The organism is Micromonospora sp. CP22, from assembly GCF_009712475.1.
Classification (GTDB): domain Bacteria; phylum Actinomycetota; class Actinomycetes; order Mycobacteriales; family Micromonosporaceae; genus Micromonospora.
In genome coordinates, this window is the sequence record NZ_VCJO01000027.1 from 1 (window position 1) to 47,237 (window position 47,237).

At 69.0% G+C, this 47,237-nt stretch carries 39 protein-coding genes and 3 pseudogenes; 19 read left to right on the plus strand and 23 right to left on the minus strand.

Features of this window, described 5'->3' with window-relative positions:
• Nucleotides 1–66: 66 nt before the first annotated feature.
• A pseudogene (locus FF096_RS26905) lies at nucleotides 67–293 on the plus strand (IS110 family transposase); the annotation flags it as partial.
• A 125-nt stretch (nucleotides 294–418) separates the two neighbouring features.
• On the opposite strand, the gene FF096_RS24585 reads toward FF096_RS26905, so the two are convergent.
• On the minus strand, nucleotides 419–964 hold the full coding sequence (locus tag FF096_RS24585) for a hypothetical protein (RefSeq protein WP_155221940.1): 546 nt from the start codon (nucleotides 962–964) through the stop codon (nucleotides 419–421).
• A 203-nt stretch (nucleotides 965–1,167) separates the two neighbouring features.
• On the opposite strand from FF096_RS24585, the gene FF096_RS24590 reads away from it, so the two are divergent.
• A complete protein-coding gene (locus FF096_RS24590) occupies nucleotides 1,168–5,106 on the plus strand; it encodes an AAA family ATPase (RefSeq protein WP_155221941.1) in 3,939 nt (1,312 codons plus the stop codon).
• Between the two features lie 47 nt (nucleotides 5,107–5,153).
• Here FF096_RS24590 and FF096_RS24595 read toward each other — a convergent pair whose 3' ends face one another.
• Nucleotides 5,154–5,534, minus strand: a complete 381-nt coding sequence (locus FF096_RS24595; protein ID WP_155221942.1) for a hypothetical protein — start codon at nucleotides 5,532–5,534, stop codon at nucleotides 5,154–5,156.
• Between the two features lie 481 nt (nucleotides 5,535–6,015).
• Here FF096_RS24595 and FF096_RS24600 point away from each other — a divergent pair, with 481 nt between their 5' ends.
• Nucleotides 6,016–6,285: a hypothetical protein gene (locus tag FF096_RS24600; RefSeq protein WP_155221943.1), complete on the plus strand. Its 270-nt coding sequence runs from the start codon at nucleotides 6,016–6,018 to the stop codon at nucleotides 6,283–6,285.
• 3 nt (nucleotides 6,286–6,288) lie between these two features.
• Here the strand turns inward: FF096_RS24600 and FF096_RS24605 are convergent.
• Nucleotides 6,289–7,404 (minus strand): annotated as a pseudogene (locus tag FF096_RS24605) (IS630 family transposase).
• A gap of 126 nt (nucleotides 7,405–7,530) precedes the next feature.
• Here FF096_RS24605 and FF096_RS24610 point away from each other — a divergent pair.
• Together FF096_RS24610 and FF096_RS24615 are read left to right on the plus strand one after the other, a co-directional pair.
• Nucleotides 7,531–8,019, plus strand: coding sequence for a hypothetical protein (locus tag FF096_RS24610; protein WP_155221944.1), 489 nt, complete (start codon nucleotides 7,531–7,533; stop codon nucleotides 8,017–8,019).
• Nucleotides 7,935–9,605 (plus strand): hypothetical protein, encoded by a 1,671-nt coding sequence (locus FF096_RS24615; protein WP_155221945.1) that lies wholly within the window; start codon nucleotides 7,935–7,937, stop codon nucleotides 9,603–9,605. Before FF096_RS24610 ends, FF096_RS24615 begins: the two co-directional genes overlap by 85 nt.
• Nucleotides 9,606–10,032: 427 nt before the next feature.
• Here the strand turns inward: FF096_RS24615 and FF096_RS26430 are convergent, their stop codons facing one another.
• The 4 genes from FF096_RS26430 to FF096_RS24635 are packed head-to-tail and all read right to left on the minus strand — an operon-like array spanning nucleotide 10,033 to nucleotide 13,747.
• Complete coding sequence (locus FF096_RS26430) at nucleotides 10,033–11,151, minus strand: hypothetical protein (protein ID WP_196222635.1); 1,119 nt, start codon at nucleotides 11,149–11,151, stop codon at nucleotides 10,033–10,035.
• Between the two features lie 51 nt (nucleotides 11,152–11,202).
• On the minus strand, nucleotides 11,203–11,646 hold the full coding sequence (locus tag FF096_RS24625) for a hypothetical protein (RefSeq protein WP_155221946.1): 444 nt from the start codon (nucleotides 11,644–11,646) through the stop codon (nucleotides 11,203–11,205).
• On the minus strand, nucleotides 11,618–12,766 hold the full coding sequence (locus FF096_RS24630; RefSeq protein ID WP_375335388.1) for a cyclic GMP-AMP synthase DncV-like nucleotidyltransferase: 1,149 nt from the start codon (nucleotides 12,764–12,766) through the stop codon (nucleotides 11,618–11,620). The genes FF096_RS24625 and FF096_RS24630 overlap by 29 nt, the downstream gene beginning before the upstream one ends.
• Nucleotides 12,767–12,778: 12 nt before the next feature.
• Entirely contained in the window at nucleotides 12,779–13,747 is a 969-nt protein-coding gene (locus FF096_RS24635) for a CBASS cGAMP-activated phospholipase (protein ID WP_155221947.1), read from the minus strand.
• A 143-nt stretch (nucleotides 13,748–13,890) separates the two neighbouring features.
• Between FF096_RS24635 and FF096_RS24640 the strand changes: the two genes are divergently transcribed.
• Together FF096_RS24640 and FF096_RS24645 are read left to right on the plus strand one after the other, a co-directional pair.
• Nucleotides 13,891–14,205 carry a hypothetical protein gene (locus tag FF096_RS24640; RefSeq protein ID WP_155221948.1) on the plus strand — a complete coding sequence of 105 codons (315 nt, stop codon included), beginning with the start codon at nucleotides 13,891–13,893 and terminating at the stop codon, nucleotides 14,203–14,205.
• Nucleotides 14,202–15,299, plus strand: a complete 1,098-nt coding sequence (locus FF096_RS24645) for a HigA family addiction module antitoxin (RefSeq protein ID WP_155221949.1) — start codon at nucleotides 14,202–14,204, stop codon at nucleotides 15,297–15,299. The genes FF096_RS24640 and FF096_RS24645 overlap by 4 nt, the downstream gene beginning before the upstream one ends.
• A gap of 306 nt (nucleotides 15,300–15,605) precedes the next feature.
• Here the strand turns inward: FF096_RS24645 and FF096_RS24650 are convergent, their stop codons facing one another.
• On the minus strand, nucleotides 15,606–16,934 hold the full coding sequence (locus FF096_RS24650) for a hypothetical protein (protein ID WP_155221950.1): 1,329 nt from the start codon (nucleotides 16,932–16,934) through the stop codon (nucleotides 15,606–15,608).
• A gap of 445 nt (nucleotides 16,935–17,379) precedes the next feature.
• Between FF096_RS24650 and FF096_RS24655 the strand changes: the two genes are divergently transcribed.
• From FF096_RS24655 to FF096_RS24660, 3 genes and pseudogenes are all read left to right on the plus strand, one after another.
• A protein-coding gene (locus FF096_RS24655) for an IS5 family transposase (protein WP_230462934.1) occupies nucleotides 17,380–18,185 on the plus strand; the annotation gives its coding sequence in 2 pieces (ribosomal slippage) (nucleotides 17,380–17,715 and nucleotides 17,718–18,185; 804 coding nt in all).
• A 13-nt stretch (nucleotides 18,186–18,198) separates the two neighbouring features.
• Nucleotides 18,199–18,489: pseudogene (locus FF096_RS27600) on the plus strand (reverse transcriptase domain-containing protein); the annotation flags it as partial.
• Nucleotides 18,490–18,546: 57 nt separating this feature from the next.
• On the plus strand, nucleotides 18,547–19,251 hold the full coding sequence (locus FF096_RS24660) for a group II intron maturase-specific domain-containing protein (protein WP_375335389.1): 705 nt from the start codon (nucleotides 18,547–18,549) through the stop codon (nucleotides 19,249–19,251).
• 155 nt (nucleotides 19,252–19,406) lie between these two features.
• Here FF096_RS24660 and FF096_RS24665 read toward each other — a convergent pair whose 3' ends face one another.
• The 3 genes from FF096_RS24665 to FF096_RS24675 form a co-directional block, all read right to left on the minus strand.
• Nucleotides 19,407–20,402 carry a MarR family winged helix-turn-helix transcriptional regulator gene (locus tag FF096_RS24665; protein ID WP_155221951.1) on the minus strand — a complete coding sequence of 332 codons (996 nt, stop codon included), beginning with the start codon at nucleotides 20,400–20,402 and terminating at the stop codon, nucleotides 19,407–19,409.
• A 176-nt stretch (nucleotides 20,403–20,578) separates the two neighbouring features.
• On the minus strand, nucleotides 20,579–20,929 hold the full coding sequence (locus FF096_RS24670) for an Lsr2 family protein (RefSeq protein ID WP_155221952.1): 351 nt from the start codon (nucleotides 20,927–20,929) through the stop codon (nucleotides 20,579–20,581).
• A 31-nt stretch (nucleotides 20,930–20,960) separates the two neighbouring features.
• Entirely contained in the window at nucleotides 20,961–22,115 is a 1,155-nt protein-coding gene (locus FF096_RS24675) for an FAD-dependent monooxygenase (RefSeq protein ID WP_155221953.1), read from the minus strand.
• A gap of 266 nt (nucleotides 22,116–22,381) precedes the next feature.
• On the opposite strand from FF096_RS24675, the gene FF096_RS24680 reads away from it, so the two are divergent.
• Nucleotides 22,382–22,579 carry a hypothetical protein gene (locus FF096_RS24680; protein ID WP_155221954.1) on the plus strand — a complete coding sequence of 66 codons (198 nt, stop codon included), beginning with the start codon at nucleotides 22,382–22,384 and terminating at the stop codon, nucleotides 22,577–22,579.
• A gap of 98 nt (nucleotides 22,580–22,677) precedes the next feature.
• On the opposite strand, the gene FF096_RS24685 is transcribed toward FF096_RS24680, so the two are convergent.
• Nucleotides 22,678–23,523: a hypothetical protein gene (locus FF096_RS24685; RefSeq protein ID WP_155221955.1), complete on the minus strand. Its 846-nt coding sequence runs from the start codon at nucleotides 23,521–23,523 to the stop codon at nucleotides 22,678–22,680.
• Between the two features lie 388 nt (nucleotides 23,524–23,911).
• Nucleotides 23,912–24,724, minus strand: coding sequence for a hypothetical protein (locus FF096_RS24690; protein WP_155221956.1), 813 nt, complete (start codon nucleotides 24,722–24,724; stop codon nucleotides 23,912–23,914).
• A gap of 604 nt (nucleotides 24,725–25,328) precedes the next feature.
• Here FF096_RS24690 and FF096_RS24695 point away from each other — a divergent pair.
• Nucleotides 25,329–26,024, plus strand: a complete 696-nt coding sequence (locus FF096_RS24695) for a DUF6461 domain-containing protein (protein WP_155221957.1) — start codon at nucleotides 25,329–25,331, stop codon at nucleotides 26,022–26,024.
• Between the two features lie 53 nt (nucleotides 26,025–26,077).
• Here the strand turns inward: FF096_RS24695 and FF096_RS24700 are convergent, their stop codons facing one another.
• The 4 genes from FF096_RS24700 to FF096_RS24715 form a co-directional block, all read right to left on the minus strand.
• Nucleotides 26,078–26,956 carry a replication-relaxation family protein gene (locus FF096_RS24700; protein WP_309223876.1) on the minus strand — a complete coding sequence of 293 codons (879 nt, stop codon included), beginning with the start codon at nucleotides 26,954–26,956 and terminating at the stop codon, nucleotides 26,078–26,080.
• A 211-nt stretch (nucleotides 26,957–27,167) separates the two neighbouring features.
• On the minus strand, nucleotides 27,168–29,651 hold the full coding sequence (locus FF096_RS24705; RefSeq protein ID WP_375335390.1) for a type IV secretory system conjugative DNA transfer family protein: 2,484 nt from the start codon (nucleotides 29,649–29,651) through the stop codon (nucleotides 27,168–27,170).
• Nucleotides 29,652–29,671: 20 nt separating this feature from the next.
• Nucleotides 29,672–31,495, minus strand: a complete 1,824-nt coding sequence (locus FF096_RS24710; RefSeq protein ID WP_155221958.1) for a VirB4 family type IV secretion system protein — start codon at nucleotides 31,493–31,495, stop codon at nucleotides 29,672–29,674.
• On the minus strand, nucleotides 31,492–32,460 hold the full coding sequence (locus FF096_RS24715) for a PrgI family protein (protein WP_155221959.1): 969 nt from the start codon (nucleotides 32,458–32,460) through the stop codon (nucleotides 31,492–31,494). Before FF096_RS24715 ends, FF096_RS24710 begins: the two co-directional genes overlap by 4 nt.
• Nucleotides 32,461–32,749: 289 nt before the next feature.
• On the opposite strand from FF096_RS24715, the gene FF096_RS24720 reads away from it, so the two are divergent.
• On the plus strand, nucleotides 32,750–33,265 hold the full coding sequence (locus FF096_RS24720; RefSeq protein ID WP_155221960.1) for a hypothetical protein: 516 nt from the start codon (nucleotides 32,750–32,752) through the stop codon (nucleotides 33,263–33,265).
• 186 nt (nucleotides 33,266–33,451) lie between these two features.
• Here FF096_RS24720 and FF096_RS24725 read toward each other — a convergent pair whose 3' ends face one another.
• The 5 genes from FF096_RS24725 to FF096_RS24745 form a co-directional block, all read right to left on the minus strand.
• Nucleotides 33,452–34,957 (minus strand): hypothetical protein, encoded by a 1,506-nt coding sequence (locus tag FF096_RS24725; protein ID WP_196222636.1) that lies wholly within the window; start codon nucleotides 34,955–34,957, stop codon nucleotides 33,452–33,454.
• Between the two features lie 14 nt (nucleotides 34,958–34,971).
• Nucleotides 34,972–35,559, minus strand: a complete 588-nt coding sequence (locus tag FF096_RS24730) for a hypothetical protein (RefSeq protein WP_155221962.1) — start codon at nucleotides 35,557–35,559, stop codon at nucleotides 34,972–34,974.
• Between the two features lie 578 nt (nucleotides 35,560–36,137).
• Nucleotides 36,138–37,076, minus strand: a complete 939-nt coding sequence (locus FF096_RS24735; protein ID WP_155221963.1) for a conjugal transfer protein TrbL family protein — start codon at nucleotides 37,074–37,076, stop codon at nucleotides 36,138–36,140.
• 3 nt (nucleotides 37,077–37,079) lie between these two features.
• The gene (locus FF096_RS24740) at nucleotides 37,080–37,388 is read right to left on the minus strand and encodes a pilin (RefSeq protein WP_230462937.1); all 309 of its coding nucleotides are present in this window, start codon (nucleotides 37,386–37,388) and stop codon (nucleotides 37,080–37,082) included.
• Between the two features lie 730 nt (nucleotides 37,389–38,118).
• Nucleotides 38,119–39,171, minus strand: a complete 1,053-nt coding sequence (locus FF096_RS24745; protein WP_155221965.1) for a hypothetical protein — start codon at nucleotides 39,169–39,171, stop codon at nucleotides 38,119–38,121.
• Between the two features lie 1,113 nt (nucleotides 39,172–40,284).
• Between FF096_RS24745 and FF096_RS24750 the strand changes: the two genes are divergently transcribed.
• Genes FF096_RS24750 through FF096_RS24770 form a run of 5 tightly spaced genes read left to right on the plus strand, consistent with a single transcriptional unit; the run spans nucleotide 40,285 to nucleotide 44,544 of the window.
• Entirely contained in the window at nucleotides 40,285–41,205 is a 921-nt protein-coding gene (locus FF096_RS24750; RefSeq protein WP_155221966.1) for a hypothetical protein, read from the plus strand.
• Nucleotides 41,189–42,187, plus strand: a complete 999-nt coding sequence (locus FF096_RS24755) for a TRM11 family SAM-dependent methyltransferase (protein WP_375335386.1) — start codon at nucleotides 41,189–41,191, stop codon at nucleotides 42,185–42,187. The genes FF096_RS24750 and FF096_RS24755 overlap by 17 nt, the downstream gene beginning before the upstream one ends.
• Entirely contained in the window at nucleotides 42,184–43,056 is an 873-nt protein-coding gene (locus tag FF096_RS24760; RefSeq protein WP_155221967.1) for a hypothetical protein, read from the plus strand. The genes FF096_RS24755 and FF096_RS24760 overlap by 4 nt, the downstream gene beginning before the upstream one ends.
• On the plus strand, nucleotides 43,053–43,598 hold the full coding sequence (locus FF096_RS24765; RefSeq protein ID WP_309223877.1) for a DNA (cytosine-5-)-methyltransferase: 546 nt from the start codon (nucleotides 43,053–43,055) through the stop codon (nucleotides 43,596–43,598). The genes FF096_RS24760 and FF096_RS24765 overlap by 4 nt, the downstream gene beginning before the upstream one ends.
• Nucleotides 43,567–44,544, plus strand: coding sequence for a hypothetical protein (locus FF096_RS24770; RefSeq protein WP_375335387.1), 978 nt, complete (start codon nucleotides 43,567–43,569; stop codon nucleotides 44,542–44,544). The genes FF096_RS24765 and FF096_RS24770 overlap by 32 nt, the downstream gene beginning before the upstream one ends.
• Before the next feature lie 26 nt (nucleotides 44,545–44,570).
• Here FF096_RS24770 and FF096_RS24775 read toward each other — a convergent pair whose 3' ends face one another.
• Entirely contained in the window at nucleotides 44,571–45,896 is a 1,326-nt protein-coding gene (locus FF096_RS24775) for an NYN domain-containing protein (RefSeq protein ID WP_309223878.1), read from the minus strand.
• Between the two features lie 853 nt (nucleotides 45,897–46,749).
• Here FF096_RS24775 and FF096_RS24780 point away from each other — a divergent pair.
• Nucleotides 46,750–47,058, plus strand: a complete 309-nt coding sequence (locus FF096_RS24780) for a tyrosine-type recombinase/integrase (protein ID WP_155221969.1) — start codon at nucleotides 46,750–46,752, stop codon at nucleotides 47,056–47,058.
• Nucleotides 47,059–47,237 lie beyond the last annotated feature (179 nt).

The window sequence follows — 47,237 nt, forward strand, 5'->3', positions numbered from 1 at the left end:
TGCAGGATCAACCGCTCGTCCACAGTAGAAACGATCTACCAGACCAGGCCGCCCAACCGCCACCCGAGACACGCTCTTAACCGAGGCGACGACAGAGCCGCCAACTCGGCCCTGCACACCATCGCCCTAGTCCGCATGCGCCACGACCCCCGCACCCGCGCCTACGTCGACAAACGCAACGCACCAAACAAGGCCTCAACAAGAAAGAGATCATCCGCTGCCTCAAGCGCTACATCGTCCGCGAGGTCCACGCCGCCCTCCTCGCCGACTTCACCACCCTCAACACCCCTTGACTTCTATAGGAGCATCCGCTTACACCGGACCTCCTTCTCGGCCGTAACGGGCCGAACCTCGGACGCGACGCGACTGAGCCGCTCCCGATGGAGGCGGCTCAGTCGGTACACGCGGCGTTACGACGTCAAGCGATGTTGTCCCATGCCTGGTGGAGGTCGGTCTCTCCGGGGCGGAAGGGGTTAGCGAAGGGTCCCTCGGGGTCGGTGCCCATCCGGTTGAGGCACTCGGTGAAGATGAGATCTTGCCCGTTCACCCAGCGGGGAAGGGTCGGGCGCCAACTCTCGAGCTCGTACGTGGACCCCGTCGCCCAGATCCCGTCCTCGCGCGGCAGGATCAGCCAGGAGTTCAACTGATGGCACTCCAGCTGGTCCCAGATCGTGTCGGCAAGATCCCCGTACAGCCCCGACACACATCCTTGGATCGCATGCCACTGCTCGACCACGGCGTCGCGTGGGTTGAGCGACAACGCGGCGTGCTTGCGGGCTTCGGCCGTAGGGGTCAGGACAACTTGGAAGTGTCCGTCGCCCCATTGGACGAGTTCGATCTTCTCGACGAACTTGCCCTCACCGCAGGAAGAGTCGGCGCTCGCGGGCGAGGCCACGAAGGCCAGGCCGAGGCTCGCGAGGAGAGTGAGTATGGCAGTGATCGACGTGCGGATCGCTCGGTTCATGAATGGTCGTGGTCCCTTCTAAGTCAGTCCGATCGCTCGCCCACCCGAGGAGCAGGGTGATCCCACGATGCCCTGCTCACCGCGCCAGCGCACGGCTGACACTAAACGCCGTACGGATTCCCGACAGTCGCCGTACGTCCGCACCACGTGCCAGCCGAGTAGTGTCTCCGCCACTGTGGGTTGTCGTCTCTTGATGGGGAGCTATGGCGCCTGACGATGTCGATCACCGACACCCCGATCCACAACAAATTCAAACGCGCGACGAGTTTGTCGCAGCGCTGCGGCGACTGAAGAGCCAAACAGGGCACTCTGTCCGGGAACTCGCGACGCTGCTCGATCAAGCCGCCCAGGACGCCAAAGATCGCGAGGTGAGGCCCCGCCGTCCGCAGCCTCCGGCCGCCGGGACGCTCGGGGACTGGTTCGCGGGCCGGACGCTCCCGCAGCCAGCGAGCCGTATCCACTTCGAGCGGCTTCTGCAGGTTCTGGGCGTGACAGCGCAGGACGAAGTCAACGCGTGGTGGACGGCGTGGCGGCGGGTCCGAAAAGGACGTCCGGTCGGCGAGGTCGAGCCGTACCGCGGCCTACGCAGTTTCACCGCGGATGACGCCGAGTGGTTCTTCGGCCGCGAGGAGCTCAGTGTCGAACTCCTGCGCAAGGCCGAGAAGCTCTACATCGACGGTGGCGGCGTGCTGCTTGTCGTCGGTGCCTCGGGGTCTGGTAAATCGTCGCTGATCAACGCTGGCCTCGTGGCTGCCCTGCGCGCCGACGCACTGCCGGGCAGTGGGATGTGGCCGGTGCTGAACGTCGTCGCGGCCCAACACCCGCTGGCTGAACTGGCCCGACTGCTCGCTGCCGAGCTCGACGAGGAGGCTGTCAAGGTCACGAGAATCCTTCGGAAAGATCCGCAGCGCTGTGCCGATCTGGCCCAACAGATCGCCGCGAGCGGTAGCCGTGATGGTCGAGTTGTGCTGATTGTCGACCAGTTCGAGCAGATATTCGCCAGCTGCGGAGACGAGCCCGAAGTCGATCAGTTCGTGACGGCACTGCACGCGGCGGCCGCTGCCGGCGCGCTCGTCGTCCTCGGCTTGCGCGCCGATTTCTACGCCCGCGTACTGAACCACCCTCATCTCGCGCGCGTAGTCCGCGACCATCAGATCACCGTCGGTCCTATGACCGAAACCGAGCTGAGAGAGGTGCTGACGAAGCCGGCCCACAAAGCCGGCATGAAGGTTGAGCCAGCGCTGGTCGAGCGCCTGCTCGGAGACGCGGGCCTGCTGGGCCGTCGCGCCGGGCACGAGACGGGAACCCTGCCGCTGATGTCCCATGTACTGCACAAGACCTGGGAAAGGCGCCAACATGGCCAGCTGACCTTGGAAAATTACCTTGAACTCGGCGGCCTGGAGGGTGCCGTCGCAGAGACCGCGAATGTTGTGTACCGAGGGTTGACCCCGTCCCAGCAGACGCTTGCCCGACGCATGTTCCTCTGCCTTGTCCGGGTTGTTCCGGGGACGGCGGACACTCGGCGACGCCTGCCGGTCGCCGACCTGCTCGCTAAGCTCGGCGATGACGTCGAGGACGTCCTTGACCGCTTTCTCGAGCAGCGCCTCGTTGTCGTGGACGCCGATACTGTCGAGATCACCCACGACGCGCTGCTAACCGCATGGCCCCAAATGCGGCAATGGCTGGACGAGGGCCGTGACGGCCTCGTGGTAGCCCAACAGCTCGACAGCGCGGCGGAGGCTTGGCGGCGCGAGGGCCACGACCGATCGGCGCTGATTCGCGGTACTCGCCTGGCAGCGGCGAAGGCGTGGGCCGTCGAGAACCCGAGCGACGTGTCGCCCACGACGGCCGAGTTTGTCGACGCCAGCATGCAGGATGTCCGGCGTGGCGCTCGGCGCCTGTACTGGGCCGTGGTCGTGCTGGTCGTTTCCCTCGTAGGCGCAATTTCGGGTGCTGGAGTGGCCTATGAACAACGCAACAGAGCCCGTGCTGCGCAGAACGTTGCCGAGGTCGAGCGCAACACAGCCCAGTCCCGCATGGTTGCCACTCGCGCTGACCAGCTACGCGATCGGGACCCGGCGCTGGCACGTCAGCTATCCCTGGCCGCGTACCAGATCGCACCGACACTCGAGGCGCGGTCCAGCCTGCTCGACGCAACCGCGGTCCGGCCGGCGATCCGGATGAAGACGGGCGACCGCAGCGGGATCATGCCGGCGGCAAGGTACAGCCCGGATGGACGCACACTTGTAGCCTCGACAGACAGCATGCTTGAGCGATGGGACGTCAGCGACTACGGCCACCCTCGCCGCCTCGACCCCTTGCCGACCGGTGACGCCGGTCGTCTCTCAGCCCTGGCCTTTCGCCCAGACGGACAGCTGCTGGCGGCGGCAGCCGTCGACGGATCAGTGCGAACGTGGGACTTCAGCAATCCGGGCCTGCCCCGAGCTGCCGGAACCTCGACGGCCGCGTTTAGCGGCAAGACTCACGCCGTCGCCTTCAGCCCTGACGGCAAGTTGATCGCCGCAGCCGGAGCCGACGGCACCGCCCGCATCTGGAATGTCGCTGACGACGGGACGGTGACGCAGGTTGGCCGACCACTGCCGCTCGGTGGTGGTGCTGGCAAGTCTGTCGTCTTCCATCGCAGCAACCGCTTCCTGGCTACTGGAACGGAAACCGGAGCCGTCGGTATATGGAACATCGCAAATCCGGCTAAACCCGTGCTGACGGCGGTTCCCGCTCGGGGCCCGACCAAAGCCATCGGTCAACTCGCCTTCAACCCTGACGGCTCGATCCTCGCTGCGGGCAGCGCCGATTTCGCCACCTACCTGTGGGACACCACCGATCCACGCAAACCGAGACCGCTCGGTCCTCCGATTTCCGGCGCTACCAGCTGGATCAACGCCGTCACGTTCAGCCCCGATGGCCTCGATCTGGCGGTTGCCAGCTCCGACGCCGACGTCGGTGTGCGCATCATCGACGTCCGTAGCCGCGAGCTCGTGGCCAACCTTCCCCACCCGGCACCGGTCACCGCGGTCGAGTTCAGCCCGGACGGGCGTTCTGTGGCGACCAGCGCCAACGACGGCATTGCCCGCATCTGGCCGCTTCCCGGTCCGGTGCTCGCGATGCCCTACACCGTAAGCGCGGCCCGATTCAGCCCCGATAACCGGACCCTGGCTATCGGCAGCTCGGGCACACTGCTCCTCGACGTCAAAGACCCCACCCAGCCGAAACCGTGGGGCCCACCACTGGTCAGCCCGGACGAATTCTCCTCGACCGTGTCGTACACCCCTGATAGCCGAACACTTGCCGTCGCCCACGGCCGCTCCGGAACGGTCCAGTTGTGGAATGTCGCCAACCCCGCTCACGCCGCTGCCGTCGGTCCACCCCTGCGCGCCCACGCGATGCAGATCGAGGCCATGACTTTCAACCCGGACGGCCGTCTGCTCGCGACGGCCAGCCGCGATCAGACGGTCCGCGTCTGGGACATGCGCAATCCAGCCAACCCGCGGGCGCTCGTCACGCTCGGCGACTTCGGCGGCTATGTGTACGGGGTCGCATTCAGTCCGGACGGCCGGCTGCTGGCCGCCGCCAGCGCCGACAGAACAGTCCGATTGTTCAACGTCGCCGATCCCAACCGCATTACACCGCTCGGCGGCCCTGCCATTGCCTTGGGCCACTACGCGTACTTTGCTGCGTTCAGCCCTGACAGTCGGACGCTCGCCACGGGTGGCGGCGACAGCACCATCCGTCTGTTCGACCTCGCGGACCCGGCACACCCCAGACCTATCGGCAGACCACTGACGGGTCCCACCAACTACCTTTACAACGCTGTGTATACCCCGGATGGTGGCACCCTGGCAGTGGCTGCGACCGACGGTACCGTCTGGCTCTGGGACTTGCGGTTCCGCGATGCACCCAGTCTCTCCGCAAGGCTGACCGCGCCCATCGGTGCCGTATACACCTTGGACTACTCTGCCCAGAGCGACGTCTTGGCCGCTGGCGGTGCCAACAACACCATCTGGTTCTGGCATACCGACCCAGGCAACGCTGCCGCGCGCATCTGCGCCACGGTCGGCGACTCAATCACCATCGAGGAGTGGCATCAGCACGTGCCTGACTGGCCATACCGGCCGCCCTGCTGAGTCCGGATGAGGTGGGGCTTGACGCCCCACCTCATCCGCATCATCGGTCAGCAGTGGTCGACGCCGGGAATCCAGTTGGCGTAGCCGGTGTAGATGTAGTAGTCCGACGCGAGCCCCTCAGGGCGGCCCGGGCCACCCTCCCAGACGATGTAGTTCCACACCGGATCTCCGCCGATGTTCTGCCCGCTGCGCTGGCAGACGATCCGCACCGGCGTGTTGGCTGGCACAAACGCGACGAACGTGCAGTTCGTACTCGGCGACTGTGGCGGGTGATAGCAGTCGCGGATCGTCACGCCACTGCCGCCGGTCGTGGCGGCGTACCAGCTTGCCTGCGCAGGCGCGGCGGACACTGCGACCCCGACTCCAGCGGCCAACGCCGTCACACCGGCTACGGCCGCCGCGCGGCGGATGCGGGTTAAAGTCCCCATGGACCCTCCTCTGAAACGTCGTCACGGCGGGAGCCGGACGTCTGAAGTCCACCGGTGAACACAGGTGTCGGGGAAGGCCTCAGCCAACGCCGTACAGGCTCGTACACTGGCATTCAAGGCCGTACAACTCGGATCAGCGAACCCGGCATCGGCCTGTCGGCACGTGCTAGTCGCTCGGTGCGGTTGAATAGAGCGGACATCTTGCCGACGACCACATCGTCGGCGTGCAGGATCAGACTGACCGACGATCACAGGTGGGAGTGCGCGTCAGTTCGCGGCGAGTTCATCCTTCTACTACCAAGCCGGTTAGAAGCCGTCGAAGCCCTGCTCCTCAGACTCCGCATGTCGATCTCGACATCGGCGCCGCCTCGCCACCACCAGCGACCCCGTCGACCACGCCCGCCTGCACAACACCCGCGCCCGGCGCTAGTGCCTTGACCACGAACGTTCACGGTGTCGAGTGGACGGTAGCCTCGGCGCGGTGACGGAGGACGACTTCATGATCAGGCTGAGCCGGGACGAAGCGTTGGTGCTCTCAGACTGGCTTCACCGGATGATGGGCACTGCCGATTTCGACGAGTTGGTCGATCGCGACCAGGCAGTTTGGTCCCCGCTGTATCGCGTCTCCGGGACGCTGGAGACCTCGCTGGCGGAGGTGTTCAGGCCGGATTACCTCGTCCGGCTGCAGGAGGCGAGGAACCGGCTACTGGATGCGCTTGGCGGGGTGGGGTGGGCAACCGGCGATGCGTGACGCTCAGGCGGCACGTGTAGTCGGCTGCCGCCAGCCTCGTTGGCGTTCGCTGCGAATGCGGGCGCGTTCGCGTTGCGGCGGCCAGGACGTCGGGATTACGTGCGTTGACGTTTCGCCAGCGCAGGTAGGCCTGCAGTTTGCGGGTCAGGACGGTGTGGTTCGGGTGGTCGGAGCCGGCGATCACGAAGGTCCGCAGCGGGCCGAACTGGGCTTCTATCGGGTTGGCCCAGGACGCATACGTCGGGGTGAAGCACAGTTCGACCTTGTTCTGAGCCGCCCACGCCCGGATCTTGAGGCCCTTGTGCGCGGAGAGGTTGTCGAGGATGACGTAGATCGGCGCTCCGTCCGGACGCGCAGCCCGGATCGATTTGAGCGCGGCCAGGGTGATCGCAGCGCTCTTGCGACGCCTGACGATGCCCCAGAGTTGGTCGTCCCCGACGCTGTAGCAGCCGTGGAATTGCCGGACGCCGTGCAGCTTGTGGTAGTTCGCCGGCAGCCGCCGGATGCCCGGACGGCGCCCACCCGGCACCGGCCTGCGGGACGGATGACCAGTGGCCCGAACTCGTCGAAGGCGAACACCCGCTGCGGGAGATGCGCGGTGACGTACTCGATGCGGGCCAGCTTGGCATCCCGGTCGGGGTCGGTGGACTCCTTCCACGTCTTCGTCCGCTGAAAGGTGATCTTGTGCTGGTGCAGGATCTGCCGCAGACGTTCCCGCCCGATCCGAACTCGGCGAGTGGCATGGGCGGTGAGGTAGTCGGCGAGCTTGCGCACGCTCCACCGGGTGAACGGCCGCCCCAGTGCTTCGGGGCGGGCGTTGGCCGTCTCGACGATGAACGCCTCGTCATCGTCACTGATCAGGCGGGGACGGCCACCCGCCCACTGAGGGTCCAGGCTGGCCATGCCCATCTCGTTGAACCGGTGGATGACCTGCCGGACCGTGTCCTCGTCCGCCTGCACCAGCCGGGCGATCGCCGGCACCGTGTTCCCACCGGCCGAAGCGAGCACGACCATGGCTCGCCGTAATCGGATCGTCGAGCCGGTACCACGACGGGTGATCCTCAGCAGCTGCTGACCCTCCTGGTCACTGAGCCGCCGGACGCGCACGGGTTCTGCCACCGCCACAGCCTGAAGCCCGCGACGCCGCCCGTCAGCCAAGCCGGACGGCGTGTCATCCAAACACCGCGAACCTTCGTGGTCAGAGCACTAGCCAATGCCGGTCTGCGTGACCAAGCCGCGGTTGTCGTGGCCAGTCAGTTCACCGCCGCCGGCCGGTACACCGCTGAGGAGTTCGGCATTCGGTTCAGCGCCGAACTCGCCCGGGTCCGCCGCCGCATCGGCGCCGACGACCCTGGGCGCATGCTGACGCTGCTGAGCGTCGACCAGGCTGGTCGTACTGTCGTGCGCCCACCCTGGGCGGTTTACCCGATCGAAGCCGAGGTCGCGGCCAGCCTCATCGCCGACGGCATGTTCTTCGCCGTCTGCATGAACCCGAACAAGATCATCGAATCGCTGACCAAGGCCTCGGCGCTGTCCGGCGATACTGAGGTGTGCCGAGAGCGCCGGACACCAACGTGCGGATCCCCCAGGCCGCCCGCGACGCCCTGGTCCGAGTCGCCGGGCGATGGCGGCAGTCCCTGGACGAAACGATGCGGCGTCTGCTCAACGAACACCTTGCGGCACAGGACTCCGTTGACGACGAACGGGAGCGACTTACCCACATCTCGACCGTGATGCGGTACCCGCTGCCGCGGCCCGGACGCAACCAACCTCGGCAGGGTGTTCAAGTTCGGCTGCGCCTTGACGAAGGCGTCGCCGACCAGGCTCGGGCGGTCTCATTGCGCCTGCCGGGCCAGTACCTGCACGGTCACCGGGACTACCAAGCACGTCTGCTGACAGACGCGGTGATGACCGCCATCGCCCGGCACGAACCGATCACGGACGAGGTCCTCGACGGGGTGATGCCGCTGCTGCGGCACGGCACAGCCCTCGGCTTGTGGCGGCTGACGACGGCGGCAATCAGTACCCGCTCGGAGCTGGACGTGTATAAGCGTGCCGACCTCAACTACAGCCGGCGCATGGCGCGAAACGTCCCAGGCCCGGCACAGCGGATCGAACACGTGGCGGCAGTGCTTCGGGAGGAGGACGTTGCCTGGCATGCCGCATACCGAAGCCAGGCCGTGCAGTTCCTTGCGAGGAAGCTGCTCCCGCCCGGCGCTGAGGCGATGGAAGACATCCTGTTCGGGCAGGACACGCGCGCGTGGCACGACCTGTTGCTCGACATGACCTACCGCAGCGAGTTCGACGACCCGATGTCGGGGTTCCGATCGCCGGGGCATGACTTCGAAGGCCGCGGCGGTTCGGCGGTCTGGCGAGCGGAACGCCGTCTGGAGCATCACGAAACGATGCTGTGGCTGCGACGATCACACAAGCTCGGCGCGTCCAGGACAAGGGTGGTCTATCCGCCAGGGTGGTCATTATGTACTCCCGACCGGTGGCGGCCGGCCGAATTCTCACCGAGGCGGCCGTTGCCGCCGAACTGGAGTTCGCACCTGGACGCCGGTCGAATCCTCGACATCGGTCCGGCCGGTCGACCTCTGCTGTGGCCAACGATCGAAGGGCCCGGTGGGGAGATCATCCCCGTGCCGCGCTTCGAGATCGCGACTACCGTGGCGCGCGGTGTGCGTCTCAACGAGCTGATCGAGATGGTCCTGGTCGAGGTGACCGACCCGGCCTTGCCCGATGACGCGGAAGCCGGGTGGAACTCGGTGCCTGACACGGATCTCTTCCCAACGGACAACATCGCCGACTTCGAGCCGGACGATGCCGCCGACTTCGACTTCGACTTCGACGATGACTCCGAATTCGACCAGTACATCGACGAGTGGGAAACCCGGCCGCTCACCATGACCGCTCACCGGGCGTTCAACCTCGGACTGATCGACGAAGCCGAACGGGATGCCGCCGTCGACCAGGCCCGGATCGCCACGCAGGAACAGATGCAGCATGTGATCGCGTCGCTGGTCGACGAGGACGATCAACTCTGCTCAGACCTCCGGGCGGCGATGGACGAGCCGTACCGTTTCGCCGTGCTAGCTCGTCGCGGGAAGCGGCACTTGTCGATCACGACCTCGAACTGGACGTGGCCGGTCACCTCACTCGCTGCGGCGATCACTGACGACGCGGTCCCCGTGAGGGCGGTGGAGTACCTGGCGCAGTTGATGCGGTTGCGGTGCAAACGGCGGCTGGAGAGGTCGATGGAGCAGGCGGCGCGTGCCGCGTTCGATCACTTCGGTTACGACGCGAACTCGATCTTGTGACACTGACCGTTAGAAAGCCTCTGTTCCGAACTTCGATTCTGGGTTTCGACCTAACCGGAACAGCCGGATCTTTCGTGGGACCGGCGCAAGGAATCGAGGAAGTGTGGCAGTGATCGATGAAACCGACGACGCGGCCCTCGCTGCCGGCGGTAGGGGGCGGGCGCCGTGGCGCCGAGCTCGTAGGGCGATGACCGTCATAGCGCAAGTCGCCTTGGGGCAGCTCATGGCCTGGCTGCTGCGTCGCTGGCTCGGGTAACCAATCGACCCCAGGTTCCGGCGCAGGAGTACCGCCTGCGCCGGCCGGGCCGAACGCGCGGATGATCGTAGCGCTGGCCGGTACCCGTGCACCGAGGTCGGCCCGTTCCCCGACCCCCGAGTGACGGTTGAGGCGTTGCAACCGGGGGTGTGCGGGTATGGCGCCCCGGTCCTACAGGGCGTTACCCAGCTGGTCGATAGCGGTCCGGGCCCATTCCTGAACCTCGGAACTGGTGGCGGCCGTTAGGCCGGCGGCGATCGGCGCGAGCGCCCCCTTGAGCACCTTGACGGCCCGTCGGATCTTGCCGGTGTTGGGCTGCGCGGTGGTCACCTCGGTGACGATCTCCGTAGCGGCCTCTTCGGCGTCGTTGCGGTCTGCGTCGGTGAGCTCCACCTTAGCGAGGCCCTGCATGACGAGGGCGACGGCCTGCGCGAGGGGTTCGAAGCCGGGCGCCACCGGATCACCCTGAGTCTGCTGCTGGTTGATCTCACCGCTGTTGTTCCATGCCAGCTGCGCGCCGTTCGCGTCGCCATGGAAGACCGGACCGTTGTAGATCGTGGTGCTGGCTGGCACCGGGCCGGCACCAAGAGCGGCCCGGGGATCGGACTCGATCGGCACCCGGATCGGGTGCTTGTCGAACTCCTTCTGGATGTCGCGCATCATCCGCGCGATCTCTCGCTTATTGATCGTCACTTTGGTTGAGATCCCCTCGCTGTGATCGTTGTCGTCGGAATAAGGGTACGGGTCCGCCAGTGCCCGGACTTTTTCCTCCGCTGCCCAACGGATCTTGGCCAGGACCTCGGTCACCCGCTCGAAGCCGATGTCCCAGTAGAGGGTGACAAAGGTGAGCCCATCGGCGCGCTCGGGCATGAGACGTATCAGCTCGGAAAGGTCGGGCAGGCCGGGCCGCAGCACCGGGTCGGGGCTGGCGACGTACAGGGGACGTGACCGTGCCCGCTCCAGGGTAGCGATGCCCTGACGTAGGGCGAGTCCGTCCGCAAGCCGGTAAATCTCTCTGCGATAGCTGGCGGGCATGTCTGCAAGCAGGACCTGCTGCCGGACCTCGCGGCCGCTTGGCATCGCCGCCCCGATGATCGGCGCGGTGATCTTCCGGTAGTCCGGGACCGGGCCGACAGCGGGATAACCATCGATTTCCTGGCGGGCCCAGGCGGCGGTGGCCGGATTGCCGTACTCATCGGCCAGCACGATGAGAGCGTTCAGGGCCTGCACGAGTGAAACGGCTGGGTCACGAACCAGAGTCTGAACGTGAGCGCGGTGCGACATCCTCATCGAGGAGACACCTTCTCATAGGTCCGTTCTTCTGCAGGATCGGGTGGTATGTCAGGCGTGACGACTGGGCGCGTAGCTGATGGCGTCATCGGTTGCGTGGGTGTGGCCGCCGCCGGCCCAGTATCCGATGACGAGCCAAAGCTCGTAGTGGAGCAGCCACTCGGCGGTCCAGGGCAGGATGGTGGCGGCCAGCAGCATGTGGTGGTTCCACTCGCCGGGGAAGTACAGGCACAGTTCGTCCCCGGGGTAGACGTGCGGAAGGGCCTTCGCGTCGGGGTGCAACTCGAGCGGCGGGTCGGTGACAGTGACCTTGGGACGGAGGCCGTGCCGGTAGGTGAGGTGCACCGTGTAGGTCTGACTGGCTGGCGACGGCTGGAGCCGGACGGTGCAGGTCAGCTCGCCGTTGCGGACGGTGCAGTCGGCACCGGGCAGCACGGCGGTGATTGCGATGAGCTGCCGCGTGAGGTTAACCGCGCGGGTCGGGATTCTGGCCATGGAAGGTGTGCCTCTGGACGCGAGGTCCTGCTGCGGTCGTGGTTAGCAGGCCGCCGACGCCCATGCGCAGCGCGCCGGTCTTGGTGTCGGTGAACCGGCGCTGACCCATCCGTTGGAAGGAGCGGTGCACCGCGTCGGGGGTGAAGCTTTCCGACATCCGTGCCGCGACGGCCGGCAGCCCCTTGTGCTGAAGCTGAACGAGTTCGTCGAGGGTCGCGGACAGGTCGGCGTGCCACTGGAGGAAGGCTTTACGCCGCTCGGGGTACTCGTTCCACTTGTCGGCGAAGTTCTCCTCCTCATGGGCGGGGTTGGGCACCCACCACCGGCCGTGACGGTTCTCGACGTAGGAGCTCATCCGGTTCAGAACGTTGCGGGTGGCGGTGAACAGGTCGTGTTCGCCGGTATAGGCGCGGGCCGCCAGGGTGGTGACAAGGATCGACGGGGGCCGCTGATCCGGGTCGTCGGCGAAGTACAGCATGGCGTGCCACTTGAGGACCTGCACCAGCCGCTGCAGGGTGCTGCGGATCTGCCACTCGGGCACGTCGGCGACGTGCGCATGCCGCTTCGCCTCTACCAGGTGGCGGTCGAGCTGCGAGCGGAGCTGGAACCATGTGGCGTAGCCGATGGGGTTGGAGTGCTGCCACAGGCGCAGTTGCTTGTCGGTGAGCAGGATGCCGGTTGGGGGCAGATCGGGGTCGGGGATGGTGGGCAGCACGTCGAGGTGGAAGCCGTCCTCGGGGTAGCTCAGAGTCCAGCAGCGGCGGGTCGCCTCGCAGCTGGCGGGGCCGTCGCCGTGTCCCTGGCGCTGCTTGAACTGCACGAAGTCGTGCAGCATGCGCCCGACCCGCTCCTTGAGCTCGGCCTGGGTGACGGACTCCTTGGCGATCGGCAGCCAGCACACTAGATCAATGTCGTATTCTCCGGTCGGGGTGTTCGGACGCACGACGGTGCCGAGCCGGAACGATCCCTGCGGGTAGATGCGCCAGTCCGGGGTGCTGCCGTGCTCGGCCAGCCAGGTGCCAACCTCTTCGTATTTGTCCACGGCGAGCTGGTACAGGTCTGGGGAGATGTCGAGGGTCTCGACGGCGCCGTCGAGCAGCATCGACAGCATTTCTTCCATGGTGTCCACGGGTCAGTCCTTCCGGGCCGGGTAGAACGGGACGTACGCTGGCGCGAAATGGTCGGCGAAGCAGCGGGTGAAGGCTGGCGAGGCGACGCGGCTCTCATGCCCGGCCAGTCCGATCAGGGAGTCGGCGTCGACCTTGTCCAAGGCCAGCGCGCCGGTCGGCACGGTGGGGTTGAGCCGCAGGACGTTCCCGTTGCCCAAGAAGTGGCGGACCTGCTTGGTGGCGCTTTCGCTCTGCGCACGCATGAGGACCTCGACCACGTCTCGTGCCCAGGGCAGCAGGCCGCCGCGGTCGAGGCGGCGGCTGCGGTGGGGTCGGTCGGTCGTTGTGCCGAGGCTGAACACCCGGATCTGCTCGAGTGGCACGCCGAGCGGTCCGACCGCCTCGGTCAGCGCGACCATCGCCGGGTTGTTCGCCCAGACACCGCCGTCGACAAGCCGGGCACCGCCCAGTGCCATGCCGGGCAGGTAGGTCGGGGCGGCGGCGGTGGCCATGGCGACGTTAACCGCGCGTTCGCGCCAGTCCCGCTTCAGCGTCGCCAGGTGCGGGGTCCGGAACAGGTAGACGTCGTCGGCACCGATGTTGTACGAGGTGATCAGCAGCCGCTTGGTGCTCTCCCCGAAGGTCCGTTCGCCGAGGACCTCGGTGAGCGCGGCTCGCAGCGGTTCGGCGGCGTACTTGGCGCGCAGCAGCTGCCGCGCGCCGCGTAGGCGGCTGCGGTCGCGGAAGATCCGGGGGCCGTGGTCGGTGTAGAACTGCAGGATCTGCCGCGGGGTGAGGCCGAGGCCGAGGCCCACCGCGATGATCCCGCCGGTCGACGTACCAGCGATCAGGTCGAAGTGGTCGGTGACGCGTAGGTCGAGGTCTTCCTCGAGCCGCGCCAGGACGGCTGCGGAAAACATCCCCCGCAGCCCACCACCGTCCAGCGACAGAATCTGGAACCGTCCACCGGTCACCTCCGTACCCACTTCCATCACCGCATGCCCTCGCCGTTCGTCGAGCCGGTTGTCAACCTTGCACTCACGATACTTGATCGCCCCGCGTTTCATGCACCAGATCGGTGTACGAAACAGATCTCTGGAGGTGGTGTGTGCATGAAACGCTAGAGTCCACGGTGATGGACATCTGGTTCGGCGACGACGAGACCGCCGAGTTGTGCAGCCGAGCCGCGAGGCTGACGGCACGCTGGGGCGCAGCGGGCGGAAGAGCGGTCGGCCGCAAGCTCGTACAGATCGAGGCAGCCGCGACCGTGGAGGCGCTGCGGGCACTTCCGGGTGGCCTGCGACGCGACGCCACGGACGACACCTGGATGATCAACGTCGACGGCGTAGCGATCATCAAGTTCAAGCTCGACGACCGAACGGGCGACGGCGCGGGCACAGTCCGCGTGCTTGCCGTTAGCGATCAACCAGCAGGAGGGACGCGCCGATGACGAGCACCGGTAACACTCGGCGGTTCCGTCCCGACTACGCGGTTCCGCCGGGCGAGACGTTGGTCGAGGTGCTCACCGACCGCGGCATGAGCCAGGCCGAACTCGCCCGACGAACGGGGTTGTCCACCAAGCACATCAATCAGATCGTGCTCGGCACAGCGACATTGAGCGCCGAGACCGCCGTGAAGTTCGAACTCGTCACCGGCGTGCCCGCGCAGGTGTGGACTGCACTGGAAGCCGCATACCAAGTGGCCCAGACTCGACTGGAGGAATCCGCCCGCCTGCAGACCCAGGTCAGCTGGCTACACCAGATCCCGGTTACGGAGCTCATCCGTAGAGGCTTCGTCCGCAACAACACATCGGCGGTCGAGCGACTGCGCGAGGTCCTCGCATTCTTTAAGGTCGCCTCACCAGATGCCTGGCACCAGGTCTGGGCGGCACCGACCGCCTACCGGCAATCCCAAGCCTTCGACATCGACTACGGCGCGCTCGCCGCGTGGTTACGCATCGGTGAAATCCGTGCCGACCGAGCCGAACTGCCACCGTTCAACCGCACCAAATTCCGCGACGCCCTGCCCCGAATCCGCACCCTCACCACCATTGACGAACCCGAAACCTGGTTGCCGCAGCTTGAGACCCTCTGCGCCGAGGCCGGCGTCGCCCTCGTCATCGAGCGCGAAATCGTCGGCGCTCGCATCAACGGCGCCGTTCGTTGGCTACCCACCGAACGCCCGCTCATCCAGCTCAGCGTCCGGCACCGCTGGGCCGACATCTTCTGGTTCACCTTCTTCCACGAGGCCGCACACGTCCTACTACACGACCGCAAAAGATTCACAATCGTCGACGGAGCCGAGCGTCCCGATACCGACAACACCATGGAAAGAGAAGCCGACGACTTCGCCAGTCGGATCCTGCTACCTCGTACCTTCGACAGCCGTCTAGCAAGTATTCGCTCCCAGGCGCAAACTGTCGCTCTGGCGCAGGAAGCTGGCATCCATCCTGGCATCGTCGTAGGCCGGCTCCAGCACGACAAGATCATCCCCTACAGCCACTTCAACCGGCTCCGCATTCGCTTCGCGTTCACGGACGGCTAACACAGATGCTCATGCGTCCTTCCGCTGGGCTGCACCCCCCACCAAACCAGCGCACATAGCCATGCTGACCGCACTGCTGGCCCCAGACCTCGCCGCACCATGAAACTGATGTAGCGCGGGGAGATTGGAAGGCCCAGCAACCCGGGACCAGGCTGCCCTCAGCTACGCCCACCCGCTGCGACAGGCAGACGGTGGTGGTCTCTCACCTCTACTCGAACAACAGCGCCTCACGGCCACCGCCCTAACTGAACGGCGTTGGTACTAGTCGCCGTGATCCGGGCGCTGGATCGGCTGCCGACACCCTGATCAACCACCGCTACTGGGGAACAGCGCGGAAAAACTGTCGAAGCCGAAGTAGCCCACTGAGAAACCGATGACGAAGCCACCCCAGAAGTCCTCAACCGAGACGATGGGTTGAACGGAGGATTTACGCGCGAAAGCAACAACAACACCGATAGTGGCCATGATTGCAATTGCGACTCCCTGGAGAACTGCCACGGGATCGCTGCCGATGTAGGTGATTCCTGAAGCGCTCAGCCCTTTCAGTATACCTCCCACTGCGGCGCCAAGCGCAGAGCCCCACGCGATTGATCCAAGGGCTGCTTGGATAGTCAGCTGGTACGGGACGGTCCCCGTATGATCCACCCCGTCAACCGAGTAGTTCACTTGAATCTGGAACGTGTGACTCAAGGGTCGGAATAGCAACTTCGATCTCGTGCGCAGCACAAATTGTCGAACAACCGAATCACCCGGTTGTAGGCATATCGGAACCACACCGCGTTGGTAGTCGAGCGCCCGACGCATCATGGCGTCGAGATCGTCACTCGTTACGCCCGGAGGAATGATGAAGCTCACTGCGGAGAAGGAAGCGGTGCCGCCTTTTCCGATATTGAGATCTCGGCTCACCGATATCTCATTCTTGAATAATTCGCCAGCTTCGGGAGCAAATTCCGTTCCGACTGCTATCGCGACCCCGCGATGGGCCTTCCTCAGTTCGCGGCGGGCTTTCAACCGAGTCCAAGGATTTCTGCTGGATGACTGTACCGTCTTGTTGGCCTGCGAGAGGCTCAGGCGGTACTGGTTCACGTCGAGAAGTTCGATAGGTATGTGCGTTTGGACGTTGTGCACGGTAATTGGAACATCGAAAGGATTTTGCACCAGCACGAAGATGGAAAAATCGGATCCGGCAGTGGTTTGTGGGCTCGTCGCAGCAACTGTGAGACCCGGGAATCCCCGCACTGGCCCCGGCGGATTTTTCGGCTCACGATCCGGCTGGGACGGGGCAGGCCGCGCAGGGGGTGTCTCCGGAGTGCTCGACTGCGCGCTCATGGAAGGCACATCATGCGGAACATCCGCACCTCCGGCCATCGACTGTCCGACGAGTGTCACAACCTTGCCGGCGAAGACCTCGTCCATAACCATGACATCGAGTAGGGCAACTCGAAGGCGACCCTCGTCTTCCTCGTCGAGTTGTTCTTGCTCCAGTTCTGCCACAATGGGTGCGGCATTGGGGTCTCGTCGAAGACGGTCATGTATCAGGATCCGCAGCGCGTCGTAGATGGGGCCGCCGCCTGGCACCGTGTGTACAAGGGTGCGAGCCGCCATTTCAGCCGCGACAGCAACGATGTCCATCACGGCGAAGGCTCCTGGCATGGGCGACAATAGGAAGCTGGGGTGTCCACGAAGGAGCAGGTTAGCCCTCGCAGCGCCTCGCCGGGCTAACACGACTACGTCGGATCTTGGACACGGCAGGAGTCTTGGCGAGAGGCACGACGTCTCGGGCCTCTCGCCGCACCGCCATTTGTCGTTCGTCCGGCAGAAGCGCCGTCGAGCGGACGCCGCCCGTTCACTCTGCTCCGCTCGCCGATCCCACGACCGGGGGGCAACCCGCAGGTGTCACCAACGCGGGCAGCATGCCAGCGACGAACGGTGGTGACCGGACGACGATAGGACAGCTCCCAGGCCCGATCAGGACACGGCATGCCCGATGGTGATCGACCCAATTCGTTCCTTAAGAGCGTGTCTCGGGTGGCGGTTGGGTGGCCTGGTCTGGTAGGTAGTTTCTACTGTGGACGAGCGGTTGATCCTGCAATGGGTGCCTGACGAGTTGTGGAGCCTGGCCGGTCCGTTGATCCCACCACCGCCTCGACGTCCGCAGGGTGGGGGCACGCCGCCGATCGACGCGAGGGCGGTGTTCGCCGCGATCGTGTACGTGTTGACCACTGGCTGCGCGTGGCGGCACCTGCCACCCGGGTTCGGAGTGTCCAAGGCCACCGCGCACCGCCGGTTCGTCGCCTGGACCCGAGCCGGGCTGTGGCGCAGGTTGCATGTCGCGGCACTGGATCAGCTCGGCGCGAAGGGGTTGATCGACTGGTCCCGGGCCACCGCTGACGCGGCGTCGGTGCGGGCGAAAAAGGGGGCGACCTGACCGGCCCGAGCCCGGTCGACCGGGGCAAGACCGGCAGCAAGATCCACGCCCTGTCCGACCGTAACGGGCTGCCGCTGTCCGTGGGGGTGTCCGCCGCGAACACCCACGACAGCCGCTGCCTGGAGTCCCTCGTGCAGGCCATCCCCGCCATCCGCTCCCGACGCGGACCACGACGGCGCCGGCCGGACAAGCTGCACGCCGACAAGGGATACGACTACCCCCACCTACGCCGCATGCTCCGCACCCGCGGCATCCGACCCCGCATCGCCCGCCGCGGCATCGAATCGCCGAACCGGCTCGGCCGACACAGGTGGGTGATCGAGCGGACCTTCGCCTGGTTCACCGGCTACCGCCGGCTGACCATCCGCTACGAACGCTCAGCCAGCCTCTACTGCGCATTCGTCACCCTCGCCGCCGCCCTCACCTGCCACAAGCGCTACCTCAAACTCACCACCTGAGACACGCTCTGAGGAAGGCACTCCCCAGGGTGGGGTTGTCAGCCCATTGCTGCTGAATATCGCGCTGCACGGGTTAGAGCAAGCCGCAGGTGTCCGATATCGTCAAGTCCGCTCAAACGCGGAAGTGCTGATGGGGCACCCACTGGTGGTCAGATACGCCGATGACTTCGTCGTCTTATGCCACTCGCGTGACGAGGCTGAAGAAGTCAAGGCGCGGCTCGCCGAATGGCTGACGCCGAGAGGGCTGGCTTTCAACGAGGACAAAACGGCTATCGCCCGCCTCGAAGACGGCTTCGATTTTCTCGGATTCAACGTCCGCCGCTATCGCGACAAGCTGCTGATCAAACCCAGCGACGCGGCCGTGAGACGCATCCGGCACAGGCTGCGCACCGAGACGAGGGCTCTGCGAGGAGCCAACGTCGCGGCCATCGTCGGCGCGATTAACCCGATCGTGCGCGGCTGGGCGGCCTACTACCGGACGGCGGTGTCCAGCCAGGTCTTCAGCCGGCTGGACCACTACCTGTGGCAGTTGACCTACAGGTGGGCGTTACGCCGCCACCCGAACAAGCCGAAACGCTGGATCGTGTCCCGGTACTTCGGCCAGTTCAACCCGTCCCGCAGAACGCGGTGGGTGTTCGGCGACCGCGACAGCGGCGCATACCTACTCAAGTTCCGCTGGACGAAGATCGTCCGGCATCAGATGGTCATCGGCTCGGCGTCCGTTGACGACCCGGCCCTGACCGACTACTGGAACGCCCGGCGTCGCCGCAGCCGATCGTCGCTCCCAGTCAACCGCCTCACCCTGGGCCTACTTCAAGCCCAGCACGGGCGGTGCGGCTACTGCGACGACCTGCTGCTACACGCCGACACGCAGCCACAGAGTCCGCAACAGTGGGAACAGTGGCTGCGCGGAACCCGCAAAGCGATGAGCCGCAAGGCCATCGTCTCAGGGGACGGCGGCCCGGATGATCAACCGCGTCTCGTTCACGCTCACTGCCGGCGGCGCACGTCCGCCAGCAGGAGACCAGCACCGCAAGAGACCCGCGAGCCTGTGGGGCTTGCTTGAGCCGGGTGCGGTGAAAGTCGCACGCCCGGTTCTGAGGGGGCCCCGTCACGGCGACGCGACGGGGCTACCCGACTGTCGGTGAAGGAGCACCGGGGGCGGGCGTGGTTCCGGGAAAGTTCGACGCCCGCCTCCGGGCTACCGGCTGGCGGGGTCGTTCAGGCGGTGGAGTCGGCGAGGGTGAACGTGGCGGGTTTCTCGGCGGCCAGGATCGCCCGGCCGGTCGCGACGAGTTTCACGGCGGCGTTGTGGACGGCGCCCGCGCTGGCCTTCTTCGCGTCCGTTTCCTCGTTGGCCCGGTCGATCAGCTTGCACAGTTCGCTGACCTTGTACTGCTGGCCGGGGTTGGCCTCGAGGATGTCGAGGATCGCGCCGCGTAGGGTGCCCGACGCCCGCCGGGTAAAGGGCTGTGCCGCCTCGCCCGCCGCCTCCGTGTCCGGCGGGGCGGGTGCTTCCTCAGCGGGTTCGCCTGTAGTGCTGTCGGTGGCTGTGCCAGCAGGGACACTGTCCGGTGTGGCTGGTCGGGTGTCCGCTTCGTCTGCTGCGGGCGGCGTTCCGGTGGCCGGGTCGGTGTCGCCGGTCGTGACCCGCACCTCGGGTTCGGCAGTCGACCGGTCGCTGTCGTCGCCGTGCTCGGTTTCGGTGTCCTCGGCTTCAGCGGCCTCGTCGAGTGCTGCCTCGACATGACCAGGAGCCGGCGATACCGACTCCTCGGCGGCGTCCGGCTGCCCGTGGGCGGGAACCTCGGCGGCTGGCGGCTGGTCGTGGTCCTGTCCGGCAGCTTCTCCGGTTTCCTGCATGTCGTCGCCACGCCGCCCGTGTCCTGCGGCGGTGCCGGATGTGTCGGTGTCGCGGGTGGCGGGCTTGGGTGCGGGCTGGCCGTAATCGCCCTGTTCGGCGTGCTGGCGGCCGGTGTCGGTCAGCCGCCACAGGCTGCGTCCGGTGTCGTTTCGGGTGGGCTCGGCCAGTCCCGCAGTCTCTAGGGTGCGCAGTTTCGGGGTGGTGGTCGAGTAGCCGAGGCCGGCTTCGGTGGCGATGGTGGCAGCGGTGGCCTCGCCGAGGCGGTGCAGCGCGGCGAGGACCTTCGCGACGCTGGGTGCCAGTGGCGCTGTCGCGGCCGTATCGGTGGTCGTGTTGGTGGGGGTGCTGGTCATGGGCGCGTCGCCCCCTTTCTCCTGCCGTCGGCAGGGGTTGGTGAGTGAGGCGTAGGCACTGATGCACGCTCCGGTTCGGGTTTTGATCAAGTCGTCTGCCCGGAGTGCGGGACTGTGGCGACGCACGGGCGTGCGGCCCGGTGATCACTCGCCGGGCGGCCTGTTAGTGACCGGGGTCAGTGCGCGGCGTGGTAGGCGTCGCGCACGGCGGCGGGGATGACGCCCCCGGTTCGTGGCCGGGGCAGGTTCAGCTCCTGCCAGTTCGTGGTCCACCACCAGGTGCGGATCTCCTGGCTCTGGGTGCGGCCGGTCGCGGTGCCGTGCTGGCGCCGTGGTGCCCGGGGCTGTTTCGGCAGGCGGCGTCCGGCGGTGATGAACGGGCCGAACGCCGCGGCCATCCGGTCGAAGTTGCTGGCGGACAGGTCGATCTCGTAGGTGACGCCGTTGAAGGCGAACTGGTAGGTGGCGACGTCGTCGGTGGAGCCGTCGAGGTCGTCGACGAGGATCGCGGTGGTCTTGGTGGCCATAAGGCCACCTCCTTCCTTTGGGGGGTGCGGTTTACGGGGTGGGTTGGTGGGTGCCGAGGCCGAGCCGGTGGCCGATGACGGGCCCGCGGTGCAGGGCGGCGACGGCGGCGGGCAGGTGTCGGCGTTGCCAGCCGTGCAGGGCGGCGGGCAGGTCGGCGGCGTACTTGCGGTGCTGGGTGAGGGCGGCGGCGAGGCCGGCGGCTTGTTCGATGCCGTTGTTGGCGCCTCGGGCGGTGTGCGGGCGGACCGGGGCGAGGGCGTCGCCGAGCAGGACGGCATGCCCGGCGCCGACCGGCCACACCATGCGGTTTGGTGGGGTGATGTCGAGGACCGGTACCGCCATTCGGGTGCTGGTGGCCCGCACGAGCGCGGCGTGTTCGGCCGGGAGGAGCAGGTCGGCGTGGGTGTCGACGTGGGCGCGGGCGGCGGGGCTGACGTGCCGGGGCAGGGCGAAGACCCGCCGGGTGGGGTCGGCGCCGAACCGCCGCGTGTACTCGCCGCTGGTGCAGTCGAGGTAGAAGGTCCAGTCGCAGCCGCCGGGTACCGGGGCGAGGTTGAACTGCACTCCGGGGCAGGGCTGCAGCCGCAGGAAGTCCCGCAGCCCGGCAGGTGGGGTGATGTCGGCGATGCCGCGGTGGGCGACGTAGCCGGCGTACCGCAGGGTCCGCTCGGAATCGAGGAGCCGGCGGCCGGTGGAGGAGCGGCCGTCGGCGAACACGACCAGGTCGGCGGCTGCGGTGTGGCCGTCGCGGAACCGCAGCACCGGCTGGCCGGCGCGCTCGGTCAGGGCGGTGACCTTCATGCCGGTCTGGAGGACGCGAGCGGGTAGGCGACGGGTCAGCGCCTGGTGCAGCAGCGTCCAGGTGGTGTTGCGGCCCGGGTAGGTGCGTCGGATGGTCTCGGCGGGGCGGCGGTCGCGGATGCTCATCTCGACGATGGCCTCGGAGTCGTGGGTGACGAACTCGCGCTGGTCGATGCCGAGACGGTCGAGCACGTCGAGGGCGGGATGTTCCAGGCCGATGAGGCCGCCGCCCAGGGGCGCGGACGCCGGCGCGGCCTCGAAGACGGTGACGTCGTCGAATCCGGCCTGAAGCAACAGCAGCGCGGTGACCGGGCCGGTGATACTGCCACCGACGACGGCGATGGTGGGCTGCCGGCCGGAGGCCGGCTTGGTGCCGGAAGTCATGAGTGGGGTTCCCTTCTGGAGGGTGGGAACCCGGGCACGGCCGTGCCCGGGTTATGCGCGACTGCGCGGTGGCCGGGCATCGGCCAGGTGGTGCCAGTGAGAAGGCGGGTCAGCGGCGGTGGGCCGCGGACGCGCTGGTCAGCCGCCGTGGTGCGGCGGGCAGATAGAGGCTCGGAAGACGCGGCGCCGGGCTGCGTCCGCTGGTGTGCGGACGTGCACGACCGGACGGGCAGCGCGGGGGTCGTGGCGGATTACCGGCCCCGGGCATGGTGAACGGCGGCGGCACGGGAAGGATCCGCCGCGCACGCTGCAACACCTCGTCGGCGACCGGGATCAGCGGCGCCGCGTCCGGTGATGTGGTCGGGCTCGTGCGGTGCCAGCCGCCGCCGGGGCTGCTGGCGATGATCGTCCAGGTGAACAGCGGGGTGAGGACCTCGGTGAGCGCCGTGCTCTGCGTGGCGTAGCTGTCGCGGTACCTCCCGTACCCGCAGGACGTGCCCGTCGGTGTGGTTGGGTCAGCTCGTAGGTGCCGTGGCCGCCTGGTGGAACACCTCGTCGACGATCACCGTGACCGGTCCTTCCGCTCGGTGGCGCGGGTGGTCGGCTCGGTGGCGACGAGGGTCCAGGGCCACTGGTAGGCGCCGATGGCGTAGCAGCGGTTGGCGTCCGGGACGACTCGGTCGTCTTCGACCCAGCGGCTGCCCAGGCCGTCGTCGTCTTCCCACTCGACGGCGACCTCGTCGCCGTCGAACCGCAGCCGGGGATGCTCGCCCGGCATGTCACCGGGATAGAGGGCGTCGAGGTGGGCGGCCATGCGCTGCACCGCGAACCGGGGGAAGCGGCACAACAGTCCGTTGCGGGTGAGGGTGGTGTAGCCGGTGGCGACCATGGCGCGGTAGGTGCCGCCGCCGAGCACGTCGCAGGTCACGGTCGCCGGGGTCCACGTGGATAGCGGCGGGCTGATGTCGCCGCGGCTGCGGGAAATACGGTAGCGGCCTCCTGCGGCCTCGCTCGCCGGGTCCGGGTGCAGCCCGAACCAGTGCATCCCGTGGCGGCGGGCGTAGCGGAGCAGGTCGAGCAGGTCCCGCCGGCCATCGACGTGTTCGGTGTACAGGGGCAGGAATCCGTGTCCGTCGTCGGCGGGAACCGGGTTGCCGGTGGCGCCGGTGGCGGTGTGGGTCCAGGTCTCGGCGAGGACGCGGTGGTCGGCGCCGTCGGCGTCGTACCAGCGGGGGACACCGTTGGAGGACAGCCAGTCGCCGTCGGTGTCGTGGGACCAGATGAGTGCGGCCTGCTCCGGCAGGCCGGCCCGGTACTGCTGCCGAGTCGGGCGGTGCGCGCGGGTGGCGGCGGCGTGTTCGGCGAGGGGCAGGACGTCGTCGATGCGGAACCACAGTCGGTGGGACATGGCGGGACACCTCCGCTGGATGCGGGAAGAGGGAAAGGTCTGCCGTCGTGCTGGCCGGGCTTGTGCGTCGCCCCAACCCGGGGCACCAGGCCGCGCCGGCAGGCGGCATGCGGTCACCACGGCCGTTCAAGTCCTGGCGCACGGCTCTGGCCGGAGCTGGGTACGACGGCGGTGCTGAGGGGCGGCGAACCTGCGGTGGCGATCTGGCAGCGCTAGCTGGGCAGGGTCTACGTCCGGCACCGTGGGCCGGAACCTGCTTCGGTTGCTCAGGGTCGTGCGACGCCCGGCGTCGGCGCGGGTGGTGGTCGGGCCGGTCGGGTCCGCCGTCCGATTCCCTCCGGAAGAGGGGACGGGTGGCGGCGCCCGACCGGCTCCGGTCCCGGTGGTGCTACAGGGCGACGGCGATCAGCCGCTGGTCGGCCTCGACGGTGTCGAGGTACCGGTTGGCCTGCTCGAGGTAGGTCACCCGGTGGGTCAGGGCGTCGCTCGCTGGCGCCAGCTTGTGCCCGTCCGGGGTGAGCAGGGCGTCGCCGCAGACTGCCGTGCTGGCGCTGTAGTGCTGGTAGGCCATCGGGCCTGCCTGGAACATCTCCAGCTCCCCCACGCTGAGGTAGCCGCCGCCGTGGCTGGCCGCGTTGTGCATCCGCATCGCGTTGACGCGGGGTTGGTGGTGGAAGTCCGCCACGGCCCGCTCACGCGGGTACCGGGCGGGATCCGCCAGGTGGCGGGCCAGCAGCGTCGGCCACGGGGTCGCCGGGCGGGTGCCGTGCACGACCCGCTGCCACAGTTGGTGGCGGATGCCCGCGCCGACGCCGGCGGCGTGACGCATGGCAGCGAGGTCGAGCAGCTTGACCGGTCCGCCGGCGCAGTACACCGGGCGTCCCTTGCGGGGCGCGACCAGGTGGCCGCGCTGCCACAGCCACATGCTCGGGCTGGCCCAGAACCGCGGCTGCAGGGCGCCGGACACACCGAAGTGCCGGTCGAGCTGGGTGGCGGTAAGCGCCTGCGACGGCAGACCGTCGGGCAGGCAGACGATCATGGTGTTGATCGTCGCGGTCGGTGTGACCACCGGCCTGGCGGCCGTGGTACCGGTGATGGCGGTGGGTGACGGAGCGCTCGTGCGGCCCCTGCGGGGCGACACCGTCGGCACGCGGCTGCCGTAGCGGCTCAGGGGAGTCGCGGCACCGTTGGGTACGGTCATCGTCGGGATCCTCCTTCGGGTAGGGCGTGATGTGGGCACGCGGAAGCGGCCGGCCCACCGGGTACATGGGCGGCTCACAGGGCGAACAGGAATGCGTGCGGCGGGGATCGGGTGCTGGTGGTGCGGTGCGACCTGGGAGTCGCCGCGCGGCGCGGGCGCCGACCGGCCTAAAGGCGGGTGGGCGGAGCGCACCGTCGGGTGCGGCGGTGGTTCCCGAGGCGGGACCGGACCGGTGCAGCGATATGTGGGTGAAGGTGGTGCCGATGACGGTAACGGCCGGATCTGTCAGCGCCGCCCGCGCCGATGATCGTCAGTAGTGCGGTTGACCTGCGCTGTGAGACATTCCGGCCCGTTGTGAGCCGTCGTCGACGCGATCCTTGTCAGGCTTCCCGACACTCACAAGTGACCTTTGGATGCTGACAGGCGCGGCAGGGTGACCGCGCCAGGTGGATGGCGCAGACCGGGGGTCCTTGGGGCGGAGTCGTGAGGTCTTCCTGGCGGTGCCAGCGTTTGCGCGGCCGTTGGCGTTCTCCGTCCGGCCGGGCGGGGCCCAAAGAAGCCTCCGGTCCCCGCCCGGCCCCGTGGGACAGTGCAGGAGGCTTACATGAGTGAAACGACGGCCGGACAGTGGGCGTGGGCCGAGGATCCATGCCTGGTCATGTGGTGTGTGACATTCACCCGGGCCATCACGGCCCCGGATGTGCTCGCGCGATACGGCGCGGACCCGCGCGTCGCCCGCCTGCTCGACCGCGACGAGGCCAACTCCTTGTATGCCGAGACCGCTCAGGAAGGGTCGATGTTGCGCGCCGGTTCCTTGGGCATGTGGTCGTTCTGTTTCGAGGAGCACGGCATCACCAGTGCCATGTCCGGCACATGTGCCACCCTGTCCGAGGGCACCGAGACCCTCAGCGTCCTGCGCGGCGCCGACGGCATGAACGGCTTCGCCCATTGGCGTGACGGTCGACGCGTCGAGCGTTTCGAGCCCGGCATGACCGTCACGAAGCCTCAACCACCACACCCCTGGTGGGACGCTGTCGAGGTTCACCTCGCCACACGTCCTTCGCCGCATTCGCGGCTGGTGCCGGTCCTGGAGGTGGTTGCGGCACACATCGGTGCCGCGCTCGACTCCCGCACCGTCGACGGGCCGCTGCTCACCGCAGCTCTTGTGACCAGCGGCGAATCTCTCTCGCGAAGCCGCCCGCGTACTACCAGCCGCCGTCCGCCCGGGCGCCTGCTGCCCAGCCCCGCGTCCGTCTCACCTCGAGCACAGACGGAAGGGCGGATGGAGGGACGCGAATAGGAGCACCCGCTGGGTCATCACGCGATCGCCCGACGGGGTCGACCTGCTGGTGTCTAGAGATCGTCGAAGCGCTGTGGGTTGGTGACCGTGGCGGGTCCGTGGTCGCACGGCAGCTCGTGCAGGTAGCGCCGGTGGCCAGGTTCGGAGACGAGGGTCCACACTCGGCCGGCGGGGTCTGGGCCGTGGACGGCGGTGGCGATCGGGCTGGCGGTGCGTAGTCCGGCGAGCACGCCGAGGAGGCTGGCCTCGCGGCGTGGGCTGGGTACCCAGAACAGCACGGGGTAGCGGGGGCCGAAGGTGGTGAGGCGTTCGTAGCCGCGCAGTTTGGCCACGACCCGGGCCAGGTTTTCGGTGTCGTTGTCGTGCTCGAGGAAGAAGCCGGTGGAGGTGTCGCCGACGGTCCAGACGCCGTGGCCGTCGGGGCGTATGCCGGCTTGGGCGTAGACGGTGGTGGCGTGCTGTTCGGACCACCAGCGCGACAATCGGGCACCGCCGGTGCGGCGGGCGGTGGCGATCAGGTCGGTGAAGAACTGGTTGACGCCGAGCAGGTGGTTGACCTGTCCGCTGGCGGCGATCCGCTTGGCGCGTTCCAGGGAGCTGCGTGGTGGCTTACCGCCGCCGCTGCCGGTCGGGTCGTGGTAGGTGGTGGGGTGGAGTTGTAGTCCGATGGGGCCGAGGGTGTAGAGCAGCGGGCCGTAGCGGCCGGTGTGGCTGCTGCGGCCGAAGCGGTGCAGCACGTCGAGGCGGTGCAGGATCGTGAGCCGGCGTTGGGCGGTGCGGCGGTGGTCGAAGAAGGCGTTGGTGATCTGGTCGGTGGACAGCAGGTAGTGCTCGGCCAGCAGGGCCAGCAGGGCGTGGTCGCGGGGGACGATGCGACCGAAGACCGCGAGCGGGTCCGGTTTGCTGGAGGCGGAGGGAACACGGGAGTACACGACGGTTGCTCCTAGGCAGGATGAGGTTTCCCTCCCGATCGGGAGGGGTGTCTGGCGAGGGAGAGGTCGGTGCGGAGGGTCTGTCAGGGGTGTGTGCGGCACTGACAGCCCAGGTCAGCACCGTGGTGGAGGTGCTCGCCTGTGATGGGCGACGAGCCCGGTGGCGGGCCGGTGCGCGACCCTGATGACGCCACCACGCTGGCGGAGGCAGTCAGGGGCGGCCGTACTTCGGGCGGGCACGCCGCTGGTCGGGTGTGCGGCTGAGTCGCTCGACGAGTTCGTCGACGGCGCTGGTGTCCTGGGCGGGCACCGCAGCGGCGGCGGCCTGCCGGATCGCGGTCGCCTCACCGACGACCGGCCTCGGCGGCCGGGTTCGCATGGTGAACGCCGGGGTTTGGCGGCCGTCGACGAGCAGGCGCGCGGCGGCGGTGTACGCGTCGAGGTGGGCGAGGTCGTGCTCGCCGAGTTCGGGCAGGGTGTGCCGGGCGAGCTGCCGGGCGTCCTCTGGCGCGACCGTGAAGTACACCTTGTTGCGGGCGTTCGCCGACGCGGCGGCGAGCAGGTCTCGGGGAAACTGGGCGAGGTCCTGGTGGGCGAGTACGAGGGACAGCCGGTACTTGCGGGCTTCGGCGAGCATCGTGTCCAGCGAGTTGGCCAGGGTGAGGAAGTTCTGCGCCTCGTCGATGATGAGGCTGGCGTCGCGGCGCCGCTCGGGTGCGACGCCGGCGCGGGCGGTGGCGGCCTGCCACACCTGGGCGAGGACGAGGGAGCCGAGCAGCCGGCTGGTGTCCTCCCCGAGCACACCCTTGGGGATGCGGACGAGCAGCACCCCGCCGTCGAGCACGCGCCCCATGTCGAAGCTCGACTTCGGGTAGCGCATGGTGCGTTTGACGAAGTCCCGCAGCAGGAAGGCGCGCAGGCGGGCGAGGACCGGGCCGATGACCTGGGAGCGGAGGCTGTCGTTGAGGCTGTCGTACCACTGCCAGAAGCCGCTGAGACCGGCCGGGTCGTCGAGGTCCACGGTCATCGCGGACCGGAACTGCGGGCTGTTGAGCAGTGGGGGAATGTGCTGCAGGGTCACGTTGTGGTGGCGCAGCAGGGTCAGGCAGGCCACCCGCATGACGTCGTCCATCCTCGGCCCCCACGCTTTGGCGAAGATGTTCCCGAAGATCGATACGAGATTGTCGACGACCAGGTCAGGGTCGTCGCCCTCGAGCGGGTTCAGCGTTGGCGGGTTGTCCTGGTCGGGGTCGAACAGGACGACGCGGTCGGCGACGGTGGCGGGGAGCCGGTCGAGGATGTCCAGGACGAGGTCGCCGTGCGGGTCGATGACGACGGTTCCCCGGCCGGCTTTGATGTCGTCGAGGGCCATGTTGACCAGCAGGGTGGTCTTGCCCGAGCCGGTGGAGCCGATCACATGCAGGTGATACCTCGCGTCCGGCACCGACAGCCCGACGCTGTGGCCGCCGATCTCGGCGTCGCCGAGCATCTTCACCCCACGCCCGCCGCCGGGGACGGCGACCGGGGCCGGCATGGAGGCGGCCCGGGCCCGGTCCAGGCCGGGCACGGCAAGGTCCTGCGGCAGTGCCGCGAGCGCGGCGAGTTCGGGTGTGCATGTGAGGAATCCGGGGCCGAGGCGGCGGGCGGCGAGGACGGTCACCGGTGCTCGCATTCGGGTTCGGTGGGTGAGTCGGTTGCGGCCGGTGTGGATGGCGAAGGCCGAGGCGAGGGTGTCGGCGATGCCGCGCAGCCGGCCGTGCGGGTCGGCGGCGGGCCGGCGGTTGGTGGTGGCGACGGCGTACCGGATTCCGGTGGTCCACAGCGGGTGGGCGGTCTTGTCGAGAATCGCCCGCACGTCGCGGTCGATGGTGGGATCCCGTCGGGCGGCGGGCGCCAGAGGACGGTCGGTGCCGCTGCCGGGCAGGAACGTCTCCAGCAGCCACAGCAGCGGCGTGGCCGGGTTGATCGCCGGTGCGGCGGTCTTGCCGGCGCGTAGTCGCCCGGCGGCGCGGCGGGCGCGTGCCGCCCGGCGTGGTGGGGCGGGGCGGGCGAGGATCTGCACGCAGGCGTACTCGCCGGGTTTCAGCTGAGCCCCGGCGGACATCAGGGGCCGCAGCGGGTCGGTGTCGTGGTCGGTGGCCAGGGGCAGCCATTCCGCGTGTACGGGCAGCAGGTGTCCGCCGGCGGCGGGCCGCGCGTTGAGTGGGATCGGCGGTGGGGGGTTGGGGTCGGTGGTGGTGGCCGAGCCAGGCCACGCGGCACGCACCGCCGCCTCGACCGCGCCGGGTGGGACAGTGCCGGGCACCCAGATCGAGATGAGCAGCTGCCGGCCGGACCAGGTGTACTGCCACACCACGTGCGGGGCGCCGACGAGCAGGCGCCGCCGCCGTGACGGGGTCAGCACGCCGGCCAGGTTCGCCCACAGGGCGGCGGCGCTGTGCGGGTCCACCTCGGGCGGCGGCGCGACCGTCACGAGGCGGGCGCCGTGGGCGTGCTGGTGGTGCCGCCAGGTCTCGACCAGGTTGCGGGCTGCGATCCCGACGGCGAGCAGGCCCGCGGCGACAGCCGCCAGCCACGGCCGCTGTGCGGCCCACACGGCGACGTCGACCAGGGCGTCGCCTGCTCCGGTAGGTGGCGTAATGACGTCGGTGCCCGGCCCGGCCGTGGGGCTGGGCACCGACAGGCGCGTGCGGATCAGCGCGCCGATCGGCGGGTTCACAGCTGTTCCTCCTCGTCGTGGTCGGCCAGCTCGGCCGGGGTCGTGGTGCACACGGCGTGTTCCTGCTCGGAGCTGATCGACTCGAAACCGGTGCGGGCGACGCCGCAGATGAGCAGCCCCTGTCCGGGTCGGGCGGCGAGCAGGAGCCGCCGTTCCCCGCCGGTCAGGCCGAACGCGTCACCGACCGCGTCGATCGCTTGTGGGGCCTGCTTGAGTAGGACCTGCGTGGCGGCGTTGGACACCACCGCCTGGCCCAGGTCGGTGCCCAGCACGTCCGCCACGTCCTGCGTGACGACGGTGAGGCCGGCGAACCGTTTACGGCCGGCCTTCGACATGCGGAACAGGAACCTCGCGCCCTCGCCGTCGCGCATGAGCAGCCACGCCTCGTCCACGACGACGAGGCGGCGCACCGACGGTGTCGCCACCGTCCGGGGCTGGCGGGGTAGGTCGACCTGCCGCCAGATGTGGTCCAGGGCGAGCAGGGTGCCGATGGTGCGGAGTTCGTCGGGCAGGTGTCGCAGGCTCCACACGACGAGGTGTCCGATCGGGGTGTGGGTGGTGGGGCCGTTGAACAGGTCGGCGAAGCTGCCGTGCACCCACGGGGCCAGTCGGGCAGCCAGCTGCGTGGCGCCCGGCTCCGGGTCGGCTTCCAGGCAACCCACCAGGTCTCTCAATAGCGGTGCCGGGCGGGTGTGGGTGTGCGGGTCGGCGGTGATGCCGGCCCGTCGGTAGACGGCCAGAATGGCCCGGTCCAGTGCGGCCCGCTCCGCCGGCGGCGGCGGGTGCCCGACCAGCACGGAGATGACGGTGTGCAGGAACAGGCCGCGGCGGGTGAGCACATCCGGGCGGTGGTCCCCGACCGGCAGATCCAGAGGGTTGATCTTCACGCCGGGCATGCCGAGCCGGACCACGGTGCCGCCGACCGTGTCGGCGAGCCGCGAGTATTCGTCTTCGGGGTCCACGATGGCGACCTGGACGCCCTGGTACAGGTTGCGCAGGACCTCCAACTTCACGAAGTAGCTCTTGCCGGCCCCCGACCGCGCGAGGACGACGCTGTTGTAGTTCTCCTGGCTCCACCGGTCCCACCAGACGATCCCGTTGGAGGCGGGGTTGACGCCGTAGAGCACCCCGCCGCAGACCGGCGGATCACCCGGCAGCGGCGCCGGCAGATCAGGGCTGGCAAGGGGGAACGCCGCGGCGAGGGCCTGGGTGTCCATGGTGCGCGGCATCCGCAGCGAATCAGTCGCGAGGGGCAGGGTGGTGGTCCAGCCGGCCAGGTGCCGCCACGTCGCCGGCTGCGCCTCCAGCAGCGTGGAGGCGGCGGCGGCTTTCACCTGCGCGCACGCTTCCAACAGCTCCGCCTCGGTGCGGGCGTGCACCGTCAGGTACAGGCCGACGCGGAACAGCTTCGCCGCGCCCCGGGCCAACCTTTGGGCCAGGTCGGCGGCGTCCTCGGCGGCGGCCTCGACGTACGGGTCGGACAGCTTGCCCTTCTCGCTGCCGGCCCGGCGGGACGATTCGAGGCGGGCGCGCTGGGTGCGCAGCCGGGACGCGGCGACCGTTGCGGGCAGCGGGTCAATGTGCAGGGCGAGGTCGAGCCGGCCCGGCCAGGCCAGCAAAGGCTCCAGCCAGCCCGGCCCGACCTCGGCCGGATACCCGGTGACCACCAGGGTGGCCGCGTACCCGTCGCCAACCCGTAGGAAACGGGGAGTCACCTCCACCGACGCCGGCGCCACCACCCCCGCCACACCTCCGGTGGGGGGCAGCGCCGCAGCGACCGTACGGCCTCGGGCGGTCGGGCCGGGCAGTCTCCAGTTCATGATGATTCCTTTCGGGGTTTCTGCCTGCTCGCCGCAGGCGCGGTGATGACGGTGTCGGGGGCGGCGAGGCCGCCGGTGCGGGGCGGCCGGTATGGGTCGGCGCAGGCCGCGATCGCGGCGGTCGCGGCGTCGCCGTTCAGGGCTCGGGTGGTCACCCCGAGCCCGGACAGCGACCGGGCCGTGTCGTCGGCGCGGCGGCGGGCGGCGTGCCCGCCCCGCCCGCCGGTGTGGGCGCGGGTGACGATGAGGACCTGCCGGCGCAGCGGATCACGTCGGTGCGCGAGGTCGTCGAGGAAGCGGGCGTGGTCGGCGCAGGCGGCCTCCAGCGCTGGGTGCGGCAGCCGGTGGGCGGTCGCCTCTAGGCCGGTGGCGTGGCTGGCCAGGTCGACCGGCTGCGCGGAGACCACCACCTGTGTCGGCGTGGACAGGCTGTTGAGCCAGCGGCCGAACGTGTCCACGAGGGCCTGCTGCTCGCCGGGGGTGCGCAGGGCGAGGTTGACGGTGGTGGCCGCGACGATCGCCGCCGGCCCTGCGGGCAGGGCGATCTCGCCGTCGTCGGCGATCGCGGTCGCCGGCAGCCGCAGCGGGGCGGGCAGCGGCATCCGCCCGGCCGTGGCGTCGACCCAGTCGGGGAGGCGGCTGGTCGTGTCGGTGGTCGACAACGCCTTCGGCGCCCGCTGGTGGCGGATCGAGGCGAGCAGCCACTGGTCCATCGGGAGCCCATCGCGGCGCCCGACGGCCAGGCCGAACACCAGACCGCCGAGCACCACGCCGGCACCGATCAGCAGCGCGGCGGGCAGCAGGGTGTGCAGCGACCGCCAGCCGCCGTAGAAGACCACGGCGGCGACGGCGAGGATCGCCAGCTGCCGGAAGGTCAGGCCATACAAAACTTTGTCCGGTGCGTCGACGTCGGCGGGAACCCTTGCCCTATACGGCTCGTCAGTCAAGGCACTCTTCGGACTCATTGATAATCACTCACCCTTTCCATCCATTGAAAGCTCAGCGCTTGGCCGTGCTGTTCTCGCAGCGCAAGCGCACTGGGCTGTTCGTCGTGTGCGAGGTTGAGGGAGGCGGCGGGTCACCGTGGCTCAGGAGTGGACCGACCGCGGCGTGCCGGCCTCGACCGACCGCCTCGCGGTCGGTGGCTTGACCGCGAGGCGGTCGCTGGTCGATGCGATCGCCCCTGCCGGGGCGCCGTCGGTGGAGTCGGCCGACTCGTGGGATGACGGGGTGACCGTCGGGGAGCGGGAGTAGATGTCTGGGCGGGATCGTCGCCAGGCGGTGATGGCGGTAGCGAACATGGTCGAGTCGTTGCTGCGCGGCAGCGGGCCAGCCGCCGGTGAACCCGACGGCGAAGATCAGCAGCTGAAGCTGTCGCGGCTGGCGATCGTGTACGTGCGGCAGTCGACGGTGGCGCAGATGCGGTTCAACACCGAGTCGGCCCAGCGGCAGTACGGCCTGGTCGGCACCGCCGCCGAGTTCGGGTGGCTGGCCGAGCAGATCGTCGTGGTCGACGCCGACCTGGGAATGTCCGGTAGGGCCGCGCACCGTCGCCGTCCGAGACGGCGAGGTCAGCGTCAAACAGGCCGCCGCCGGTTATCCCAGCCGATGCCGTCTACAACTGGCTGCGCCTCGGGCAGGCCCCCGCTCGGCGTGGTCCCAGCGGACGCTGCTGCTTTCTGGGACGACGCTACGCAGGAGATCTACCGGCAAAAGGTCGCGGGTTCGTTCCGGCTGAAGCCGATCGCACCTGCTCACCAACTGCTGTAGGGCAGACTTGCCTGCCGCTTGACCTTGGTGAAGCCCCACCGTGGTTGTGTGCCGGCTTTATCTGAAGAGGAACAGACTCGGGCAGCCCAGCGCTGACAGCCCCGAGGGCACCAGCAGGGACTCCCCGTACCTGCTCATCCTCGCGGTGCGGCGGGCAGCCTGACTCCGACCGCCGCAACGGTCCCACTAGTAGTCAGGAATTTCGACGATGCTGAAGTTCGCCATCAGGTGCGCGGTCATCGCCTCTCGGGGGCAGCGGGTGCCGCTCGGGCTCAGGTCCGCGGTCAGGCCGTCGCACGCCGGCCGTTCGCTCAGCCGGCACGGGCCGTCGAAATGCTCGCACCGGCGGCGACCGAACGACCACTCCATGAGCAGTGATCGCATGTGGGAGACCATCTGCGCCTGGAACGCCTGGCGCACGGGGCCTGTCGCCTCCTCCTCGTGGATCTGCGCCGGTCCCCAGCTTCGCATCGGCACCCGGTTGAAGATCTCTCGTAGCGCCTCGCGCGGCGCGCGGGCGATCTCGAAGAAGGGGCTGCCTCCGCCGATGTCCTCGCGCGTGCTGAGATTCTGCATGAAGAGCGTCCGCCAGTTGGTAAGCATGCCCGGTGGGACGGGTGACCAGGTCCGCAGTTCGTCGAACAGCCGGTCGACTCCGGCGGCGGCGATGCCGGGCAGTTCGGCAAGATTCGTCATCGGCGCGCCGACCGCGCGCAGAAGCGTCTCCTGAAAGGTGCGGGTCTCTTCGGCCGATCCGTCGCGGATCCCGATGGCGGAACCTGCGTCGGCCCGCGCTTCCAGTAACTTCAGGTAGTTGTCGAAGGCGAACCGGCCGCCGGTCTCGGGGATTTCCCCGGTCCGCACCAGCACTTCGAGCCAGTCGTCCATGTTCAGGGCGGCGTCGATGATGGCCATGATCTCCACCAGCGCGGTGGCTCGCGCCTGGTCGCCGAGGCGATGCTGGGCAATGGCGGCGTACATCCCGGCCGCGATCCCGTACGGCTCGAACGGCAGAAATCGCAGGGTGTGGAATTCCTGACGCTCGGCCAGGGAGAGTTCTGGCCGCTCGACAACGTTCCGGAACCCCTCGACGGCGGCACTCAGCCCCTCGAACAGGTGCTTCGTCCCGAGCAGAACATGACTGGCGGCCGAACCCGACGCGCGGCGTACCTGGCCGAGGTCGAAGAAGCGCAGGCGTCCCGCCGCACCGATCCGGTCGTCCGGGTAGACGGACATGCCGTGGTCGTCGCGCGGCGGCCCGCCGAAGAAGCTTTCCAACTCCTCCGGCCGGTATTGATGGCCGCCGTCGGCGCACCAGCTCACCGCGGTCAGGGCGTTGACGATGTCGGAGTAGCGGCGAAATCCCGAGGAGTGTTCGTACACCATTGGGTCGACCAGAATCCGCGGTCCGACGATCCCTGCCGCGGCCTTGCTTGCCTCGCTGGTCATCGCGGCCATCATCCGCATCTGTAGATGCGCGTCCCAGAACCACCGGATGCCTGTCATGGTGGTAGTCACCTGCCAGACGTGGGCCACCTCGTGGGCCATGGCGGGCACCGGAAGAACCGCCCCGACACCTTCCTGGGTGCTGACTTCCCTGTTCCGCTCGCTGAGCAGGCCGGCACCGAAGTGCATGTTCATCGAGGCCGGATCGACGAAGGCGATGTCGTCAAGGTTCTCCGTACGCAACACGGAGAGCCAGGGTGTCATCGACCCTTCTCCGGCCCGGACGAGAGGTCCGCGATGATCGTCTCGACCGTCGTGTCCCGAGCGCGGCCGTCAGACATACCCGACGCCATCAGAAAGGACACTCGCGCCTTCTCCAGCGCTTGCAAATCGTCACGGACGGCGTCAGCGCGCCGGCTCTGGGCGCGGTAGAGCCGATAGAAGAGCCAGGTCACGAGCGCCGAGGGCACGGAGAACCCGGCGGCGGTCCAGGCCCCGTCCGCGAAGTTGAGGGCGGCGAGCACCGACGCGGTCAGCGTCACCAGGAACGTCACCGTGCCCAGAACCACCACGAAGCCGAAAGCCTGACGAGCGCCGGCTCTCGCCTCGGCCCGAGCCTCGGCGAGGTCGGCCGATCCGGCCGCCAAGAACTCGGCCAGTGCCCGCATGGCGCGCGGCGATGTCCGGCGGTTGCCGCTGGGCCGGTGCAGAATGCCACCGCTCTGCCCATTGTCGGCGGCTGGCTCCTCGGCGCGGGCCATGGCGAGCGCCTCGCCTGCCCAGTGGCGGCCGTCATCGCTGCGGAGCCGGTGAAGAAGGGTTTCGAGGGATTCGGCGGAAGGGCTCATCGGGTGACGTCTTTCGCAAGATCCGGAGAGTGGTGTGCCGCCCCTTCATGGTCGCATCAGGACAGTCCGACCTCCAAGGGTTGCCCAACGAAAGTGGGCTACCGCCGAGAGTGACACGGGGGAACAACCTCCGGGCTTCGCGGTCGGCATAGAGCAAAATCGGCGGGTGTTGCCCGGGGAAGAGTTCGACACGTCCTGCTGCCGGGCCTGCCGGGGTCGCGTCACCTGGCCGCCCTCAACCTCGTCGAGTCACTTCGCTAGGACGAGTGGGGTCTGATCCCATTTACTACGACCAACTACAACCTGCCGACATCGCACTGTTCGACAACATCGCCGCTGTCAGCGCTGCGGATGGCCCGCCGCAGTAGGCTGCCGACGCCTACCGCAGCGCCCCTCGCCTGCCCGCCCCGGCCCCGCTTGCCGACGGCGGCCGACCCGGGCAGTGGCCTCCAGGCGTGGCAACTCTCGCCGAGAACCACTGAAGGCGGAACCGTCCGCAATCCAAACAACACTCGCAGAGAAGGCAGTATGAAGCGCCCGTCGGCATGCGGGCGCGGACCACGTCGTCGTCGCGGGTGTCATCGGGCCATCGCGCGCGCTCGGCCGAGGCCGGGAACGGCCCTGGACAGTTGCTGGACGACCACGACGCGCACGACCGCGCCGAGGAAGCTGGTGTTGCGCCCGGACTGGGACACGTACCGGCCGACCAGGCCGGGGATCTTGACCGTGTACCAGAGCAGCACCATGACCACGAACAGGTTCAGCACCGGTCCCGGTTCGGCGGGCAGACCCAGCGCGGGCAGCATGTGCCGCGGGTCGAGCAGCATCCACTGCCCGGCCTGCAGCATCAGCGCCTGCAGCACCGGCGTGGCGAGGCAGCCGGTGTAGCCGCGCCACCACAACCGGGCCAGGCCGTCGGTCTGCGGCAGCGCGTGGCAGGCCAGAGCGAGCGGCGCCGCCGCCGTGAGGACCAGCAGGGTGGTCAGCCGCACGATCAGGCTGAACGCGGTCATAGCGAGCAGCACCGTGATGAGCAGCGCGATGACCACGAACAGCAGCGCCGGCAACCCCGAGCCTTCCTCGGCTGCGGCGTGGACGTGCGTGTTGACGGCGGTGAACGCCCCGTCGGGGCTGTGGCCGGGTTCGGACAACGCCTCGGTCAGGCCGTTCGCCACGTCGATGGCCATGCCGCACAGCAGCTGGGAGAAGTGGGCGCTGACGAACCCCACGACCAGGCGTGGCGCAAGGTCCTTGATCGTGTAGCGGGACCGCTCGTCGCCGCCGGAAACCATGACCAGGATCCCGGCGGTGACGAACGCGAGGACGAAGACCGTGTCCACGATCCAGGTGGCACGGCCCGTGAGGGCCTGCACCTGCGGCAGGCCCGTCACGTCAGGTGTGATCAACAGGAATCTCGCGATCGCGCCGAGGACCGCGTCGAAGCACGCGAGGATCGCCGCGGCGACCCACCGCATGACCGTGTCGAGGATGTTGGCGACCGGGAACAGCAAGCCCATGCCTCAGCCCCCGACGATGCCTCTGACGATTTGCAGCAGCACCGGCGCGAGCACCGCCAGGCCGTAGCCCACCAGCGCGTTCTTCAAGGCGGCCTTGGCCTTGTCGACCTGGGCGGGGTCACCGCCCGCGGTGGCGTAGTAGACCCCGGCCAGGACCAGGAACAGCGTGGCCACCGCGCCCAGGATCCCCATGATCCATGCCTGGATGTTCGCGATGACCTGCGGCAACGAGTTGGCCGCGAGATAGACCGGGGTGCCCGGGTCCGCGAACGCGGCGGAGGGCACGGCGACCAGGATCGCGACGGTGGCCATATGTACGGCGACGGCGACGGCGCCGGCCCGGCGCGGAGTGCGGCGCCGGGTAACGGCGCGGCCGGACAGGAACGTGCGGGCGCGCGGAAGTCGCGTGCGAGACATTGGGACTCTCACCTCCCGCCCCGCGCCGCACCTGCAAACGGTGCGCGCTGGGGCGACTAGCGGAAGACGGGTAGGAACCGCCGCCGGGCGTAGCGGGAGGTGAACGGGCGTACCGCGTGGAGAATCCCCGGGAGGAGCACGTCCTCCCTCATGGGTTTGGCGGCTTCGATGTGGTGTCAGCGCATCAAAAGGGGCGCGGCACCCGGGGCACACGACACGCGCGTGCCTCCCACTAGCCCGACGGCGGGCAGCATCCCCCGGGGCCCGGGCCATCGATGGCGCCGGCGGGAAACATCTGCACCCACCAACCGGGCTTTGTCAGACATGGCGAACACCCAGAGACCTGACAGGGCACCCGCGATTCTCACAGGGCAGGCGCACCGGCATATCGAGGGCGATGGGTGTCTACCCGGCGCGGGCGAGAACCGGCGCTGCGCTTGTGCCTGTCGAATGCTTTGTCACTCTCGTCGGCTCCCGCGTTCGGCGGCCCGCTCAGGCAGTCGGCCGCGTCCGCGGCGCCTGTTGCCCGACACAGCGGCTTCGTGGTGACAGCGGCGCCGGGTGGTGGGCATGGTTCGGGCCCGGCGCGATGGTCACGCCGGGCCCGAGCAGGGGGAATGCGTCGTCAGGCCGCCGCGGCGGCAGAGCCCACTCGGTGGCGCGCGGCTGCCCTACCGGCCCGGATCTTGGCGCGGATGTCGTGGCGCCGGGTCAACTCGTCGCGCAGCCGCGGGGACAGCGGCCCGGTGAGCAGGCCGACGTCGAGCGCCCACGCCAGCCGGGCGTCGGCCCGGTTGAGGCGCATCCGCAGCACATCCACTTCGACATCCAGGGTCTCGGCGACCAAGGCGGGAGTGCGCCGGGCGAGGCGGATCGCGATGTACGGCTCGACGTCCTCGCCGTCGATGACCCCGAGAGCCTCGGCCCGGTACACCAGCAGGTCGACGTGCCCGTACGGGTGACGCGGCAGGCGGGACTCGGCGGCGTGCTCGATGTCGTCGACGAGAGGGTACTCGCGCTGGGCCAGGCGCAGGTCCCGCCCGGCGCGCCACGCGGCGAAGCACAGGCTGGCGTGCGGGGCGTCGCGGCCGGGGTCCACGCCGCCGCGCAGGCCCTCCAGGAATCCGGTGAGGATCTCCGCGTCGATGTCGGCCGGGTCGCCGTGGTATCCGGCGGCGAGGCTGCCGGCCATGGCCACGAGTGCCGGCATGGCCATCCCGACGGCGGCGATCACCCACTCCGGTCTGCCCTGCCGGGCGCGGCGGATCAGCTCCCGCCACACAGCGTCACGGGCGGCGTACGCGCTCGGATGCGCCATCAGCCAGTCCCGCAGTACCGGCAACGGAACCTCGCCGAACGGCAAATCAAGATCGATGCCGGCAGGTGCCGACGCGCCGAGATCACCGGCGGTGGTGCCGGCGCATCCGGCAGCGGCTGTGACGCCGCCTGCGGACACGGACGTGCCGCACTCGGCAGTGCCGGAATCGGCGGTGCCGCGAGTGCCGGACACGGTAGTGCCGGCGCCTGCCGAGCCGGTGGTGCCGGGCGTGCCGGCACGGGTGAGCGCGGCACAGTCGAGGGTCAGTGGCGCCGGGTCGACGGTCAGCGCCGCGAACGCCTTGTCGGCGGCCCGCAGCGCGGACGCCGGCCAGTCGTCACGAAGGTCGGACTCGCTCATGGGATGGGGCTCCAAACCAAAGGCAGCAGGGATGTGCCGCAAGAACGGCGAACAGCACCCAGTGCGCCACAGCCCCCTCACAACGGCCTGACGAAGCAGGTCAACGGGGGAAATAGCTGTCCGCGCGAAACGCTCACCCAATCTGACAAGGCTTGGACTGTCAGGAATGAAAATATGACAAGGAATCGATTGTCAGGAATCCTTGCAGAGTGCAGTGAGGGTCGTGAGCTGCCTTGTCGGGCTCGCCGTAGCCTGATCGTCCTCCACCGCCGATCCTGGACAGGGCCGACCCGTGCGATGGGCGTGGGAAAGCTGACAACGCTGCGGGAAGCTCACCGTGATCCGAAACCGCGATCTGACAAGGCTCTGACAAACCCTCTTCCCGATAGAACAACGGTCCTGCCATCCGAGGTTCCGTCGCGGGCGTAGTTGCTCCGGTCGTAGTAGCGGTGGACGGCGGACACGCGCCGAGTTGCTCGCCCGGCGCCTTCGCGCGGCCGGCGCCCACTGCTCGGGGGACCGGAGCGATGGACAGCCCGGCCTCCAGCGCCGCGACCGACGCCAGCGCGCGTCGCCGCCGGGTGGCCGAGCGCGCCGGCCGAGGATGTGAGCCGAACTGCGAACTGCGACACGGCACCGCCGGACAGCCGGGACTGCCGCGGTGCTGTCGAGTCGCCGGAAAGTGCCCACAGACTGCCAGGTGTCGAACTGCCGGAGGTGCCGCGGCAATACCGAACTGCCGCGCCCGCCACCCGGCGCCCGCCCATCGGCAGGTGCCAGCGTCGCCGCGACATCCGGCGGCCACACGGTGTCCGAGCCTGCCGACGCCTTCCGCCGCTCCGTCACCGCGATACAGAGCGTGACGACCGGTCCGGCGCCGCGAGAGAGACTCCGGCGGATCTGACAGTGCGGGTCGCTGAGGTCCTTGCCGTCGCCCGCCGGTGCGCTCGGCACGTCAGCCAGGTATCAGGACCCAAACCGAGCTGTCATGGCCTTGCGGGCGCCTTGTCAGACACCGAGGACGCTTGTCAGAGTCCGCGGTGTTCGCCAGGTCTGACAGACCCCGGTTGGTGGGTGTCAGCGCATCACGGCGCGGCGCGGAGCCGACATCGCATGAGTCGATCCACACCGCACACCCCGCAGCCCCACGGCGACCCGGCCCAGACCGACGGCGCCGACCCGACTCTCCTGGTCGATCTGGTTGCCGGCGACCCGCCGGTGCCGATCACCGTGTGGCGTACCGCCCGCGACGGCGACGACCCCACCACCGGCGTTCCCGCCCGCCTGGCCTACCGACTGATCTGCGCGTACAGCCGGCCCGGCGAGGCGGTCGTCGACCTCACCGACGGCCACGCCTTGACCGCCGCCTGCCAGCGCGGACAACGCCGGCACCACACGGCGTGGTTCACCGATACGGCCTCGCTGATCATCGGCCCGGCCACGCCGCTGCCCGACGTCGAGATCGACACCGGCCTCGATGAGGCGATCGGGGCCGGCCTGGACGGGCCGGAGCCGCTCGACCTGGCCGTCTGGTTCGGTGACGACCTCACCGACCCGACCATCCCGCCGGTCCCCGCCCTGCCCCCGGACGCGGACGCCAGCGTCGCCGGCGTCACTAGCCTGGTGGTCGCCTGCTGGCCCCTGGACCGTTCCGGCGAAGTGTCCAACCGTGTCCGCCTGGCCTGGCTGCTCGCCGCGTGCGCGCGGCTGCTGCGCCCGGGCGGCTGCCTGGTCCTGGTGGTCGGCACTCCGGTCGGCACGCCTACCACTCCGGAGGACTTCCGTCCCCTGGTCGCGGCGGCTTCCGCCGCCGGGCTCGGCTACCTGCAGCACATCGTCGCCGTCGACGCCGAGGCCGACGGCGACCAGTTCACCTACTTCGCCAGCGACGAGGAACTGCTCGCCCTCGCCGCTGGCGAGGACGGCCAGCGGTGGGCGGTCGCGCATCTGCGGGTGCACGCCGACTGTTTCGTGTTCAGCCAGACCCAGCCGCCCACGCCGCGGCGCCGACGGGGTGGTGACGCCCGTGCCTAGGCCCATCGCCCCGATCGCCGCACCCGACCCGGACGACAACGACTCCACCAACCGGCCCACGATTGCCTCCGCCACGAGCGCCGGCCACCACGGGCACCGCCGGGCCGCTCCCGGTCCGCAGGGCCTGTCGGTGTGGGCGACCGCCCAGTCGACGGGGCCGGTGCAGCGCCGCGGCCGGTACGTGCCGGACTCGGTCCGGCACCCGGCGCGGATGCTGCCGGCGATCGCCGCGCACGCCATCGACTCCTACACCTCACCCGGCGACCTCGTGCTCGACCCGATGTGCGGCATCGGCACCACCCTGGTCGAGGCCGCGCATCTCGGCCGGGACGCCATTGGTGTCGAGTACGAGAGCACGTGGAGCGACATCGCCGATGCCAACATCGCCCACGCCCACACCCAGGGGGCGACCGGGCGGGCGTCGGTGGTACGCGGTGACGCTACCCGCATCACCAGCCTGTTGCCGGCCGCGCTGGCCGGGCGGGTGTCGCTGGTGGTGACCTCGCCGCCGTACGGGCCGACGGTGCACGGCCTGGTCCGCCCGCAGGCCGGTGCCGGGGTCCAGAAGTCCGACAACACCTACAACGACGGCACCGACAAGGGCAACCTCGCCTACCGGGACCTGCCCGGCCTCGCCGAGGGATTCGCCGAGATCCTCGCCGGCTGCGCTACCCTGCTCACCCCCGGCGGGATCGTCGTGGTCACCGCCCGGCCGTGGCGCAAACGCGGCGAACTGGTCGACCTGCCGTCCGCGGTCATCGGCGCCGGGACCGCGGCCGGCCTCGTCCCGATCGAGCGGTGCGTGGCGCTGCTCGCCGCCGTCCGCGGCGGCCGGCTGATCGCGCGGCCGAGCTTCTTCCAACTCTCCGCCGTACGCAAGGCGAGGGCCGCTGGGGTACCGATGCACCTGATCGCCCACGAAGACGTCATCGTCCTGGCCAAGCCGCTCCCCCAGCCCTCGGGGAAGGGTGAGGCCCGATGACCGCACCGACGACTCGGCTGCTGTCGCTCGGCGCCGGGGTGCAGAGCTCGACGCTTCTGCTGTTGGCGGCCCGCGGCGAGATTACTGGGTTCGACGCGGCGATCTTCGCCGACACCTCGTGGGAGCCGGTTGTGGTCTACCGGCATCTGGACCGGCTGATGGAGGTCGCCGACGAGGTCGGCATCGAGATCGTGCGCGTCCGTTCCGGTGACATCCGGGCTGACGCTCTCGACCCGAAGCACCGATTCGCCAGCATGCCCCTGTACACGCTCGGACCGAACGGCGAGCGGGGCATGGCCCGGCGACAGTGCACAGGCGAATACAAGATCAAACCCATCAAGGTCGAGGTTCGGCGGCGGCTCGGCTACCCACACCCGGCCCGGGTACCGGCCGGCGTACGGGCGGACATCGCGATCGGGATCAGCCTGGACGAGATCGGCCGCGCCCGCGACGCCGACGTCGCCTACATGCGCAACGTCTTCCCCCTGCTCGATCTCGGTTGGCGACGCGAGGACTGCCTGCGTTACCTGCACCAGCAGGGTCTCGGGGACACCCCGCGCTCGTCGTGTGTGGGTTGCCCGTTCCACGCCGACGGTTTCTGGCTCGCGCTTCGCGAGAACAGTCCGACCGAGTGGGCCGACGCCGTCGCGTTCGACCATGCGATCCGTAACGGCTCCGCGCGAGCCAACGCGGCCGGGCATCCGCTACGCGGGCAGTTCTTCCTGCACCGGCAGCGGGTGCCTCTCGACGAGGTGGTGCTGCGCCCACGTCCGCAGCCGGCGGACACGCCGGGGTGCGGGCCGTGGACGTGCCCCCACGACGCCCCGAACTCGGCTCCGACCGGCACGGGCCGCGGGGAGGTGGCGTGAGCGGTGCGCATACCACCGGACCGCGGATCGGATCGGTCTGCTCGGGCTACGGAGGCCTCGACCTGGCCGTCGAGCTGGTGCTCGGCGGCCATCTCGCCTGGTACGCCGAGACCGACCGACACGCCGCCATCGTCCTGCGCCACCACTGGCCCGACGTCGCGAACCTCGGCGACATCCGCACCGTCGACTGGACCAGAGTCGCACCGGTCGACATCCTCACCGCAGGATTCCCCTGCCAGGACATCAGCAACGCCGGCAAGAGGGCCGGTATCACCGGGGAGCACTCCAGCCTCTGGACACACGTCGCCGCAGCCGTTCGCGGTCTTCGACCTCGCCTGCTGTTCGTGGAGAACGTCGCCGCCCTCCTGCGGCGCGGCTTCGACGTCGTCCACCGTGACCTGGCCGAGATCGGGTACGACACGAGCTGGCTATGCCTACGCGCATCCGACATCGGCGCCGCCCACCGACGCGACCGGCTGTTCCTGCTGGCCACCCCCGCCGAACGAGAGGGTGCGGACGTTGCCGACTCCCTGCGCCCGTGACGGCAAAGGCCCCGGCCACCAGCACGGCTTACCCGACGTCGTCGAACCGGGCGGCACCCGCCACCACCTGCTCCCCACACCCACCGCACAGCCCTACGGGTCGAACCGGTCCCCGTCGGCGGGCGCGGCACGCCGGCCAAGCCTGGCCGGCGTCACCGGGCGACTCCTGCCCACCCCGACCGCCGGAGGCGGCACCGGCTACATGAGCGGCACCCACCGCGACACCTGGAAACCAACCCTCGAATCAGCCGTCCACGGCTACCGGCCCCACCACGGCGGGAAACCCCCGAAATCCCAGGCCCCACCGCCGTCGGCGGCGGCCAGCGGTCACTCCGCTATGGGCATTCCCGGCCCCCTGCTGCCGACCCCGCGCGCCAGCGACACCGGCACCGCGGGGCGACGGGCCGGCGCCGGGTTCCGCCCGCCACTGTCGCAGGTGCTGCTGCCCACCCCGAAAGCCACCGACGGCACGAAAGGCTGCCCAGGACAACGCGGCTCACACGGGGATTTGACCCTGCCATCGGCGGCGGTGCGGGTACCCGGGCGTACCCTGCCAACCCCACGCGCGTCCGACGCGCGCGGTCCCGGACGACACGGCGACGGCGGCACCGACCTACGCACCACCGTCGCCGACCTCACCGGCGACCTGGGACACCCCGACGAGCGGCGGTGGGGCGTCTACGCCGCCGCCGTCGCCCGCTGGGAACTGCTCATCGGCCGGCCCGCACCCACGCCCACACAGGTCGGCACACACGGCAAGCCTGTCCTCGCCCCACCGTTCGTCGAGTGGCTCATGGGCCTTGACGAGCGCTGGGTCACCGACCCAGCGCTCGGGCTGCCGCGCACCGCCGCACTACGGATCCTCGGCAACGGCGTCGTCCCCCAACAGGCTGCCGCAGCGTTGCGGATCCTGCTATGCCCCGTCCGGTGGGAGGTGTCCACATGACCAGCGGTCGCCGCGGGTGGAACACCCTACGAAGGGTCCTCCGTCGCGCGTACCCGCTCGGCGTCGTTGTCAGGTGGTGCGCCCAGCCAGGCGTGGACCGTCGCGATCTCCTCGTCGGAGAAAGTGATCTCGGCGTCGGGGGCGCGGCTGAGGACGTTGCCGATGAACGCCGCTGCGATCTCGTCGGCTGTCGGTGGGGGTTGACGGTGCAATGGGCAACCGCCGAACGACGTGCCCCGAACGACGAACCCGACCGCGTTGCGGCTGACCGGCAGCCCCTGCTCCCGAAGATGGTCACGGGCCCAGCTGGTGCACTGGGTCCAGTTGAACCGCTGCGACTGGGCGTACTCGGCGAGTGTCCGGTAGATCGCCGGCCACCAAGGTTGCGGCATTCGCGGCAGATCGAGCTGGTCGCTCAGACGCTCGACGGGATTCGGCAGAGCGACTCGGGGCGGCGTCGCGGTGACAGTCTCCGGAGCCGGATGGCGGCTGGTGTCCCAGAGCAGATGCTGCGACATCCGCAGGTTCGGCAACGTCAGGCTCGCCAAAGCGCGGGCGAAAGTGCCGAAGCCGAACCAGTTGCTGTCGCTGACCGACGGACCGAGCTGCGTCCGCAGCCGGGAAGCGAGCGAAGCCATGTTCAGCGGCTCGGTCGCCGTGGCGTACTCCTGGGTCACGATCGACCGGAAAGCCTCGTACGCCTCGCTTTGGCCGACGGCAGGGGTGTCACCGTCGACAGCGACCACACGCTCGGCGAACCCGTCGTCCACCTCGCTGTCGGGCTCATCGTCAAGGTCGACCGACTCGCCCTGTACCAAGCCCAACAGGTGCTGGCTGTCGAGAACCTGGTCGGCGATCGCGGTGAAGGCCTCGGCCGCGTCGGCCGGTGAGACGATCATGGTTCGCCGGTCGGAGCGGCGTAGGCGTTGCAGCAGCGGTGTCATGTCGGAGTCGCCGGAGGCGATGACGAACTCGTCGTACCGGGTGTCGGCGGACAGCGCGTCAACGGCGTCGACGACGATCCTGATGTCGGCCGCGTTCTTTGTGCTGCTGTAGCGAGGGCAGTCGATCACGTCGAAGCCGGCACGGACGAACGATGGCCGGAACTTCGAGAAGAACAACCGCGTCTGCTCCCCACCCTGGTCTGTGCGGTACACCCAGCCTGCGGGGTTCAGGTAGCAGCGCAGGACCAGCCAACGCCGCGCGCCATCCGTCGTGGCCGTCGTCGCCAGCCGGCGCAACCACCCTGCTGGGTCCTCGGCGAAATGGACCGCCACGTCCGGATCCAACTTGTAGAGGCCGCCGAACACATTGTCGAAGTCGAGGTAGAGCGCCGCCCGAACGTGACTCACCAGCGCAACCTACCAACGCTGCGCAAGGACGCCGTCACACGTACCGCCTCACGGCAGCACGTGTGACGGCCGCCGCGAGCGAGACCCGCACCTGACCAACCTGATCTCACTCTGCTTCCAGCATCGACGATTCGGAGTACTCACCGTGACCAGCCACGACATCGACCCCACAGGAGCGCCCAGCAACCTGGCCAGCGGCGCCGGGGTGTGGACCGGAGCGCATCCCCGCGCTCGGCGCGATCACCGACCTACCCACCGCCGGCCGTGTCTTCGGCCTGGGCCGGGCCCTGTCCTACGAACTCGCCCGCACCGGCGACTTCCCCGCTCGTCATCCGCGTCGGCACCCGCTACAAGATGCCCGTCGCCGGCATCCTCACGACGCCATCCGCCCCGCCCACGGCAGCGCCGACCCCGCGACACGGGCGACGGTCAGGGGCGTGCGGCCGATGAAAGCGGCCAGTATCCAACGCCTCTACGCCACCCTACGCAAGGCCCTCAACGACGCTGTCGTCCGAGCCAAACTGATCCCCACCAGCCCCGCCCTCGGCATCGAACTTCCCACCGCCCGCCGCGCCAAGGCACGGATATGGACCGCCAAAGCGGTTGAGCACTGGCAGGCCACAGGGCAGCGCCCCAGCCCGGTGACGGTGTGGATGCCTGCGCAGGGCCGGAGGCTTCCTCGACCGGTTACCTCACTGTGGTCCGACAGATCACCACCGTCGGCTACACACCCGTCGCTCGCCACGTCACAAGCGACGCCGGGGACCGAGTAATCCCCTCGGTCCGAAAACCATCTTGTCCTCCGCGACCACCTCGAGATGCGCCAGCGCTGGCAGGCCGTCAGCGGCGACGAATGGCCCGACAGCGGTTTGTTCTTCGTCCGCCCCGATGGCGAGCCGTGGCATCCCCAAACCATCCAGCGACCGCTTCGACCACCTCATCGCCAAGGCCGGGCTGCCGCCCCGTACGGCTACACGACCTGCGCCACTGCGCCGCCACCTACCTGCGCCACGGCGGCGCCGACATGAAAGAAGTCCGCGAAACCCTCGGCCACTCCACCATCGGCCCCACCTCCGACACATATACCAGCGTGATTATCGAACTCGAACGCGGCACCGCCGACGCCGCCGACCTCATCCCCCGCAACGACAGCGCGGCGTAGCCCTAAACACAACGACCGCGACGCCACGAGAATTTGCTCTGATGCCTTCTAATCTGGCCTATGGGTGCTGCGTGGCCGAGGGGCGCAGACCCGCCATTCGAAGCCTAGTACGGCAGCCGCCAATTGCTAGCTGACCAGGGTGTAGTCCCTGCTTAGCCGTGCGCGTTGGTGGAACCAGC

Bases quoted from the DNA above. Each gene is read 5' to 3' on its own strand.
- FF096_RS24585 (WP_155221940.1), bottom strand. From the start codon at position 964: ATGAACCGAGCGATCCGCACGTCGATCACTGCCATACTCACTCTCCTC.
- FF096_RS24680 (WP_155221954.1), top strand. From the start codon at position 22,382: ATGGTGAACGGCGGCGGCACGGGAAGGATCCGCCGCGCACGCTGCAAC.
- FF096_RS24750 (WP_155221966.1), top strand. From the start codon at position 40,285: ATGAGTCGATCCACACCGCACACCCCGCAGCCCCACGGCGACCCGGCC.
- FF096_RS24690 (WP_155221956.1), bottom strand. From the start codon at position 24,724: ATGACCGTACCCAACGGTGCCGCGACTCCCCTGAGCCGCTACGGCAGC.
- FF096_RS24640 (WP_155221948.1), top strand. From the start codon at position 13,891: ATGGACATCTGGTTCGGCGACGACGAGACCGCCGAGTTGTGCAGCCGA.
- FF096_RS24675 (WP_155221953.1), bottom strand. From the start codon at position 22,115: ATGACTTCCGGCACCAAGCCGGCCTCCGGCCGGCAGCCCACCATCGCC.
- FF096_RS24685 (WP_155221955.1), bottom strand. From the start codon at position 23,523: ATGTCCCACCGACTGTGGTTCCGCATCGACGACGTCCTGCCCCTCGCC.
- FF096_RS24695 (WP_155221957.1), top strand. From the start codon at position 25,329: ATGAGTGAAACGACGGCCGGACAGTGGGCGTGGGCCGAGGATCCATGC.
- FF096_RS24780 (WP_155221969.1), top strand. From the start codon at position 46,750: ATGGCCCGACAGCGGTTTGTTCTTCGTCCGCCCCGATGGCGAGCCGTG.
- FF096_RS24590 (WP_155221941.1), top strand. From the start codon at position 1,168: ATGGCGCCTGACGATGTCGATCACCGACACCCCGATCCACAACAAATT.
- FF096_RS24735 (WP_155221963.1), bottom strand. From the start codon at position 37,076: ATGGGCTTGCTGTTCCCGGTCGCCAACATCCTCGACACGGTCATGCGG.
- FF096_RS24760 (WP_155221967.1), top strand. From the start codon at position 42,184: ATGACCGCACCGACGACTCGGCTGCTGTCGCTCGGCGCCGGGGTGCAG.
- FF096_RS24665 (WP_155221951.1), bottom strand. From the start codon at position 20,402: ATGACCAGCACCCCCACCAACACGACCACCGATACGGCCGCGACAGCG.
- FF096_RS26430 (WP_196222635.1), bottom strand. From the start codon at position 11,151: ATGAGGATGTCGCACCGCGCTCACGTTCAGACTCTGGTTCGTGACCCA.
- FF096_RS24740 (WP_230462937.1), bottom strand. From the start codon at position 37,388: ATGGCCACCGTCGCGATCCTGGTCGCCGTGCCCTCCGCCGCGTTCGCG.
- FF096_RS24715 (WP_155221959.1), bottom strand. From the start codon at position 32,460: ATGAGTCCGAAGAGTGCCTTGACTGACGAGCCGTATAGGGCAAGGGTT.
- FF096_RS24730 (WP_155221962.1), bottom strand. From the start codon at position 35,559: ATGAGCCCTTCCGCCGAATCCCTCGAAACCCTTCTTCACCGGCTCCGC.
- FF096_RS24635 (WP_155221947.1), bottom strand. From the start codon at position 13,747: ATGGAAGTGGGTACGGAGGTGACCGGTGGACGGTTCCAGATTCTGTCG.
- FF096_RS24745 (WP_155221965.1), bottom strand. From the start codon at position 39,171: ATGAGCGAGTCCGACCTTCGTGACGACTGGCCGGCGTCCGCGCTGCGG.
- FF096_RS24720 (WP_155221960.1), top strand. From the start codon at position 32,750: ATGTCTGGGCGGGATCGTCGCCAGGCGGTGATGGCGGTAGCGAACATG.
- FF096_RS24630 (WP_375335388.1), bottom strand. From the start codon at position 12,766: ATGGAAGAAATGCTGTCGATGCTGCTCGACGGCGCCGTCGAGACCCTC.
- FF096_RS24615 (WP_155221945.1), top strand. From the start codon at position 7,935: ATGCGGCGTCTGCTCAACGAACACCTTGCGGCACAGGACTCCGTTGAC.
- FF096_RS24625 (WP_155221946.1), bottom strand. From the start codon at position 11,646: ATGGCCAGAATCCCGACCCGCGCGGTTAACCTCACGCGGCAGCTCATC.
- FF096_RS24670 (WP_155221952.1), bottom strand. From the start codon at position 20,929: ATGGCCACCAAGACCACCGCGATCCTCGTCGACGACCTCGACGGCTCC.
- FF096_RS24595 (WP_155221942.1), bottom strand. From the start codon at position 5,534: ATGGGGACTTTAACCCGCATCCGCCGCGCGGCGGCCGTAGCCGGTGTG.
- FF096_RS24645 (WP_155221949.1), top strand. From the start codon at position 14,202: ATGACGAGCACCGGTAACACTCGGCGGTTCCGTCCCGACTACGCGGTT.
- FF096_RS24710 (WP_155221958.1), bottom strand. From the start codon at position 31,495: ATGAACTGGAGACTGCCCGGCCCGACCGCCCGAGGCCGTACGGTCGCT.